Origin of the sequence: Shewanella sp. M16, from assembly GCF_018224605.1 — a bacterium.
Lineage (GTDB): Bacteria > Pseudomonadota > Gammaproteobacteria > Enterobacterales > Shewanellaceae > Shewanella > Shewanella oncorhynchi.
On sequence record NZ_JAGTUL010000034.1, the window covers coordinates 1 to 43,672 of the forward strand.

The 43,672-nt window shown below is 43.8% G+C and carries 42 protein-coding genes and 2 tRNA genes; 28 read left to right on the top strand and 16 right to left on the bottom strand.

What is annotated here, in order from left to right:
* From KFE26_RS18540 to KFE26_RS18550, 3 genes are all read right to left on the bottom strand, one after another.
* Positions 1-1,211, bottom strand: a 1,211-nt coding sequence (locus KFE26_RS18540) for a hypothetical protein (protein WP_212601313.1), incomplete at its 3' end; no start/stop codon positions are given.
* A 368-nt stretch (positions 1,212-1,579) separates the two neighbouring features.
* Positions 1,580-1,918, bottom strand: coding sequence for a hypothetical protein (locus KFE26_RS18545; RefSeq protein ID WP_168827409.1), 339 nt, complete (start codon positions 1,916-1,918; stop codon positions 1,580-1,582).
* 109 nt (positions 1,919-2,027) lie between these two features.
* Positions 2,028-2,489 carry an EVE domain-containing protein gene (locus tag KFE26_RS18550; protein WP_212601314.1) on the bottom strand — a complete coding sequence of 154 codons (462 nt, stop codon included), beginning with the start codon at positions 2,487-2,489 and terminating at the stop codon, positions 2,028-2,030.
* A gap of 277 nt (positions 2,490-2,766) precedes the next feature.
* Here KFE26_RS18550 and KFE26_RS18555 point away from each other — a divergent pair, with 277 nt between their 5' ends.
* From KFE26_RS18555 to KFE26_RS18575, 5 genes are all read left to right on the top strand, one after another.
* Positions 2,767-3,147 carry a DUF6508 domain-containing protein gene (locus KFE26_RS18555; protein WP_212601315.1) on the top strand — a complete coding sequence of 127 codons (381 nt, stop codon included), beginning with the start codon at positions 2,767-2,769 and terminating at the stop codon, positions 3,145-3,147.
* A 139-nt stretch (positions 3,148-3,286) separates the two neighbouring features.
* A complete protein-coding gene (locus KFE26_RS18560) occupies positions 3,287-4,999 on the top strand; it encodes an AMP-binding protein (RefSeq protein WP_212601316.1) in 1,713 nt (570 codons plus the stop codon).
* Positions 5,000-5,343: 344 nt separating this feature from the next.
* The gene (locus KFE26_RS18565; RefSeq protein ID WP_212601317.1) at positions 5,344-6,090 is read left to right on the top strand and encodes an ABC transporter substrate-binding protein; all 747 of its coding nucleotides are present in this window, start codon (positions 5,344-5,346) and stop codon (positions 6,088-6,090) included.
* 165 nt (positions 6,091-6,255) lie between these two features.
* Positions 6,256-7,296: a M14 family metallopeptidase gene (locus KFE26_RS18570; RefSeq protein WP_212601318.1), complete on the top strand. Its 1,041-nt coding sequence runs from the start codon at positions 6,256-6,258 to the stop codon at positions 7,294-7,296.
* Positions 7,293-8,183, top strand: coding sequence for an alpha/beta fold hydrolase (locus tag KFE26_RS18575; protein ID WP_212601319.1), 891 nt, complete (start codon positions 7,293-7,295; stop codon positions 8,181-8,183). Before KFE26_RS18570 ends, KFE26_RS18575 begins: the two co-directional genes overlap by 4 nt.
* A 35-nt stretch (positions 8,184-8,218) precedes the next feature.
* Here KFE26_RS18575 and KFE26_RS18580 read toward each other — a convergent pair whose 3' ends face one another.
* Entirely contained in the window at positions 8,219-8,626 is a 408-nt protein-coding gene (locus KFE26_RS18580) for a YccF domain-containing protein (RefSeq protein ID WP_028759602.1), read from the bottom strand.
* Between the two features lie 267 nt (positions 8,627-8,893).
* Here KFE26_RS18580 and KFE26_RS18585 point away from each other — a divergent pair, with 267 nt between their 5' ends.
* From KFE26_RS18585 to KFE26_RS18600, 4 genes are all read left to right on the top strand, one after another.
* Positions 8,894-9,943 (top strand): pyridoxal-phosphate dependent enzyme, encoded by a 1,050-nt coding sequence (locus KFE26_RS18585; RefSeq protein WP_212601320.1) that lies wholly within the window; start codon positions 8,894-8,896, stop codon positions 9,941-9,943.
* A gap of 61 nt (positions 9,944-10,004) precedes the next feature.
* Positions 10,005-10,718, top strand: coding sequence for an NrtR DNA-binding winged helix domain-containing protein (locus KFE26_RS18590; RefSeq protein WP_131525016.1), 714 nt, complete (start codon positions 10,005-10,007; stop codon positions 10,716-10,718).
* Between the two features lie 357 nt (positions 10,719-11,075).
* Positions 11,076-11,963, top strand: coding sequence for a ribose-phosphate diphosphokinase (gene prs / locus KFE26_RS18595; protein ID WP_212601321.1), 888 nt, complete (start codon positions 11,076-11,078; stop codon positions 11,961-11,963).
* A 10-nt stretch (positions 11,964-11,973) separates the two neighbouring features.
* Entirely contained in the window at positions 11,974-13,446 is a 1,473-nt protein-coding gene (locus tag KFE26_RS18600; RefSeq protein WP_212601322.1) for a nicotinate phosphoribosyltransferase, read from the top strand.
* Positions 13,447-13,603: 157 nt separating this feature from the next.
* Here KFE26_RS18600 and KFE26_RS18605 read toward each other — a convergent pair whose 3' ends face one another.
* From KFE26_RS18605 to KFE26_RS18625, 5 genes are all read right to left on the bottom strand, one after another.
* Complete coding sequence (locus KFE26_RS18605) at positions 13,604-13,864, bottom strand: hypothetical protein (protein WP_011789018.1); 261 nt, start codon at positions 13,862-13,864, stop codon at positions 13,604-13,606.
* A 300-nt stretch (positions 13,865-14,164) separates the two neighbouring features.
* Entirely contained in the window at positions 14,165-14,338 is a 174-nt protein-coding gene (locus KFE26_RS18610; RefSeq protein ID WP_006082106.1) for a hypothetical protein, read from the bottom strand.
* Positions 14,339-15,064: 726 nt separating this feature from the next.
* Entirely contained in the window at positions 15,065-15,787 is a 723-nt protein-coding gene (locus tag KFE26_RS18615; protein ID WP_212601323.1) for a ChrR family anti-sigma-E factor, read from the bottom strand.
* Positions 15,780-16,442 carry a sigma-70 family RNA polymerase sigma factor gene (locus KFE26_RS18620; RefSeq protein ID WP_028759609.1) on the bottom strand — a complete coding sequence of 221 codons (663 nt, stop codon included), beginning with the start codon at positions 16,440-16,442 and terminating at the stop codon, positions 15,780-15,782. Before KFE26_RS18620 ends, KFE26_RS18615 begins: the two co-directional genes overlap by 8 nt.
* Positions 16,443-16,587: 145 nt before the next feature.
* Complete coding sequence (locus tag KFE26_RS18625; protein WP_028759610.1) at positions 16,588-17,139, bottom strand: LON peptidase substrate-binding domain-containing protein; 552 nt, start codon at positions 17,137-17,139, stop codon at positions 16,588-16,590.
* 101 nt (positions 17,140-17,240) lie between these two features.
* Here KFE26_RS18625 and KFE26_RS18630 point away from each other — a divergent pair, with 101 nt between their 5' ends.
* Entirely contained in the window at positions 17,241-17,855 is a 615-nt protein-coding gene (locus KFE26_RS18630) for a class I SAM-dependent methyltransferase (protein ID WP_212601324.1), read from the top strand.
* Positions 17,856-18,087: 232 nt separating this feature from the next.
* On the top strand, positions 18,088-19,032 hold the full coding sequence (locus KFE26_RS18635) for a chemotaxis protein CheV (protein WP_105252200.1): 945 nt from the start codon (positions 18,088-18,090) through the stop codon (positions 19,030-19,032).
* Between the two features lie 184 nt (positions 19,033-19,216).
* Here the strand turns inward: KFE26_RS18635 and KFE26_RS18640 are convergent, their stop codons facing one another.
* Together KFE26_RS18640 and KFE26_RS18645 are read right to left on the bottom strand one after the other, a co-directional pair.
* Entirely contained in the window at positions 19,217-19,858 is a 642-nt protein-coding gene (locus KFE26_RS18640) for a hypothetical protein (protein ID WP_212601325.1), read from the bottom strand.
* 51 nt (positions 19,859-19,909) lie between these two features.
* Positions 19,910-20,269: a DUF2750 domain-containing protein gene (locus KFE26_RS18645; RefSeq protein WP_028759614.1), complete on the bottom strand. Its 360-nt coding sequence runs from the start codon at positions 20,267-20,269 to the stop codon at positions 19,910-19,912.
* A gap of 419 nt (positions 20,270-20,688) precedes the next feature.
* Here KFE26_RS18645 and KFE26_RS18650 point away from each other — a divergent pair, with 419 nt between their 5' ends.
* Positions 20,689-21,987, top strand: coding sequence for a lytic murein transglycosylase (locus tag KFE26_RS18650; RefSeq protein WP_212601326.1), 1,299 nt, complete (start codon positions 20,689-20,691; stop codon positions 21,985-21,987).
* A gap of 120 nt (positions 21,988-22,107) precedes the next feature.
* The gene (locus KFE26_RS18655; RefSeq protein WP_105252202.1) at positions 22,108-22,596 is read left to right on the top strand and encodes a peptidylprolyl isomerase; all 489 of its coding nucleotides are present in this window, start codon (positions 22,108-22,110) and stop codon (positions 22,594-22,596) included.
* Between the two features lie 188 nt (positions 22,597-22,784).
* On the opposite strand, the gene KFE26_RS18660 is transcribed toward KFE26_RS18655, so the two are convergent.
* The gene (locus KFE26_RS18660; RefSeq protein WP_212601327.1) at positions 22,785-24,728 is read right to left on the bottom strand and encodes a M1 family metallopeptidase; all 1,944 of its coding nucleotides are present in this window, start codon (positions 24,726-24,728) and stop codon (positions 22,785-22,787) included.
* A 254-nt stretch (positions 24,729-24,982) separates the two neighbouring features.
* Here KFE26_RS18660 and KFE26_RS18665 point away from each other — a divergent pair, with 254 nt between their 5' ends.
* The 4 genes from KFE26_RS18665 (at position 24,983) to KFE26_RS18680 (ending at position 31,138) form a co-directional block, all read left to right on the top strand.
* Positions 24,983-25,210: a DUF3389 family protein gene (locus tag KFE26_RS18665; protein WP_106651841.1), complete on the top strand. Its 228-nt coding sequence runs from the start codon at positions 24,983-24,985 to the stop codon at positions 25,208-25,210.
* Positions 25,211-25,302: 92 nt separating this feature from the next.
* A complete protein-coding gene (locus KFE26_RS18670; protein ID WP_212601328.1) occupies positions 25,303-25,974 on the top strand; it encodes an alpha/beta hydrolase in 672 nt (223 codons plus the stop codon).
* A 363-nt stretch (positions 25,975-26,337) separates the two neighbouring features.
* Complete coding sequence (gene ushA, locus KFE26_RS18675; protein WP_212601329.1) at positions 26,338-28,056, top strand: bifunctional UDP-sugar hydrolase/5'-nucleotidase UshA; 1,719 nt, start codon at positions 26,338-26,340, stop codon at positions 28,054-28,056.
* Between the two features lie 421 nt (positions 28,057-28,477).
* Complete coding sequence (locus KFE26_RS18680; RefSeq protein WP_212601330.1) at positions 28,478-31,138, top strand: TonB-dependent receptor; 2,661 nt, start codon at positions 28,478-28,480, stop codon at positions 31,136-31,138.
* An 89-nt stretch (positions 31,139-31,227) separates the two neighbouring features.
* Here the strand turns inward: KFE26_RS18680 and KFE26_RS18685 are convergent, their stop codons facing one another.
* Both KFE26_RS18685 and KFE26_RS18690 read right to left on the bottom strand, forming a co-directional pair.
* Positions 31,228-31,587 carry a TraR/DksA C4-type zinc finger protein gene (locus KFE26_RS18685; RefSeq protein WP_105252207.1) on the bottom strand — a complete coding sequence of 120 codons (360 nt, stop codon included), beginning with the start codon at positions 31,585-31,587 and terminating at the stop codon, positions 31,228-31,230.
* Positions 31,588-31,774: 187 nt separating this feature from the next.
* Positions 31,775-32,725 (bottom strand): tRNA-dihydrouridine synthase, encoded by a 951-nt coding sequence (locus tag KFE26_RS18690; RefSeq protein WP_105253104.1) that lies wholly within the window; start codon positions 32,723-32,725, stop codon positions 31,775-31,777.
* 268 nt (positions 32,726-32,993) lie between these two features.
* On the opposite strand from KFE26_RS18690, the gene KFE26_RS18695 reads away from it, so the two are divergent.
* The 11 genes from KFE26_RS18695 (at position 32,994) to KFE26_RS18740 (ending at position 42,780) form a co-directional block, all read left to right on the top strand.
* On the top strand, positions 32,994-33,422 hold the full coding sequence (locus tag KFE26_RS18695; RefSeq protein ID WP_212601331.1) for a hypothetical protein: 429 nt from the start codon (positions 32,994-32,996) through the stop codon (positions 33,420-33,422).
* A gap of 116 nt (positions 33,423-33,538) precedes the next feature.
* The gene (locus KFE26_RS18700) at positions 33,539-34,408 is read left to right on the top strand and encodes a DUF692 domain-containing protein (protein ID WP_212601332.1); all 870 of its coding nucleotides are present in this window, start codon (positions 33,539-33,541) and stop codon (positions 34,406-34,408) included.
* Positions 34,408-35,154, top strand: a complete 747-nt coding sequence (locus KFE26_RS18705) for a DUF2063 domain-containing protein (protein WP_212601333.1) — start codon at positions 34,408-34,410, stop codon at positions 35,152-35,154. The genes KFE26_RS18700 and KFE26_RS18705 overlap by 1 nt, the downstream gene beginning before the upstream one ends.
* Positions 35,155-35,304: 150 nt before the next feature.
* A complete protein-coding gene (locus tag KFE26_RS24225) occupies positions 35,305-35,427 on the top strand; it encodes a hypothetical protein (protein ID WP_006082086.1) in 123 nt (40 codons plus the stop codon).
* 81 nt (positions 35,428-35,508) lie between these two features.
* Positions 35,509-35,877: a YbaN family protein gene (locus tag KFE26_RS18710; RefSeq protein ID WP_028759627.1), complete on the top strand. Its 369-nt coding sequence runs from the start codon at positions 35,509-35,511 to the stop codon at positions 35,875-35,877.
* 268 nt (positions 35,878-36,145) lie between these two features.
* Positions 36,146-36,697, top strand: coding sequence for an adenine phosphoribosyltransferase (gene apt, locus KFE26_RS18715; protein WP_211085974.1), 552 nt, complete (start codon positions 36,146-36,148; stop codon positions 36,695-36,697).
* A 118-nt stretch (positions 36,698-36,815) separates the two neighbouring features.
* Entirely contained in the window at positions 36,816-40,019 is a 3,204-nt protein-coding gene (dnaX, locus tag KFE26_RS18720) for a DNA polymerase III subunit gamma/tau (RefSeq protein ID WP_409437991.1), read from the top strand.
* Between the two features lie 223 nt (positions 40,020-40,242).
* Complete coding sequence (locus tag KFE26_RS18725) at positions 40,243-40,572, top strand: YbaB/EbfC family nucleoid-associated protein (RefSeq protein WP_028759630.1); 330 nt, start codon at positions 40,243-40,245, stop codon at positions 40,570-40,572.
* Between the two features lie 12 nt (positions 40,573-40,584).
* The gene (gene recR / locus KFE26_RS18730) at positions 40,585-41,184 is read left to right on the top strand and encodes a recombination mediator RecR (RefSeq protein ID WP_028759631.1); all 600 of its coding nucleotides are present in this window, start codon (positions 40,585-40,587) and stop codon (positions 41,182-41,184) included.
* 454 nt (positions 41,185-41,638) lie between these two features.
* Entirely contained in the window at positions 41,639-42,130 is a 492-nt protein-coding gene (locus KFE26_RS18735) for a GNAT family N-acetyltransferase (protein WP_006082080.1), read from the top strand.
* 236 nt (positions 42,131-42,366) lie between these two features.
* Positions 42,367-42,780: a hypothetical protein gene (locus KFE26_RS18740; RefSeq protein WP_212601335.1), complete on the top strand. Its 414-nt coding sequence runs from the start codon at positions 42,367-42,369 to the stop codon at positions 42,778-42,780.
* A 386-nt stretch (positions 42,781-43,166) separates the two neighbouring features.
* Here the strand turns inward: KFE26_RS18740 and KFE26_RS18745 are convergent.
* Positions 43,167-43,243: transfer RNA gene (locus KFE26_RS18745), tRNA-Met, on the bottom strand.
* Positions 43,244-43,396: 153 nt separating this feature from the next.
* Positions 43,397-43,473 (bottom strand) — tRNA-Met (locus tag KFE26_RS18750).
* Positions 43,474-43,672 lie beyond the last annotated feature (199 nt).

Below are 43,672 nucleotides of genomic sequence, written 5' to 3' on the forward strand. Positions count from 1 at the left end.
ATAAAATACATCATCAAATAGCCCGTGCCTAAGGCTAAAATCACCGCGACTACATTCTCCGTATACAGGCGGTAAGCGTAGAAAGTACCGACCAGTACTGCGATACCAGCAAGGCGAATAAGTAGACTTTGAGTAAAGTAGCCATGAGCTTTGATATAAGCAAGCTGGTAGCCATTGAGCATCATAAATATAAAAAACATGGAGAAATGCATTAATACTGGGGCCGCTTTAATGTATTGCTCGGGGAATAACCAAGCGACTAACGGCTTGCTCGCAAAGACCATAACGACAAAAAAAATACCGCTGATCCACAAAGAAACTTTTGTCAGCCATGACTTAATTTGTTGCACTTCGTCAAAGCGTTTTTCTCGTACGCACACTGCGACTTCGGGCAGCACAAAACGGTAGATGGGAAAGACAAAAAGCAGGGTGAGGTAAGTGATCATCGGCCGCACCACCACTTGGAAATCACCCAGTTCATCTATGCTGAAATAGGCAATAGTCAGCAGTACGGTGATGTAAATCATCAAGATACTGGCACCCGCTTCCATGGACGCCGTCAGGCTTTTCTTCATAAAACTGCGTAAACCCGTATCAAAATGCACTGCACTTAAGGGCGGAGTGGCAATATCTTTGCGCCGTTTTAAGTACATATATAAGGCAACGATGAGCGATGACAGTGTCATGCTGTAAAAGAGTGATGCAATGGCGGTTTGTTTTAAGCCATAGAAACATAATAAAAAGCTAGTCACTTGCGCGAGCGGCTCTAACCAAGTGACTCTATTGGAGATGGCATATAGCCGGTACATGGCAATTTGATTGGTAAAATAGACCTTGAGCCCCATACTCAGAATAATCCCAACCAATTGAAAATATTCTACATTAAGATGCAATTTGTGCTTGATATAGGGTAAAACTAAGCCCCATGTCAGTAATACCATAGCGATCAAGCTGTAGCGGAATATATTGGTGATATCCACATCTTGCTTGGTCTGGGAGTAGGTCACCACCATAGAGGAGCGAAATCCCGTCATTAGGATTAGCGACAGTGAGATAATGTCGATCACTGTGTGATAGAGCGCTAGATCGGCTTTGGCAACCCATTGTGCTAGCCAGAGTTTAAATAGAAATCCCACAGAAATACTGGCGAGTGATGCCCAGAACCCCGCAATAATTGCCTGCTTAACCCGTTGAAGTGAGGTGTTTTCCATTATCAAAAATCCAGCGTTAGTCTACGGTCATTATCGGGATGCTATGAATTCAATTAAGATTTTGCCTTAGCCGCATGAGTATTTTTAGGTGACACTTATCTTGTTCTGTTCGATATCTTTTCACCCTGCATGAGTCTAGCATTTAGCCAATTTACGACCAATAGCCAGATAGTAAAGATATGATAAATATCAATATGTTGCTTTATTGTAAGTTAGAACGTTATTGAATGAGGACTGGGGTGATAAATTGTCTTACAGACAACGTTTTTTGATAGATGAAAGCAGTATTAAGCAGTACTCAACGCCCAGATAAGCGCTGGGCGTAGTTGTAAAAGTGTCAGTTATAAATGCCATTTTGCCATGGGAAGTTAATCGGTAATGATATTGACGATATCGAGGATTTTACGGCTGTTATTATCGAGTTTGATTAGTGCACCTTCGACTTGAATGCTAATGATGCCATCTCTGTCTAAGGGCACTACGATGCGGCCGCGATCATAAATATCATGCTCAAGCACATCACCACGGTGGAGTTTTTTCTGCCAACCGGGTGGCAGTGGCTGACCTTGGTCAACTTTTTTCTGTAATCCCGGCGGTAGACTTTTATCCTTTTTGTGGTGCTCATGGTCATCTTTAGCAAAGGTTGAGATGGACATCGTTAAGCTGAGGACAAGTCCTGTGATTACCACTGAGGTCAATTTATTCATCTGTACTCCTAAGGGGCATTGAGTTGATGTTGTGTCCAATGCTGGATGTGGCCAACAATAGGCGATGCGAAATGAACTATAGCTGAACGTTCTAGCTCAAGAGTGCTTTCTAGCGGGTTAACATGAGTACAGCTTGCCATTGTTCGGCGGTCACAGGTTGGATACTGAGTCTTGACCCCTTAGCCACTAAATACATGTCCGCCAGTTGGGGTAAACTTTTTATCAAACTTAAGGGAATAATCTCGTTAAATTTTTCGACAAAGCGGATATCCACTCGCAGCCATCTTGGTTTGGTTGGATCTGACTTAGGGTCGAAATACTTCGATTCTGGATCGAAGGCCGTGCTGTCGGGATACGCATTGGTCACAACTTCAGCGATACCGACAATACCGGGCACTTTGCAGCTTGAATGGTAAAAAAATACCTTGTCGCCAATCTGCATCTCATCGCGCATAAAGTTACGCGCCTGATAGTTACGGATCCCATGCCAAGCTTCAGTTTGGTTAGGGCAAGCCTTAAGATCATCTATGCTGAATTCGTCGGGTTCCGATTTCATAAGCCAGTAGTTCATCTTGTTTCCTTTACTCATAGTTGCCGTTAAGCGCTTCAATACCGCTGAGTTTATCTGAATTTTGTCGAATACCCCAGTTCGTCACCCATATCAAATATTGTGAGTTTGATTAAGTTTCCGTTCAGATAAGGTGGCTTAGCCTGTTGACAGCAATCTTATTTGGTATGCCTTATGCAAATTCGTGTTTATAAGGCAAAGCGTCAAATTCGATCTCGGTTTGTGACTGGTGTCGTACAAGTTGTGGCAGCAGAGGCAACCAAAACCTGTGAGGTGTGTTATGGGGACTTCAACAATGACATCCGATTGTGGCTTATACACTAAATATCTTAAGGATTTTACGGCGGGTGATGTGATATTAAGTCATGAGCGAATGCTGGAATTTATTAATGACCTGACAACGCAAGGTTGGTTATTGGCTAATTTCACTTGGGACTATTGGTATAACAACAGTTACTTAGTCGATAAACCAGCCTATATTCGTGATGCGAGCATCGCACAATGTAAGTTGCTGTTGACGGCCATGACGCGACTCGAGGTTTTTAGCCCCGGCGTGTTAGAAAATATGCGTCGCCAAGGGGTGTTACTGGCTATTGTTGAGCGGTTACAAAGCTTAAAAGTGCCTAAGTCGAGTACTCATTTTGAGTTTATCAGCCGTTAGCACTGGGCTTTAATGGATTGTTATCTAATCGTTTGTCTTACTCTTTAGTCTAATAAAGTGCTTTTTTACTTGTGACATGATCCGTGGATTGGTTAGTTTGGACCTCGCTAACCATAATAATAAATGCACGGAGGCCTTAATGTCAGTTCCTACAAGCCAAGTTATAAGCCCGCTCAATGTTAGCGAGTTTAGAGGCGAGTCATCACCGAAACTCGTTGAGAAAACCATAGGTCAATATCTTGATGAGATTGCGGCAACGTATCCCGACCAATTAGCTGTCGTCGTACACCATCAACATATCCGCTGGAATTACCGCCAATATCTTGCCCAAATCGATGCGCTCGCCACTGGACTCTTAAAACTCGGCATTAAGTCTGGTGATAGGGTTGGGATTTGGTCGCCTAACAATATCGAGTGGTGTTTAACTCAATATGCGACCGCTAAAATTGGCGCCATCATGGTGTGTATTAATCCTGCGTATCGTCCTGAAGAGTTGCAATACGCGCTGAGTAACGTGGGTTGTCGCGCGGTAATTTGTGCTGATAAGTTTAAATCCAGCAATTATCTTGAGATGCTATATGAATTGGCGCCTGAGCTAACTTTTTGCCCAGCGGGTAAATTACAAGCTAAAGCCGTACCTGAGCTTGAATTTGTGATCCGTATGGGCGCAGAGAAATCCGTCGGTATGTTGAATTTTGATGACTTGATCGTTGATGTGACCGCCGCTGACAGGATAATGCTCAAGAGTATTGCTAAGGAATTAAGCCCGTACGATGCGATTAATATCCAGTTTACCTCTGGCACGACGGGCAGCCCGAAAGGTGCGACCTTATCCCATCATAACATATTGAATAATGGCTATTTAGTCGCAGAGGCGATGAAGTTTACCTGTCACGATAAACTCTGTATTCCAGTGCCTTTATACCATTGTTTTGGCATGGTACTCGGCAGTTTAGTCTGCTTAGCCAAAGGCGCAACTGCTGTGTTCCCCGGAGAATCCTTCGATCCACTGACGACATTGCAAGTGATTGAGCAAGAGCGTTGCACTGCTTTGCATGGCGTACCGACCATGTTTATTGCCGAGTTGGAACACCCAGAGTTTGCTCGTTTTGATTTGAGTTCCTTACGTACCGGTGTGATGGCGGGGGCAACTTGTCCTGAAGAAGTGATGCGACGTGTACAAAACCTGATGTATATGAAGGAAGTACTGATTGGTTATGGTCAGACAGAATGCAGTCCGCTCAATCACATTACTGAAATCGACTCACCCGTAGAGAAACGCGTTCTCACCGTTGGCCGTGCTTTACCCCATACCGAAGTGAAAATTGTCGATGAATTTGGCGAAGTGCTGCCAATTAATCAACCCGGCGAAGTCTGTAGTCGTGGTTATTGCATTATGCAGTGTTATTGGAATGATCCTGAGAAAACGGCGGCAACCATAGACAGTCAAGGTTGGCTACATTCGGGCGATATTGGCCAAATGGATGAGCAAGGTTATGTGCAAATTGTGGGGCGCATTAAAGATATGATTATTCGTGGCGGCGAGAATATTTATCCCCGTGAGATTGAAGAGAAACTTTACACCCATAAAGATGTGCAGGATGCGGCGGTCTTTGGCGTTCAAAGCGATAAATACGGCGAGGAGGTGTGTGCTTGGATTAAAGTCCGCTCAGGCTCCGCGATTACAGAGGCAGATATTCGTCATTTTCTCACCGAGAAATTCGCCTACTTTAAAGTGCCGCGTTATATCAAGTTTGTGGATCAGTATCCAATGACAGTGACGGGAAAAATTCAGAAATTCAAAATGCGCGAGCTGATGTATCAAGAGTTATATGAAGATATTAATGCTTAAGTGATGTGATTTTGCGAGTGTGCTTTTTTGACTTCCAAGCCGCGCAATGCGGCTTGAATTTTATTCTATCTAGCTATTTCGGTTAGCAGATAAACGAACAAGCTAATTGGCTAATGAAAAAGTTGGCGAGTCATACCATCAAGTCAAGCTGCATGTTGAGTTAGCTTTTGCTGCTAATGTCGTTATTCTAATTGTAACAAAACTTCACTTCCCCGCTGTGGCTTGATGGCTATACTAAAACTAGTCATAAAATCTAACCAGTCATAAAATCTCGGCAGATAAAAACGAAAGCGTTAAGTTGTCGATGATGTAGTCGTAAATCCATGTAGGCAAAGGAGTACTAAATGGTTCGATGGCGTTCAATGCTCCTTGTGTATTGTCTTTCCTTTATGGGATTGAGCGTAGCTAAAGCGGATACCTTAATGCTCACTTCTTTACTTTGGCCGCCTTATTCAGGAGAGCAATTAACGGAGCAGGGTGCCAGTATTGCCGTGGTACGGGCGGCGCTGAACGTTATGGGACATCAGTTAAAAGTGGATTTTTATCCGTGGAGCCGCGCTGTCAAACTTACGACTATGCCGAACTCTGACTACATAGGTTATTTTCCTGAATACTATGTAGAAACTGAAAAGTTTATTTTTTCAAAACCGATTGGCGAAAGTCCATTGGGGCTGGTGGAGCAAAAGTCCCATCCAGTAAGTTGGAATTATATTGAAGATCTTAATCGCTATACCTTAGGTGTGGTGAAAGATTATGTGAATACTCAGGCCTTAGATCGCATGATCGTTTCCGGTGTACAGCGGACTGAAGCTGTGACTTCGGATGAGCATAATGTCAAAAAAGTTGCCGCAGGTCGGATTGATGCCGCGGTGATTGATGTCAACGTTTTGCACTATTTACTCAAGCAAAAGCCCTTACAGCCGCTGGCGACAAAGTTGCAAATCAATCGGCAAATTTTGGCGAATAAGCAGCTCTATATCGCGTTTCGTAATACAGAAGAGGGACGGCGTTGGCGAGATATTGTTGACCAAGGTTTAGCGCAGGTTGACGTAGAAACCATCATTGGAGAGCTACTTTATCGTGAAGACTAATGTAGGGTTTTAGGATAGCTTATTCTTTGTTTTACTCGCTATTTTTCCGCCTATTTCCCCGTAAAGTCACTTCTGATATGCAGTTTGTCATCATTTTGTCTTTGTTCACTATTAGTATCACTTTAACGGCATGAGTTGTTCTCTCATTTTATTGATTAAGGTGACATGAAGAAACTTCCTTTTGAGCTTCCATTTGAGTTAGATACGCTGCAGCAACTCATTGATACTCATCATCTTAAGTTGGATTATCAGATCCTTGCCGACATTCCATTCCGCCAAGAGCATTTCCCCCTTTACAGTGTTGAGTTAGGTGGTACAGATGCGCCTTGTCCGACAGTGCTCTTTGTGGGTGGCGTGCATGGGGTTGAACGTATTGGATCTCAAGTTATTTTGGCATTGTTAAACAGTTTATTGCAGCGGCTTGTTTGGGATAAACATCTACAACAGATGTTAACGGGTCTGCGGTTAGCTTTTGTACCTGTAGTGAATCCTGTTGGGTTATTCATGGGAACGCGGGGCAATGGTAATCAAGTGGATTTGATGCGTAACGCTCCGATAGAATCCCGTGAAAAAGTGTCCTTTATGGTGGGAGGACAGCGTATATCGTCACGGCTGCCCTGGTATCGCGGTATTGGGGGAATGGAGCTGGAAACTGCGGGCTTAGTTGCCTATGTACAACAACTGTTGAGTCGCAGCACAAGTTTGATTTCGCTCGATGCCCACTCGGGATTTGGCTTGAGTGATCATATCTGGTTCCCCTACGCCCATACCCGTACCGCCTTCGAAAATGCCAATTATATTTTTCATCTAAAACAATTATTTGAACAGAGTTATCCCCATCACGGCCATTATCGGTTGGCGCCGCAGAGCCAGTTTTATCGCACTCATGGTGATATTTGGGATTATCTCTATCGCCAGCACCAAGTGGCTGATCCTTCTGCTCAGGTGCCATTTTTACCTTTGACATTAGAGATGGGATCTTGGGCATGGATAAAGAAGAATCCTAGACAAATATTTAATTTTGCTGGCTTTTTTAATCCACAAAAAACACATCGTCACCACAGGATTTTACGCAGGCATACAGTACTCATGCAATTTATGATGGAAGCGGCCTATGCCCAATCGTTAGAGCAGTTAACACCTGAACGTTTGGCTGAGCTGACAGAGTGCGCACGGCATTATTGGTATCGGGAGTCTCAGTCATGACCACTTGGGTGTTATTAAGGGGATTAATGCGTGATCAGCGCCATTGGAATGGTTTCGATCAGCGTCTGCGACAAAAGGGATTGCGAGTGCTGACACTGGATCTTCCGGGCAATGGGACGCTATCCCACGAATTAAGTCCGCTTAAGATTGCCGATTATGCCCATGCCGTGTGGCAGCAATTGGATGAGCAGGTACAGGAAGGGGAGACTATTTATCTCCTCGGCTTGTCTATGGGCGGTATGTTGGCGCTGGAAATGGCATGCCAGCGACCTTGGCAGATAAGGCATGTCTTTGTATTAAACAGCAGTGCGGCTAATTTATCGTCTTGGTATCAAAGATTTAACCCGCTGAATACATTGAAGGCTTTTTTCATGCGGGCTCGGGGTAACGCTTTACATCCAATCGAGTCGACTATAGTGCGTTTAACCAGTTTTCGTCATCGGCGAGACCGAGATTTAATTGTCAAGTGGAGTGAGTTTCGCCGCGATACCACACCAAGTCGACGCAATGTATGGCGACAACTTTGGGCGGCTTTTCAATACCAATGTCCATTGACAGTGGAAGTGCCGATAACTGTGCTCTGCGGTGACCGTGATGCGCTGGTCAGTATGGCATCGAGTAAGGCGTTAGCACGGCATTTTGACACCGATTTGATTGTACTCGCGTATTGTGGTCACGATGCTGCTATAGATGCACCCGCAAAACTGGCGCATTATCTGTTGGACATTGTGGGGGCGACTAAGCCGCAAGTGCAGTTTTCTGCGGATAGTGAGCCTGCCAATACTCAATATGATTGCAACGATTTATTGGAGGAAGAAATAGCCTTAAACGAAGTGATATTTGTTGTATGGGATGACAAAGCGCTATCCACTCTTGAAACCAAATAATCGAGAGTGAATAGCGCAGTTAACACATTGTCTTATTAAGCTTTAGCCACTACGGTTTGGCCTATCGGTGTGAGGCTGAGTAAAGCTAACTTAAGATGCTGTATCCCAAAGGGAATACCGATAATCGTCACAAAACAAGCTAAGGCGTGGACCAAATGCCCTATGGCTAACCAGATCCCAAACAGTAAGAACCAAATGATATTTCCTACCATGCCTAATGCACCTGTGCCCAAGTCTTCACGTCCAGTTAAGTGGCGACGGTTCATTTGTTCTTGGCCGAAGGGCCAAAAGGTCATTTCGCCGATAACAAAACAGGCGCGGCCGAAGGGAATACCAATGATACTGATAAAACACAGGATACCTGCGAGCCACCAAGCGAGTCCCATTACAAATCCGCCGAGTACAAACCAAGCTATGTTGAATATTAAGCGTAATACAGCCATTGAAAGCTCCTTATGTTTACCCTGTTAGCCTTTATCGTTAGCTTCGATAAATTGAATATATGTCAATGTCTAAGCGATAACTATGCCAACTATTTAAATTATGCATAATCAATGGGTTAATTATATGTATTCGAGATTCATGTGTCATTTTCACTAGTTTTTCGCCAAATTGATAATTTCTTAAGGGCGTAACAGGAAGGGCGGAGTTACACTAGCCTTCCCTTAACTGGTTTAAAAACCAGAGAATTTAATCGTTTGAGTAGCTTGATGTTTGCAAATTCCCCTGTTGATACATTTGCCTTTGCTGGCAGAGACATTTTCCTAAAACGTGATGATTTACTGCATCCGGCGTTTAGTGGCAATAAAGCTCGCAAATTCGGCTATTTTTTAGATCATGAGTTTGCAGGCATCAGCAAGGTGATAGGTCACGGCTCGCCATTAGCTAACTCACTGTATTCATTGTCAGAATTAGCAAAGATGAAAGGCTGGCAGTGTGATTTTTATGTAGATCATATTGCCAGTCAAGTGGTTAAACATCCCACGGGCAATTACGCTGCCGCTTTAGCGAATGGCGCTAATATTATCGATTTAAGTGTGTTAATAGCACAAAAGCAGGCGTGCACTCAGTCGCAATCTGAACCTCACGTTTTGTCAAATCTTAATGCTAGGCCTGACCCTACAGCGCAAGTGGGCGATATGCGACTGAGTTGCCAAGATTATATCGAGGCTCAAGTACTCGTGAATGAGCCGACGGCGCTTTTTATTCCTGAGGGGGGTCGTTGTGCTTACGCTGAATACGGGGTAAATAGATTGGCGCAAGAGATAGTACAGTTTGCGAAGGCGAATGGATTGGTTGATTTAACGGTGTTTTTACCTTCGGGGACGGGAACGACAGCGTTATTTTTAAATCAGTATTTTATCCGTCAGCAAACGGATATTCGCGTCGTGACTTGTGCCGTTGTCGGTGGCGATGATTATTTGCGCTTGCAATTTTCGTTGCTTAATACCAATACCAGTGAGCATCCACAGATTGTTAATGTCGGCAAGAAATATCATTTTGGTAAACTTTATCCGGAATTTTATGCCATGTGGCAGCGGGTCTGCGCCTCAGGCGTGCAGTTTGAATTACTCTACGATCCCTTAGGTTTTATTGTGCTTGAAGATTATTTACAACGTAGTGAACCAGGTCATGTGATGTATTTGCATCAAGGCGGATTATTGGGGAACGAGACCATGTTGCCGCGTTATCAGCGTAAATTTGGCCAAAGTAGCTATGCCCACGGTGCCAGATATTTACTTAGTGACGCTAAGACATAATGTGTTTGAAGCTGTGTCATGCCTAAGTTAAGCTTATGACATTGAATGATGGGGAATACTCATGACTGAAGCGGAATATCTTGCCAATTACGATCCTAAGGTTTTTAAGGCTCAGCTACTGACAGTAGATGCTGTATTGTTTACCTATCACGATCAGCAGCTTAAAGTACTCCTAGTACAACGCTCAAATCATCCATTTTTAGGTTTATGGGGATTACCTGGAGGGTTTATCGATGAAAATTGCGATCAATCCCTTGAGCAAACTGTATTACGTAAACTGCATGAGAAAACCGCGGTAGTGCCACCTTATATTGAGCAGCTATGCACTGTGGGTAATCGTGGTCGCGATGTAAGAGGCTGGTCTGTGACTGTGTGTTATACCGCCTTGATGAGTTATCAAGCTTGCCAAATTCAGATTGATTCAGTGAGTGATGTTAAGTGGTGGCCATTAGCAGATGTGTTGCAGATGCCCTTGGCGTTTGATCATCTGCAGTTAATTGAGCAAGCGCGGGAACGCTTAACACAAAAAGCCTTATATTCTTTAGTGCCAGGATTTGCACTGTCTGAACCTTTTACCTTGCCAGAACTGCAGCATGTACATGAGGTTTTACTGGGCAAGCCTATCCAAGGTAAATCTTTTCGTCGGCGGGTTGAACAGGCCGATTTATTGATCGATACCGGATTAAAGCGCACCGAACGGGGTCGTCCTGCTAATTTATACCGCTTGAAACCCAATACCGCATCGTATCGCTTCTTAAGAAATTTAGAATGTTGATCACAGTGAATGTGGATTTAAGCCAGATATTCGCCTTGCTCAATATGAGTTACGGCGACTGCTTATGCCTTATTCATGGTGACTTTGAATCAGTAAAGGCTGTTTAATTACTGATTTTGCCTTAATGTCTCCGGTTCTTGTATTACTCGATACCCATGTTGTGGCTTCTTAGTTGTCGCGCCTATCAATCGTGTCTAAAGGACACTATATGCCATTTAAGCATAACATTTCAGGTTGCTCCGTCTGAAATAGTCTAAAAATCAACTTTACACAATAATGTCTTTAAGACACTATTCTTCATGTAGACAACAAGAGCGCCGTCAATTTCGGCAATCTTGCCACAGACAGGAGGTTACTATGTCTCAACGTATTCAGACGTCTCAAGATGCTTCTCACGCTCAACGCTTGCAAGCCGATTTTTATCGGTTACCCGCAGCTAGCGATGAGACTCACTACCGTTTATTTCAATTTGGTGCGGGGGAAAACCATGTTCAACTACTTGTTCCTCCTGCTAAACGAGTAACGATCTTTTTCAGTTATCGGGGCGATCATTCCATCATGCAGCTCTTGTTGTTAACTGATGCATTGCGTCGCAGTGGGGCCGAGCAAATTGATCTGTTACTGCCTTATATGCCGGGCGCTCGCCAAGATAGAGTCTGTAATGTGGGCGAGGCCTTATCGGTAAAAGTCTATGCTAGCCTGATTAATCAGCAGCAATATGCTTCGGTCACTGTATTTGACCCTCACAGCGATGTCACCGCCGCATTGTTAGACAGAGTTCAGGTTATAGACAATCACAGCTTTGTCGCCGCTATCACTGCCCAATTATCGGGTGAGCTAGTGTTAGTCTCGCCCGATGCGGGGGCGAATAAAAAAGTATTCGGCTTAGCTAAAGCGTTACAGGGAATGCCGGTGATCAGGGCCGATAAACATCGTGATGTGGTCAATGGGCATATTATCGCTACCGAAGTGTTCTGTGATGACTTATCGGGTAAAACCTGCTTAATCGTTGACGACATTTGCGCTGGTGGCAGAACCTTTATTGAACTTGCCATCAAATTAAAGCAAAAGGGGGCCCAAAGCGTTATTTTGATCGTGTCACATTATGAAGATAAGGCCAGCGAGTTGGTACTGCGAGAGGCGGGCATAGACAGATTATTTTGTACCGATAGTTTAGGTGTCCCCACACATATTTCGAGCGAGTTCTGTGATTGCCATGCTGTTTTGAGTTATATGAATCATTAAGGAAAATATTATGTACTTGAATCCCGTTACCGCCATTGATGGCTATAAAGTCGACCACCGTCGTCAATATCCCGATAATACTCAAGTGATTTTTAGTAACTTGACCGCCCGTAAATCCCGTCGTGGTTATACAGACCAAATGGTGTTTTTTGGCTTGCAGTATTTTATCAAGCATTACTTAATTGACAGTTGGAACCGTGATTTCTTTCAACAACCCAAAGATCAGGTCATTCGCCAATTCTCCCGCCGTATCAATAACTATCTCGGGCCAAATAATGTCGGTACTCAGCATATTGAGGAGTTGCATGATTTAGGTTCTTTACCAATAAAAATCATGGCTTTACCTGAAGGCTCAGTGTATCCACTAAAAGTGCCTTGCTTGGTTTTATACAATACCGATGAGCGGTTCTTTTGGTTGACCAATTACCTCGAAACCATCCTTTCCGCGAATGTGTGGGGTATGTGTACCAGTGCCACTACCGCGCTGCAATACCGCAAAATATTTGAGACTTACGCGCTAGAAACCGATGGTGACATCGCATTTGTTGATTGGCAGGGCCATGATTTTAGTTTCCGCGGCATGTATGGTGCAGAGGCTGCGATCATGAGCGGCGCCGCCCATTTACTCAGTTTTACGGGTACAGATACCATTCCCGCGATTGATTTTCTTGAGCAATATTACCGTGCCGATAGTGATAATGAACTCGTTGGCGGCAGTGTGGCCGCAACGGAGCACAGTGTGATGTGTGCAGGTGGCATGGAGAATGAATTAGAAACGTTCCGCCGTTTGATTGAAGATATTTACCCAACGGGCATTGTCAGCATTGTTTCAGATTCTTGGGATTTTTGGCAGGTGATGACAGAATTCACCTTAGCGTTAAAAGACCGCATTCTTGCCCGCGATGGCAAAGTGGTGTTTAGGCCTGATACGGGTTGCCCTGTGAAAATCATTTGTGGCGATCCACAAGCACCAATCGGGAGTCCTGAATATAAAGGCGCTATTGAGTGTCTGTGGGACGTCTTTGGGGGTAGCACAACTGCCAAAGGTTACAAAGCGCTGAATAGCCATGTTGGACTGATTTATGGCGATTCAATCACCATAGAACGGGCTGAAGCCATTTGTGCTGGCTTAAAGGCTAAAGGTTTTGCGTCAACTAATATTGTGTTTGGAATTGGCAGTTTTACCTATCAACACGTGACCCGAGATACTGACGGTTATGCCGTGAAAGCGACCTTTGCGAAAGTTGATGGTAAAGACAGAGAAATATTTAAAGATCCTAAAACAGATGATGGCACTAAAAAATCCGCTAAGGGTTTAGTGGCGGTATTTAAAGATGAGCAGGGTCAATTTTATCTTAAAGATCAAGCCAGCTGGCAAGATGTCAACAATTGCGAGTTTGTCCCCGTATTTGCCGATGGTGAACTATTAACGGAATATTCTTTGGCAGATATTCGCGCAAGGTTGGCAGAGTCTAGAAGTTGAGCCTATCGATTTGTGATTTTTAACGGCTATCGACAATAGCGAAGATAAAACTGGCAATGTGATTTCTATTAGGGTCATATTGTCAGTTAAGTTTTGAATTTATTTTAAGTCACGTAAGTAAAACGCCCCATAAATAGTCAAATGCAAATACAAGCGATTAAGACAGTAACTGGTTCCGTTTAAGAATTTTATAGGTACGACGGCCAATGTTTTCGAGGTTTTTTAAATCTTTTAGGCTAGGCGTCACCTCACTAAATTGCCAATAACTGATTTCGGCATCTAACATTTCCAGCATTTTCTTCGAACAACCTAAACATTGTCCCTGGCACAGTTGTGCTTCTTCTAAATTGAGTGGAATAGTCTCTTTGATCTGGTTTATCAAGGTTTGCATGGCAATTTGAGTATTGGGTTTTGGCATAGATGATGTGCTGAACAGTATTCATGTGTATGAATATTAGCGGATGCTGCAATGGAAAGAGGTGATCTAACGCTGGATTTGACTCATTTGGTTCGGCAGGTATCTGTGTGAGAGAGATACAGCCTGAACCAAATGTGCTCGTCATAATGACGTAAAAAAGGATAGCGTGTTTGTGACATTCGGCTATCAGTCTACTTAAGTGCTCGGTACTGCGAAGATAATGGAAACCGATTAAATACACTTGAGTAAACGGGTACTGCGGTATTAATTTTTAACTTATCGTTTTACTTACTTTTTGACTTATTTGTTCGCGGACAATAACCATTTCATAAAGCTGATGGCTTCTGTACGTTTAGAAAAAGTCTGTCTGTTTTTACCTTGACGATCGGTAAAAGCAATTGAGGTTTTATTTACTGAGATTGAATCTACAGGGAAGTTCACTGTAATTTCATGTCCATTAATTTTGTATGACATATGCCACACTCCTTTTTGTTAATTCACCCATAGGTGAGATAGTTGTAACTATAAAATATCCTTAGCAATTGTGCGAAAGATTCGTTCTATTGAGTATCGAGGTTACCCCATCTTTGATTCATTAATCAAGAGATGCTTAATCGATAAATATTTCATGTTGTCGATTACGTCAATGGAATAACTCGATTCAACCAGTTGACCATAGCTTAATGACAATACTATGACAACAAGGAGAACGGTAAGTTCACAGACATAACCACATGATTTTAGTGATATCGAATGATTGAGCTTATGGGGTTTTGCTTGTAGTAGGCTTTCTTTATGAGGACCGAACTCTGATTGCTAAATATCAGGCTGGGTTAAAAAGGTAAACAACAAGGTGTATCTCAAAACGACGTGCATTATATCAATAAAAATGGCTTATGCAAGTTTAATTTTTATTCGATGTCATTATTTATTTGCTAATGTTGAATTAAAGTGTATTTTTCGTGGCTATTTACTTGATTTAAAGAGGAATAGTCAGGTCTGTTTATAGGTTGGTTTTTATTTTTGTGGTAATTGACTAAGGTTAATATTGCCGTTTTATAGGTAAATGTTATAAAAAATCCCACTAAAATAGGTCATTTTAATGGGATTAATCATAGTCATTTATGTAATGGAATTATTAAACTGAATTTATAAATGAATCTATGCGTTTGCTCTTGTTTAAAAACTCAGTCAAAAGGTTTAATAAATCAGTTCACCTATGGGATTGAGTAGCTTACTCAGACCTTTGGTAAAATGCAGCGGTGCATCTAATACTGTGTAGCATAAGCAACCGTTAATGGTTTTCGGTGAGTGATGATGTTGGCCGTCAAGCACGATAAAATCACCTGGCACATAGTCACCATTAAGATCGGAAAACTCTCCGGCTAGCAATAGTGTTAGTTCATAACCTTTATGGGTATGTTGGGGGATTTCACCTTGGGCATCTATATGCAATAGGCTAGCGCGGGTGTTCGTTTCGTCGACATCAAAACGCATGCGACTGACTTTGCCTAATATTTGCCATGGACGGGCCAAATGCTGACGAAACACCGATGGCACAGTGTAATGCTGTTGCTTTATGTCGACATCGATAGGGGCGTTATTAGGCACATTTGTCGCTGCCGGTTGAGTCATGATTTGCGCCATCATAGCGTCAATGTCCAATGCCGATTCTTGATTGCCGCCTGAGTGTTGCACCTCAACATACTCTCTGTGCATCAACTCTTCGCCCGTATCATTTGCAGCATGACCGCCATCAGGATTTAATGCTAAATTTGCAGCTTGTTCTGTGAATAGGGCAAGCTGCTCACGACAAGCCTCACATAGGTCGCAGTGTGCGGATATTGCTATCGCCATTGATAAAGGTAAGTTCCCATTGGCATGGCTGACGAGTAATTCTTGTTGGGGATGATGCTTAATCATTGTGTGTCTCCAAGAAGCTTTTCAACTTTTCTAGCCCTAATCTTAAACGGGACTTTATGGTCCCTATCGGTACCTTTAGGGCATCGGCTAGCTCTTGTTGAGTGAGTTCTTGCATGTAAATGCCTTGCACAACTTGTCTTTGTGCTATTGGAAGGGCATCAAGATGTTGGAGTAATTTAGCCGTCAACTTGTGATCAGTGAGTGTGTCTTGAGCCATGGTCGCATCACACAGCGGCCAAATATCATCACCGAAAGTATCTTCTCTATTGTGTTGTACCCGTCTAAGCATATCGAAACATTGATTACGCATAATGGTAAACACCCAAGTTGTCACTGACCCTTTTTCTGCATTATATAGATGAGCCTTAGTCCAAACGCTGGTCATGGTTTCTTGTACTAAATCCATCGCCAACCCTTGTTGATTCAGTCTTTGTAAACCAAAGGCTCGGATCTTGGGCATGAAATGCTGGAATAAGTGACCAAAGGCGGCTCTGTCTCGGTTGTCTGCTACTTGTAGCATAAACGTGATTAAAGCATCCGCTTGAGGCTCGCAGGTTTGGGAAGCTGGAATTTCGTTATCCATAGCCGAATTAGTCAGAGACGTGATTGGGACATGATACCGAGTTTGCCTGCTTTGTGATTGAATATTTTCCATTATTTTCGCTCTTATCCCAGTCGTGAGTGCTGAGTGTGATATCAGTAACGACAAAATTGAGAAGTGTGTTGCACTTCGGAGCCCAGTTTTGCTGTCAAACTTTCAATCAATACGAAGTGGCTTAAATAAAGGATCATTCACAGTATTATTTAATGACGGCCCGCAATAGATCTCGGGTCATAATATGATCTAAGGCATTAATGCAGGTGTACTTTTCGGATGCTTGTACGGGTAATATTTCTAGCCAGCGCTGGCAGACCCAAGCGATATCATCGAACTGTTCTGTTTGATAGTGCTTGAGATGTTGCGGATATTCCTTAAGAATGTTTTGTAACATTTGACTCAAGTAACGTTCATCGGTCGCAATACGTACAGCAGGCCAATTGTCGATTAAACTGACGTCTCCGCGCTTTAAACCATCAGCTTCGACACTGATTTTATCAAGTTTAAAGCGTTTTGAACCTTGAATACTGATCCCTAATAGTCCGTCTGGTAAGGTTTCAAAATCAATAATATGCACTAAGGTGCCTATGGGCTGAATGGTTTTACCATCTTCTTCAAGCATACATAAGCCAAAGCCTTGGCCTGACTTTAATGATTCGGCGACCAAGCGCTTATATCTAGGTTCAAATACCCGCAGTTGTGTGTAACCTTCGGGCAATAAACAAATAGGTAATGGAAAAAGAGGTAATTTCATCGTGGCCTCTGGTGAACTTATGTTCTTATCATTACGTACCATAATGGCAGTTCGATCAGTAAAATTATTCAACAGTAGTTTACCCATAGTGAGAGGATGGCATGAAATTAAATCCATTTGAGAAAAAGATCGTTCAGCATCCATTACGTTTTTGGCTACAAAATCATCTCGAAGCGCCCTTATTGACCTCTATGATGCCAAAACCTATGGCTTTGTGCGAACGCGCATTAGAAATAGGTTGTGGGTTTGGTAACGGTATTCAGTTGATCCGCGAACATTTTGGCGCGGGACATATCACGGCAGTGGATATCGATCCTGAAATGGTTGCCTCCGCACAATCCCGTTGGCAATCTCGGCCGCAAGGGTTAAAAGGGCTGAGTTTCTCGGTTGCTGATGCAACATGTTTACCCTTTGCCGATGGCGAGTTTGATATGGTGTTTGATTTTGCCGTATTCCACCATATTCCAGAGTGGCAAGCGGCCATTAAGGAAGTTGCAAGGGTGCTGAAACCGAACGGATACTTTGTGATAGAGGATTTATATCGTGCCGCAATTTGTAATCCATTGAGCCGACGCTTATTTGAGCATCCACAGCAGAATCGCTTTAATCATAGTGAGTTGTTAATGGTATTGCGCCAGCTGGGATTTGAGATTGTCCGCGATAGAAATGCCTTTAATCTTGCGGGTATGGTGCTCGCCCAGAAAATATTGCGTTAACACTAAGACCAAATATTAGCAATGTCGCGTATTATCTGAAGATATCAGCTTAGGGATATAGATATCTGAGATGCGCTAAACGAAGTTTATGGCCGAACTTTGCGAGAGTGGTTGTAATTTTTAGATAAAATAGACTCTCGGCATGGTTCTTCATGGGAGTTTACCGCTATAATTTGAGCTAATCCGTCGCATGTGGGGAAAGGATTTTCCTCAAGAGTAGAGAAGCAGCATTATGGCAAACGTACTTGCAACCGTAGATCAGCGTACCAAACTCGTTGGTGAGAACCGACTTGAGTTGTTGCTCTTTAGCATTAATTCCACGCAGTTATTTGCCATTAACGTCTTTAAAGTCAAAGAAGTTGTCAAGCTTCCTCCCTTGAATGCGATGCCGGGTAGTCATCCGCATATTTCTGGTGTTGCTAATATTCGCGGAATTTCTATCCCCGTGATTGATTTACGTTCGGCCATAGGGTTTAAGCCCGTGCCGCCTAACGAAGATGCCAATATGATCATCACAGAATATAACCGTAGTGTGCAGGGTTTCTTAGTCGGTAAGGTTGAACACATTATCAACATGACTTGGAGCGATATTATGCCACCGCCGAAAACGGCTGGGCGTAATAATTATCTAACGGCAATTACTCGCATAGAGCATCAAGGTCAGTCGCAGTTAGTGTCTATTATCGACGTAGAAAAAGTCTTGGCGGAGATCATTCACTACGATATCCGTTTATCTGAAGGTGTACTCGACGAAACCTTAGTCCATGAAATGCCAGGCAGAAAAATCCTGATTGTGGATGATTCATCGACCGCCAGACGTCAAGTGCGTGAAACGTTAGGCCAACTGGGTATCGAAATTATTGAGGCATCTGATGGCTTACAAGCGCTGACGTTATTGCAGAAATGGCGTGATGAAGGTAAACAAGTTGCCAAAGAATTATTGATGATGATTACCGATGCCGAAATGCCCGAAATGGACGGTTATAAGCTCACTTCTGAAGTGCGTAGCGATAAAGCTATGTCGGATTTATTCATCACCTTAAATACTTCGTTGAGTGGCAGTTTTAACCATGCCATGGTTGAAAAAGTGGGCTGTGATAAGTTTATTTCTAAGTTCCAACCGGATTTGCTGGTGGAAGTGGTGCAAGAAAGATTAAGACAAGTGATCAATCACTGATCGCATTTTGAGATTCGAACTATCGGTGATTGACCTTGAGTCGATCATCGGTAGGTTTAGTATTTTTAAGGAACGCTTTAATAACAGTTTTTAATACGGTCTTTGAATCACATTCTTTCAACTGCTACCTTTTCAACTGCTTTTCTGCGAACATCTACCGACCAACTACCTGTAACTCGCTCGATTATAACGCTAATTCGGCTGCTACATCGTGTAATACTTGGCGCTTCATTTCTTTGGCGGCGGCGATATGGATACGGGCGAGCCTTAAGGCATAGTTGAATCTTGATCGACCGACGAGGCGCACAAGTTCGGCAAAAAACTGTGGATCTAAGGTGAATTGTGTCGAGTAGTACTGAATTGCGGCCTTGACTGAATTAAAAGTCACGCCATCGAATTCAAAACCTGCGTTATAACCTTGGTCGTCAATTTCTTCGCCCTCTAATACCAGTGGCCAACCGGGCGCATTGATACGGTCGCGGGCAATTTGGTACATCATCCAAGCACTTTTTTTAAAACCTTCAAACACTTTGCAGGAGAATTCGGACTCAGCAAGCTCTTCTTCGGTCCAATTAATCCCAATGGCGAGGTGTTTCGCATAAATACGCATTAGTGCATCTTTGACGGCCATACGACAATCCCAAATGGAGCTAAGAGTATGTTGTTTGGCTAATCGCAAACATTCGCTGCAGGCGGGCACAGCTAACGAAGAATGTGGTGTATGTGTGTGTGCAATATATTCGAAGTGTTGATGGCTCGGTTCGCCACAAAACCAGCAAGTATGGCGTTTGTCGAAGGGAATATCGATAAGCGGAATAGCAGACATCAAGGAATGAGCACCTCAGTCCTTGATGCCATCAATGGCATACTGAAGCGATTAAACTTCTTCAACATCAACCAAATCTTTTGCTAAAACAATCGGATCAAGTTCAAGACAATCTTCATCGGTTTGCCAATCAACACCGATTAATACACCATCGTCGTTTAGATCTGAGACCCAATATTCTAGAAATTCTTCTAATGAAATAGAAACGGGTTGATAGTCGTGCCATTCGTCGCTGCAATGGGATTTTGCAGTAGCTTCATTTGACCATAATGGCATCACATCTGTGTCTTCAAATTCTGAAGAATCACAAACGACCCAGCCTTCGCCAGTTTCATCCATTAGACCCCAAAGCGTCTGATGTTGTTTTACATTTTTGATAAAGCCAGCCAAAGCCGCATTGATTTCAGTCATGATAGGTCTCTTTGATGTGTGCTGTTAACTCATCCATTATACGGTAACGTGCTGCGATACCAAGGGATTCTTTGTTAAGATTTTTTTTGTGTTGGATAACTGAGCAATAAGCCTATGCCGCAAGGTATTTATGGCGATAAGGATTGTGTTACGTGTCACTATGGGTCAGGATTATTGGTAATGAGTCGCCTTGGTACAGGCTGTTTTACTGACTAAATGTGGCTCAGATAGGGGCTTTACGTGGCGGAGAAACATGTCTTCTATGCTTTTGGCCGTTAAAGGTGTTTTGGATTCTAACCTTTAACTTGTTATGCCAAGGCGAATATCTCTCTAGGGCAATTCCCTCTTGAAGATGGAATATTGTCGTGTTTAGCCACAACAGTGTGATTGTTGTGAGATCAAATATTGGAGTTGTTGATTTGATTAAAATTAAAGGGTTAACTTATCTATTTGCGAGTATTGCCGCCTGTGTCAGTCTGAGTGCCTGTTCAAGTGCGCCAACGGCGAGTGCTAACGCAACCAGCTCTAACGCAAGTGGCATTGCTGCTGAAGTCAATCAAATGCCCGATATCAGTGCTAGCGTACAATCTAATGCAGAGGCGTTTCCAATGTGCTTGACTGGACTGCAAGCGCGGGCACGTGCAGAAGGCCTGTCTGAGGCGACGATAAACTCTACCATTGCGAACTTGAAATTTGTCCCTCGAGTGATAGAGCTGGACCAACAGCAACCCGAATTCAGCCAGACATTTGATAATTATTTCAGTAAGCGCGCGACCGAATGGCGCGTCAATGAAGGCCGCCGTTTACTGCAAAAGCACAGTGTCTTACTTAATCAATTAGCGCAAAAATACGGCGTTCCGCCGCAATATATCTTGTCTTTTTGGGGACTGGAAACGAACTACGGTTCCTATAAAGGCAAAATGTCGGTATTGAATTCGCTGGCGACTTTGGCCTGTGAGCCACGCCGTAGCAATTATTTCACCATAGAGCTGATGCAAGCCTTAAAACTGAAAGAAAAGTATCAGTTCGATGATGACACTATGGTGGGATCATGGGCAGGTGCTATGGGACATACGCAATTTATGCCTTCTGCGTATGCCAAATATGCGGTCGATGACGATGGCGATGGTAAGGCCGATTTATGGAATAGCACCACAGATGCGCTCACTTCTGCCGCGAATTTTTTGCAGCACTTAGGTTGGCAGCGTAATCAGCGTTGGGGGCGTGAAGTCTTGTTGCCAAAGGATTTTAGTTACAGTCATTTAGGTGCGAAACAGCCCTTGTCGTTATCGGAATGGGCAGCGCTCAATGTAACGCAGTCGAATGGGCAACCTTTGCCTGCCGTCGATATTCAAGCTGCGCTGTATTTGCCTGCGGGACACACAGGCCCAGCCTTTTTAGGTTATGAGAATTTTAATGTGATCATGCGTTGGAATCGCTCCGAATTTTATGCCATTACGGTTGGGCACTTAGCCGATCGTATTAATGGTGGACAACCCTTGACAGTCAGTCCGCCTGAGCAACCACGCTTAAGTCGCGAGCAAGTTAAGCAACTGCAAACAAAACTGAACGAGGCTGGATTTGATGTTGGTAAGCCTGATGGCGTGTTGGGACGTAACTCTATGGCAGGGTTGCAAGCCTTTCAACGTAGCAAACAGATGATTGCCGATGGCTTCCCAAGCCCAGAGGTGTTTACCGCTTTAGGACTGTCACTGTAGCCAAAGAGCGCTCGCTACGGGTTTTGAGTGCTTTGAGGCCGGATAAAAAAGTGGAGTGAAAAGCGCAGTTTTGTTAAGCTCGGCCCACAATTGAAATCGAAGAAAATCAAAGGATATTCGATGAGCATTAAAGACGATATGGTTGTGCAGTTTAACTACACACTGCGCGACGAGAAAGGTGAAGTGATCGAGACGAACGAAGGTCGCGATCCGATTGCCTATTTACACGGTCATGACAACATGATGCCAGGTGTAGAAAACGCGATAAACGGTAAAGCCATAGGTGAAAAGTTCACTGTGACCTTGCCTGCCGCTGAAACCTACGGTGAGCGTGTAGCGGATGCTGACGCACACCAACGTGTGTCAGTTAAGCATTTACTGGGTGCGACTGTGTGGAAACCAGGCATGACAGCAGTGGTTAATACCGACCAAGGTCAGCGCCAAGTGACTATCGTTAAAATGGGTAAGTTTATGGCGACTGTGGATGTAAACCATCCATTAGCCGGCCGCGAACTGACATTTGATATTGAAGTCGTAGGTGCCCGTGATGCGAGTGATGAAGAAATCGCCCACGGTCATGCCCATGGTGCAGGTGGTCATCACCACTAATCTTTAGGTTTCGGCTTCGAACTTGGCTTTTATCTGACTCAATGTGAGTGGAGTATAAGTTCAGTATGAGTTGAATGAATCGAGGCTAAAGATTAAATAGCAAAAGCCCAAACCTAGGTTTGGGCTTTTTGTTTTTATGGTGCTAATGGCTTAATGATTGTCGCAACCGCTAATGGCTCTTTATCTCGCTAATGGCTATGTTCATGCTCGAGTGGTTTGTCGGCAAACATCATATCTAGGCTTGCTTGGGTTTGGGGATGGTAGCCGCTGTGAGCCTTGAGATAGACACTCTTGGCCCAGTCGTATTTATCAGAGCTTGCTAGCTTTTGATATAAAGGCACGATTAAGCGCATGCGGCCAATATGGGTTAAGTGTTGTTTTAATGCGGGTAGTACTGCGTAATAGCCGTTGTCTAGGGCGAGTGAATACCATGCGAAAGCAATTTCACTGTTGCCAGTGCCCGTAAAATGGAACGCCTTATCTAGCTCGGCAAGTTTGGTTTGATCTAGATTGATCCTTGGCATTTCATTGATGAATCTTAACCACTGGTGGACTGTCCAAGTGCTGGTTTTCAACTCGCTTGCACTGAGTTTACCCTCGAGCCAAGTTTGTCTTTGAGCATCAATATCATCGAAGGCATGGGAATTAGGCGGCACAAGAAATGACGGTAAACCTTGACCTTCAATCCAAGTATCCACTTCGCCTTCACTGACAAGATGGGGATATTTGTTTAATAGATTCAAAGATAAATATTCACGGAATTGCGCCGTAGTAATACTCTGAAATGCAAAATGATCGAAGTAGCTTTTTACAAAAGTGTCGAAGCGTTCACGGCCAAATTTTTGCTCTAAAAATATTAAGAACAACTGGCCTTTTACATAAGGGACACCGCTGAAGGCTTCGTCGGGCGAACGTTTACCGAGATTGAGATGTAGCACTGAATCGGCAGGAGTAAGTTCTGCAAGCTCGGCAAGCAATTCAGAGTAGCCGATGGTTTGCTCCATCAGCGCTCGGTCACGACCATAGAGATCTTCCATGATGCGGTTCTCAACATAGGTCGTAAAACCTTCATTAAGCCAGAGATCGCGCCAAGTGGCGTTGGTCACTAAATTACCCGACCACGAGTGCGCAAGTTCGTGGGCGATGAGGCTCACTAAGCTTTTATCACCCGCGATCACTGTGGGTGTAATAAAAGACAAACGCGGGTTTTCCATGCCGCCAAAGGGGAAACTTGGTGGCAAGATAAGTAAGTCATAACGTCCCCAAGGGTAATCGCCATAACGTTTAGCCGCGATTTTGATCATTTCTGGCGTGTCGGCAAATTCTTTGCTCGCTTTGTCGAGGATCTCTGGCTCAGCCCAAATGCCCGAGATGTTATCTAAGGGAGCAAACTTTAAATGTCCGGCCGCAATGGCAATCAAATAAGCTGGAATAGCCTGCGGCATAGTGAATTGGGTCTGCGTGCTCGACAGGGTTTTGCGATCGGCACTCATGACCACAGTTATGGCTTTATCGGCAGTAATTATTGCGCTATAGGTTTGGCGAACGGCTGGCGTATCTTGCAGTGGGATCCAACTGCGGGCGTGAATCGCCTGACTCTGACTGAACATAAAAGGCAACTGTTTACCTTGGGTTTGCTCAGGGGTTAACCATTGAATACCAGACGGATTATTCGACGTGTGATAATTGATTTTGACCTTTTGACTATTTTCATCAGCAAGTTTGATGGTTAGCGCGGCACCTTTTACAGCGTCCGCTTTGGCTAACGTGAATGGCATGCTTTGCCATTTCCCCGCTGTATTTAAAGCACTTACGCTGTTAATCGTCAGATCTCGAGTATCTAAGATGAGTTCTTTCCCCGCCTTATGCCAAGCTAAATCGAGGGTGGCTTCACCGGATAAGCGGTTTTGCTTAAAATCAACTACAAGGGCTAGTTCCAAATGACTCACGCTGACTTCAGTGTAATTGGCGTAGGTCAGTGCATCTTGGTTCTGCTGCGTATCAGCTTGTACAACAGTGGCAGTAGGCTCAGTGGTTAAGGTATTTGGAGTGCTATTGGCATAAGCGCAGGGAATTAGTTGGAGGGCAAAGACTAGGGTGCTGCAAAGGACGGTTCGACGAAGTGAAAGCATTATTTATAGTAGCCTAATGATGAAGTATGTTAGTTCGAGTTTGGGGCGATAAGACCATCAATTCAGCTTGGTTTTCTGTTAACCCACTCTATATAGCGCAAAAGTTTACCTGATAATTCACTGGATTTGTTATCTCACTGTTAGCTCAAATGTAATCAAACTTTAATGGCTTGGATGCTGGTCAGGAAATGCCATCGGTAAAAGAGCACAAGTTTGCTATGATGACGGCGTTTTCACATAGGGCGGTTATCAAAATGGTGTTAGATTTTTCGCAGGGTAAGTTAATCGTTACTGAGTTCGAGGTTCAAGTGCGCCTCAACGTTGCCAGCATCGTACTGCAAGCGAGTGCTGAGGATATCGGCTTGAGACGTCAGCCTCCTATGCTGATCGCCGATGGTGGCGGTGTACGTTGGAGCTTAGTATTGGACTCAAATACTCAGTTACGTGCGATTCAAGATGTGCTGGGCATGGATGCTGAATAACCTGTGCCCGAGTGGTGATGAGTGTTTAACGTATAGATTTATCATCATTTTTTAGTTGATGAGTGTTTAATATCGAATTGGGAATTTTTAGTATGTCAGTTTCTCTTGAGCGTATTGTTGTCGAACCTAAGACTCCTGCTACGGCTGTGGTTATTTGGTTACATGGATTAGGGGATTCGGGGGCCGGATTTGCTCCCGTAGTGCCTGCATTAGGCTTACCTGCAGATCATGCTATTCGATTTATTTTTCCCCATGCACCAGAGCAAGCCGTGACCATTAATGGTGGCTACGTTATGCGCGCTTGGTACGATATTAAAAGCATGGATTTGCATGATAGAGCCGATATGCAAGGCGTGCTTGAGTCGGAGAAAATGGTTGCCGCATTAATTAATGAACAAATCGCAGCGGGTATTGCGAGCCAACGTATCGTATTAGCGGGATTCAGTCAGGGTGGAGTCATGAGTTTATTCTCTGGACTGCGTTTCCCAGAGCCACTTGCAGGGATTATGGCGTTGTCTTGCTATTTGCCGACGGGCGATGTGTTACCCGCTGAATTAAGTGCGGCGAATCGCAATACACCCATATTACAGCAACACGGTCTACAGGATGATGTTGTACCATTATCCGCTGGAATGTTAGCAAAAGAAGCCTTAACGGCGGGCGGCTATCATGTTACGTGGCAGAGTTATCCAATGCCTCATTCTGTCATTCCGGAACAATTGAAAGCGATTTCTAAATGGTTATTACAGCGATTTGAAATGTAGATAAGTCTAATTGCTGATAAAAACAGCATGCGGTAAGTTGAAATTTACCCATGCTTGTTTTTTTAAAGGAACAATCGCGATGTTTTTTCATATTTCCTAAGTTATTTATAACAAACGATTAAAATCCATTTATTCCATTTTTATTTTGTATTCTCTAAATATATAAAAATCAGTCATTCAGCTTATTTTTTATATGAAACAAATCCTTCTTAAAATGCCCGTCAAATTTCATATAAATGTCAAGTTTTTAATAAAAATGACACAATTCATCTTTATTATTTGCTATTATCCGTGACGCTGAACTTGATGGAGTTCACGGCAATCTTTCTATGATAAAATAATTAAAATCAAGGGGTTGATGTAATGAGACATATGCTTATTAAAGGATTAGTTGCAACTGCTGTTCTCGCTGCACTTGCGGGTTGTAATAATAGTGATGACGATAAAGTTCCAACAACGTGTGCTGAAGCGGGAAGTGCTTGTAAAACGTTTACCGTTTTACATACCAATGACAACCATGGCCGTTTCTGGGAAAACAGTGATGGTGAATACGGTTTAGCCGCTCAGAAAACTCTGGTTGATCAAATTCGTGCAGAAGTGAGTAAGAATGGCAGTCAAACCTTATTATTATCTGGTGGTGATATTAATACGGGTGTACCAGAATCTGATCTTCAAGATGCCATACCAGACTTTACGGGCATGAATAAAATTGGTTATGACGCCATGGCTGTTGGTAACCATGAGTTTGACAATCCGTTATCAGTACTTGATATGCAGCGTCGCCTTGCTGAATTCCCTATGTTAGCGGCGAACATTTACCGTAAAAATGCCGAAGGCAAACCTGGCGAACGTTATTTTGATGCCTATAAAGTATTTGACATTAATGGTCTTAAAGTTGCTGTTATTGGTTTAACGACAGAAGACACTACTAAGATTGGTAACCCAGAATACATTAGCGATCTAACATTCACCGATCCCAAGGTGGAAGTTGCTAAAGTGATTAAAGAAATTAAAGATGCCAAAGCGGCAGATATCATTTTCGCTACCACGCACATGGGTCATTACGCGGATGGTAAAAATGGTAGTAATGCCCCTGGCGATGTGGCTATGGCTCGCGCATTGAAAGAAGGGGATTTACAAGTTGTTATCGGTGGTCATTCACAGAATCCAGTGTGTATGGAACCGGGGACTGACAACAAAGCCTATGCAGCCTTTAAACCTGGTGATGCATGTGCACCTGATAAACAAAATGGCACTTGGATCATGCAAGCCCATGAATGGGGTAAATATGTTGGCCGTGCAGATTTTGAATACTTTAACGGTGAACTCCATCTAGCGAGCTACAAGCTTGTCCCTGTGAATATGCGCAAACTGGATGATGCTGGTAAGAAAACTGCTGACTTAGCTGGCACTAAAATTGAACCGGATTCAGAGTTAAAAGAACTGCTTTCTTACTATCAAGAGAAAGGTCAAGCTAAGTTAGGCGAAGTCATTGCGACAACGGATGCCCTGTTAGATGGTGAGCGTGCAAACGTGCGTAATAAGCAAACTAACTTAGGCCGTATGTTAGCGATGGCACAAAGTGCTAAAGTGACTGCTGATTTTGGTGTAATGAACTCAGGCGGTGTACGTGCATCTATCAAACCAGGCAACATCAGTTACCGTGACGTGCTGACAGTTCAGCCATTTGGTAATATGGTTACCCTTAACGAAATGACGGGTACTGAAGTTGCGGCTTATTTAGGCGCAGTCGGCAGTCTTCAAGTCGGTTCTGGTGGTTATGCACAAATCACTGGTGTGAAAATGACCATTGACTGTGAGGCTAAAACAGCCAACATCAGCGACATTGGCGGCAAGGATTTTAGCCCAACAGCCACTTATAAGTTCACTGTACCTAGCTTTAATGCTGCGGGTGGTGACGGTTATCCTAAACTAACCAGCCCAATTCAAACGGGTTTTGTTGATGCTGATTTACTCTATTCTTTCTTGAAAGAGAAACAAGTGATTAAAGCTGCTGACTACAATCCTGTAGGCGATATTGTTTATGAGAACTCAAAAAGTGTTGAAGGTTGCCAACTTTAAGTAATCAATCATTACTCAGTGTTTCAATATTAATGCCACTCAAATGAGTGGCATTTTTTATGGTTAATTAATATTGAACTAAGTGTAAATTAATATTCAGCGTTTTATTTTCGATACAGTTTGATTCATTTGTGGTGTGAGTTTCTCGGTGCTCTTTTGGTTAACAATTGAGATTTATTGTATCAAATTAAATATTTAATATATTCAACAGGTCTGTATTGCTTAACCCCATGATGTATATCCGGATATTTTATATTCAAGTTGATTTATTTTGTGTCAATTTGTTTTAATTTGAGATTAATTGTTTTTAATGGTTGACTTAGATGTTGCGCATTAACATTATCCCTACAGCGAAATAGAGTTCGCTTGCCAAATATAAAAATAACAAACATAGGGTTTTATTTACCTCAAGGAGAGATTAATGCGCTATTTAAGTTTAACGGCCAAAGCTGTTCGTACTAGTTTAATTACAGTGGCGACAAGCAGTGTGGTTTTTTCTGGCATAGGCTTTTCTGCAGTGGGAAATGCAGCAGAAGAAAATGCGAAAGTTGAACGTATTGAAGTGACGGGTTCTCGTATTAAACAAGTTGATATGGAAACTGTTTCACCCGTGACTGTCATTAATGCTGCGGATATTGCCATGACGGGTGAAAAAACCGTTGCTGACGTATTGAATAACTCCGCGATAAACAGCTTTGGTTCTTGGCGTGGTATTTCTGGCTATGGATCAGGAGCAAGCTCAACCAGTGATGTTAATTTACGTGGTTTAGGAGCGTCTGCGACATTAGTGTTATTAGATGGACGCCGTATGCCGGGCACGAGTTCGAGCTCTGGCTCTGTGGCCGATACATCTTCTATCCCTATGGCTATCGTGGAGCGTATTGAAATCCTGCGCGATGGCGCCTCGGCAGTATATGGTTCCGATGCGGTTGCGGGCGTGATAAACATTATCACTAAGAAGGAGTTTGAAGGGTTTCAACTCGATTACAGCACTGAGCAGCCAAGTGTTGAAGGAGGCGATGCCAACCGTTTATCACTTGCAACGGGCTTTAATACTGATAAAGGCAATATCACGCTAACCTATGAATATTATGATACTAAAGCTGTAATGGATCGTGATATTTGGCGAATGGACGATTCAAGTTATAACGCATATAGTGGATATAGCTCAGTACCAAACGGTAAATATGGACCAGGCAATGGTAGCTGGTATAGTAATTCAGATATATGTGAAAAAACGGAAAATACCATAGACTCAGGTGATGGTCGTTGTTTATATAATCATGGTAATGTCACTAAGTTATTTGGCGATCAAACTCGTAATTCGCTGTTATCTAATTTCTCCTATGAGATTTCTGAGAATATAAAATTCCGAGGTCGTGCTTCTGCTTCATTAGCAGAAACTGAAACCCGTTATGCGGGTACGCCAGTATCAACGAATACCCCTGTGATGAGTGCCGATAATAAGTTTAATCCAGTTGGCGAAGAATTAGTGATTTCTATGCGAGGCGCGCAACTTGGCGAGCGAGATACATTAACTGAAACCAACAACTTTGATATTCTAGGTGGCTTTGTTGGTACAATAGATTCAGGGAATGGTATCGACTGGGAATTAAATGCCCAGCACGCAACATCGACGACAAATAGTTTTAATTATAATTTACTGAACGACGATATTATTCAGCAAGAAATTGATTCAGAGCAATATGATATTTTCAATTCCTCTGGAATGAGTTATGAGCAGTGGGATCAACAGATGACAGATCTGTATCGTAAAGCTGCGCATACTGGGGTTTATCAGGGCAAATTTGAAAGTACTCAATTGGATGGTCTTGCTTCGACCTTACTGCTCGATGATGGTGATCTTTCGGTCGCTATGGTCGGCGGTCTTGAATATGAAATGATCAAGTTTAAGCAAACCAGTGATCCTGAATCGGCCGCGGGTATTATCTCCGGCGGTTCGGGTGGTGATGATGTGGATGCCACGCGTGACCGTAGCGCTGCTTATTTGGAACTCCAAGTTGGCTTACCCGCGAATGTTGAGTTTTCTGCCGCAGTACGTTATGAGCGCTATGAGCAGGAAGGAACTCTCACAGGGCCTCAGGGGGAAGTCGTTAATTCATCGACCTTCGATGCCGTGGTGCCTAAGTTTGGTTTAAGCTGGCGTCCTATAGACACGTTATTACTGCGTGCTAGCTATGGTGACTCATTCCGCGCGCCAAATATGAGCGAAATGTTCTCGTCTCAATCCTTGAGTTTTGAGAAGGGTGTTGATTCTTTATGGTGTAATGAACCTGGTAACGTGGATGCCATTTATTGCGCGACTAATAATCAACATAAAACCTGGTATGGAGGAAATCCTGATCTAGAGGCAGAAGAGGGCAACTCGTTAACCTTTGGCGGCGTTTGGAATGTCACTGACGCATGGAACTTGGAGTTATCTTATTACTCAATCACCTATGACAACAAAATTGAGTCAATTGATGTGGATGATATCCTGCGTGATGAAATCAAGAATGGTTCTTCTCCCTATGTGACTCGCGGCCCTGATGGCAAGATTGAATATATTGAAGCCGGAGTTCGTAACTTAGCTACAGTTGAGACCTCAGGTATCGATTTTGTTACGGCTTATAACTTAGAAACAGGCTTTGGGGATTTCAATTTCAAACTGGATTTAACTCATGTGCTTGATTTTAAAAAGCAGGATAACGCTGAAGCAGACATGATCGACTACGCAGGGTCGACTGACTCGCCCGATTGGCGCGGTAACTTTGCGACCAGTTGGAAATACGATGATTTCTCTGCCGCATGGACAGTTGTTTATATTGGTAGTCAATCAGCAAGTTATTTCAACGAGTTAGAAGAAACCGACCGTTATGTTGATTACGATAATTACTTTAAACATAACATTCAGTTTGGTTATACCCATGCTTATAACGGCTCTATCACAGTAGGGGTGAATAATGTGTTTGATGCTGAAACACCAAACTATTACACCTATGCCGATTATCGCGATGTGAATGTGGGTTTATATGATGTGTTAGGTAGAACGTATTACCTGAGAATAAACCAGAAGTTTTAGGTTGTCCGCCCTCCCTGGATAACTCAAACCTCCGCTTGCGGAGGTTTTTTTACTTATAAGGCAGTTTACTGGATGTCGAATGAGCGCTATCAATGTGTGAGGCGCAGTTCGTGGCGGTGTTCATGCTGATAATGCTCGGCGCAGGAGGTGCAGCGTTGTTCGGTGGGATCTTGGCTTAAGCGTTCGGTTTCAATTTCTGCCTCACAATCCGAGCAAAGACCGTAGAGACCTAAGTCGAGCTGGCAAAAGGCGGCATCAAGTTTATTTAACCGGCAAAATAGTGGGTGTTCAGCCAGTGGTGTCTGAGCCAATTTATCAATTAATTCTGCCAGACTCAGGCTAGCGTAATGCTCCCCTATGGCTTCGAGGAACAGAGGGAGCGCGCCTATTTCTTTCCTTAGATTAGCTTCAAGCTCTGACAATTCATGTCTGATATGGGTGGTGCTCACGTAAAATCGCCTATTTCATTTGACTCTAGGCGTCCAGTCTAATAGTTCCACTATCAACGACTATGATAAAGATCAAGTATCTGCCACATTTTCGGTTTTTTAGCCGTTAAAAATCGAAAAAGTACTTCATTCTTATCGCATTATATGTGCTACGGCAAAAGCCCTTTTATCATAAATATCGTCGCGATTATTCGTCGCATAAGTTCCGTTGCGCCGTTTCTAATACGCGGACTATTTCTTCCGTTGTTTTAAAGACTCGCAGTTCCCTAAACAAGGTATCGGCTTCGGGATATTGACGGTTGAGATAGGTGAACCACTGTTTGATCCGGGCTGGATAATAGTCACTCTTACGGCCATTGAGTTCCCTTTGGGTATAACTGAGCATGAGCCCTAAGGTTTGCGCCCAAGTATAAGGAGTAGCTCCTGTCTTGATAGTATCAGCCAAGTTCGGCAATGAAATTGCCCCGCGGCCGATCATGATACTGTCGCAGCCCGTGACTTCGATACAACGCTTAGCATCGTCACTGTTCCAAATTTCACCGTTGGCGATCACCGGGATTGGCAAACGTTTGCGTACTTCGGTGATGTATTCCCAATAGGCTGGCGGTCTGTAACCGTCGACTTTACTGCGCGCATGGATGGCAAGTTCAGTTGCACCGGCTTCATACACTGCAATGGCGTTTTCCATAAACAGTGACTTATCTTCATAGCCCAAACGTATTTTGGCCGTTACGGCATGCTCTTTTGGTACTGCTTGACGCATGGCTTTGACAATATCGTGCACACTCTCAGGATATTGCAATAATACGGCGCCACCTTTACTGCGGTTAACAATTTTTGCTGGACAGCCAAAGTTTGCATCAACACCGTGTGAGCCTAACTCAATGGCACGCAGGGCATTTTCGCCCATACATTGGGGTTCTTGACCAAGCAATTGTACTCGTACTGGCGTACCTGAAGGGGTGTTGCCGTTGTTGAGCAGTTCAGGGCACAGTTTGAGAAAGACCTTTTCAGGTAGCAGTTGGTCTACCACTCGCACAAATTCGGTGACGAGCAAATCGTAGGGATTGATGGTCGATAGGATGTCACGCATCAAAGCGTCTACTACGCCTTCCATTGGAGCCAAAATCACACGCACTGCAGTAAACCCATATCTGTTGCAAAGGGCGAGCATTCTACCTTATCAGCGCTAAGTTACAAAGTGGCCTTGTGAAGGAGGATGAATAGGTACGCCAATAAATAAAATCCAAGCTAAACTGATTGTCCTAGCAGGATATTTTGACCATTTCTGTGACTTAGTGATATTTTTTTGCAATAGAATCGAAATAAGGCAGGTCTTTTGTTGTAAGCCAGCTACTTAAACTGTTGTTGGTCATTATTACTCAATAAACAAGAAGGGATTATTTATGAATTCAGTTAAAAAAACAGCAGTTGCAGTAGCGTTAGGTTCAGTTGTGATGAGTTCAGCTTTTGCTGTCAATGCACAAACTAACCCATTTGGTTTTGAAGCTATGGATGCGGGCTATCAAATTGTCGGTTCAGAAGGCAAATGTGGTGAAGCCAAATGCGGCGCAGACATGAAGAAAGCCGCCGCTGAAAAAGCCAAAGAAGGTAAGTGTGGTGAGGCTAAATGCGGTGCTGAGATGAAAAAAGCGGCTGCAGATAAAGCTCATGAGGGGAAATGTGGCGAAGCGAAATGCGGTGCTGACATGAAGAAAGCCGCTGATAAGGCCCATGAAGGTAAGTGTGGTGAAGCGAAATGTGGCGCTGATTTGAAGAAAACCGCCGAAAAAGTGGATGCTAAAGTCGAAGCCGTTAAAAAAGAAGTGAAGTAAAGCGGGTTTGTTTTATCCCTGCAGTTATTGGGATAATTGAGCCTAAAGAGGCCAGTCAGCGCTGGTCTCTTGTGTTTTATTCTTAAGCGATTACAGGTTAGCGTTCGTGAGGTTCTATGAATGATCAAAAAAATACGGCACAGGTAGGGCTGGGATTAAGACGAGAAATGCTCAGTGAATTTTGTTTACAGGTGCCTGATGCTATTAATTTTTTTGAAGTGGCGCCTGAGAATTGGATGACCTTAGGTGGTAAATTTGGCCGCCAATTTCGTGAGTTGACTGAGCAACATACTTTCTACTGCCACGGTTTGAGTTTATCCATTGGTAGCCCTGAACCTTTAGATCTCGCGTTTGTAAAAAATATCAAAACCTTTATGGATTTACATCAAATCCAAGTCTATTCCGAACATTTAAGTTATTGCTCAGGGCAAGGTCACTTATATGATTTAATGCCTATCCCTTTTACCTACGCTGCAGTGAAGCATGTGGCGGCGCGGGTCAAGCAAGTAGAAGATATTCTAGAGCGGCCGCTTATTTTAGAAAATGTGTCTTTTTATGCCGCTCCAGGTGCGCAAATGACAGAACTTGAATTCGTTAATGCCGTGCTGCAAGAAGCCGATTGTAAACTGCTACTGGATGTGAACAACATCTATGTGAACTCGATAAACCATCAATACGATGCCGATGCCTTTTTACAGGCCATGCCGACGGAGCGCATCGCTTATCTGCATATTGCTGGGCACTACAAACAAGCTGAAGATCTGCTCATTGATACCCATGGTGCTGCCATTAACGATCCCGTCTGGACATTATTACAGCGCTGTTATGCTTTGCATGGGGTAAAACCGACTTTGCTTGAGCGTGACTTTAATTTGCCGACAACCGCTGAATTATTGCTCGAGCTAAATCAAATTCACGGTTATCAAATGGCGGCGTCCAACTCCCATGCCCAAAATAGTGCTCATGCCGTAAAGAGGAGCGCCTAATGGATTTTAAGCAAGTACAGCAATCCTTTATCGATTATATCCGCGATCCCTCTTCGCCATTGCCCGCGGATACTGATTTCCGGTGTATGCAGGTTTACCGCGAGTTATTTTTTAATAATGTGCTGGGATTTGTGTCGAACGGCTTTCCCGTACTGAAAAGTTTGTATTCTGAGGAGGATTGGCTGACTTTGGTGCAGCGTTTTTTCAGTCAACATGATTGCCAATCGCCCATCTTTATCGATATCGCAGGTGAGTTTTTAGATTTTTTACTGCAGGAATATCAGCCCACGGCAAATGATCCTGTTTTTATGCTCGAATTAGCGCACTATGAATGGCTAGAGTTGGCCGTTGCGGTCGCACAGGCGAGTGAGGATGAATCTCAACTCAGCTCAGCGCAAATGTCGACGCAGACTTTATGTTTGTCGCAGACGGCGAGGGTAGCGCAGTATCATTTTGAGGTGCAGCACATTCGTCAGGATTATCGTCCGCAGCAACAACTCGATACGCCAGTGTTTTTTTGTCTCTATCAAGATGCCGATTGCGAAGTGTGTTTCCTACAGTTAAATCCCTTAAGCGCACAGGTGCTGGCATTTCTTCAAGCTCAAGGCCAAGCGGTTTTTAAAGAGATAGTTGATTGGTTAACAATCACTTACCCTCAAATGGCGCCAGAGATTATTGAGCAAGGTTGTATGCAGTTACTCGAGCAATTAGCGGCCAAAGGGATAGTGCGCGGACGTCAGTCTTAAGGTTGGGTTTATTGCCGAAATAAATGCAATAACCCTACATTTAGAGGGTTTTTATTAATTTGACAAACCGCTACAATGTCGGCCGTTTTGTGATCTCAATCACTGTACGATTCCTGCGCACTTATACTTGCACATACTAGAGGAGCTGTAATGAGTAGTCAGCCGTTTAAAGACCCATTTAATTTTTTGTATTTTATTGGTTTTATTTTAGTTTTACTGTTGCCGACTCTGCCAGCAAGTCTGTCTTGGTTAAAGCATTTAGGTTTAATTTAAGCGAGCGTTAATCTCTAGCGCGTAGCCTATTGGCCACTCTTCGAGTGGCTTTTGTTTTTCCGATAAAGGGCATTTAAACCTATGGTATTAAAGCGCGGATTATTTTTACTGTTAGGCTTAACCGCTTTAGTCTTAGGTTTAGTCGGTATCGTGCTACCGATATTGCCGACCGTGCCTTTTATCTTGCTTGCTGCCTTCTGCTTTGCCCGCTCGAGTGAACGTTTACACCATTGGTTGATGACACATCCCTGGTTTGCCGACGCCTTAACCCAGTGGCAAGAGCAGCGAGCAATGCGTAAGGGATTGAAACGCAAAGCCATGATAGTTAGCGCACTCAGTTTTAGTCTCAGTATTATTGTGGTCCCTATCCTTTGGGTAAAAGGCCTGCTGTTTGTCATGGCGTTGATCCTACTTTGGTATCTTAAAGGTATACCTGAAATAGAGGGATGATTGAGTGATTGAATGGGCTCAAGTGCTGTGACTGAAAGTTTAGTCGTGTTCTTGTTGAGGCTATTTAACTGAGTGCCAACAGGGTTTGATCTAAGGCACAAATTGATAACCTTTCCATCACTTGTGCATTGTGATTGTTGCAACTAAAACTAAAGCGGCATAAGCTTTGTCCGACTTTCGACAATGCGTCCACCCAGTGTGGACGTTTTGTTTTATACCGCCACCGCTAGGTTGGTGAATTGATTAAGTAACTTATTAAGCAAATATGATGGCTATGAATACAGAAACCTTATCCTTGATAAAGCAAAGCATTAAAACGATTCCTAATTATCCTAAGGAAGGGATTTTATTTCGAGATGTCACCAGTTTGCTTGAGAATGCAGCAGCCTATAAAGCGACCATCGACTTGTTAGTTGAACATTATCGTGGTCAAGGCTTTACCAAAATTGTGGGCACTGAAGCCCGTGGTTTCTTATTTGGTGCACCGTTGGCTTTAGAATTGGGTATCGGTTTTGTACCTGTGCGTAAACCCGGTAAATTGCCGCGTGCAACCATCAGCCAAAGCTATGAACTGGAATACGGACACGATAGCCTAGAAATTCATACTGATGCGATTAGCGCAAATGACAAAGTGCTCGTTGTTGACGATTTACTCGCCACTGGCGGTACTATCGAAGCGACCGTTAAACTGATCCGCCAACTCGGCGGTGAAGTTAAACATGCGGCCTTTGTGATCTCATTACCTGATTTAGGTGGTGAAGCACGTTTAACCACATTAGGGCTTGAGTTGGTTAAACTTTGTGAGTTTGAAGGCGAATAAATCTGCAGCTAAAGGCGCCTTGGGATAGTTTGATGGCATGTCAAATCATGACATGTTATCTTTCAAAGTTCTCGGGGCGCATGCTCCCGCTTTTGTATCACATACTCTGGGGAGTTCCATGTCATATCAGGTGTTAGCCAGAAAATGGCGCCCTGCCACATTTGATCAAATGGTTGGCCAAAGCCATGTTTTGCATGCCTTGACCAATGCGTTAAGCCAGCAGCGCTTACACCATGCTTACCTGTTTACGGGAACGCGCGGTGTTGGTAAAACCAGTTTAGCGCGACTCTTTGCCAAAGGCTTAAACTGCGAACAAGGCGTGACAGCGACTCCCTGTGGTGTTTGCGGCAGCTGTGTGGAAATCGCCCAAGGCCGATTTGTCGATTTGATTGAAGTCGATGCCGCATCTCGCACTAAGGTCGATGATACCCGTGAGCTGTTAGACAATGTGCAGTATCGTCCAACCCGTGGCCGCTTTAAGGTTTATCTCATCGACGAAGTGCATATGCTGTCGCGCAGCAGTTTTAACGCACTGCTAAAAACCTTAGAAGAACCCCCCGAGCACGTTAAATTTCTTCTGGCGACAACCGATCCGCAGAAACTGCCAGTGACTGTGTTATCCCGTTGTTTGCAGTTCAATTTAAAAAGCCTGACCCAAGCTGAAATTGGCACTCAGCTCAATCATATCTTGACCCAAGAGCAGTTTCCCTTTGATGCAGAAGCCCTAAAATTGCTGGCTAAAGCTGCCAATGGCAGTATGCGTGATGCCTTGAGTTTGACAGATCAAGCCATCGCCTTTGGTGGCGGTAATGTGATGCTTGGCCAAGTGCAAACTATGCTTGGCAGTATTGATGAGCAGCATGTAGTTGCCTTGCTTAATGCCTTAACCGATGCCGATATTGGTGTGTTAATGCATACCTGTGCCCAAGTGCTCGCGTACGGCGCAGATGCCCAAGAAGTGCTACGCAGTTTACTTGAGTTGTTACATCAAATTACCTTGACCCAATTTGCCCCCGCTTGCGCGCAGCAATCCTTGTATAGCGCACAGATTCGCGCGTTTGCCGAACAGCTTAAGCCGGAACAAGTGCAGCTTTATTATCAGATTTTATTAACAGGCCGCAAAGACTTACCCCATGCACCGGATCCTAAATCGGGTCTTGAGATGGCACTATTACGCGCTGTGGCGTTTGTGCCTGAAAAGCCGGTAAAGCGCTGGCTGCCTGATGCTGTCGCTGAGATCAGTTTACCCGCAGGTCAAACGTCTGCTACGACAGCGCAAGCTCATGATGTAAATAAACAAACGTTTGCTGAGCCACATACTGCGGAACAACTGCCTGCTGAAAAAAAAACAGCATTAATTGAGCCTGCCGATACCGCAGAGCAGGCACTTGATGCTGAGCTCCAAGCGGATGCGGCATTAATTGCCGAGCAGGCGATTATATTAAGTCAGGCCCAGAGTCAGGGATTTAACACTGACATCTTGAATACCAAGGCTAAATCTCAAACGGTATCAACCGTTCAAGCGTCTCTTATACACACTTCAGAATCTGTTGCTGGTATCGAGGCATCGGTCGCTAGTATTGATACTCAGAATATTCAAGGAATTGAATTAGTCACAACAGCTTCCGAACCGAGTCTAGTGAATACGGCAGAGCCTGAAACTGCTGTCAATTCAACAGTTGTTGAGTGTGGTGACAGTGTAGATAAAGCTCTTTCTGATAAAGACCCTGCTGCAGAGAACATCTTCGATAACAACATCGATAACAACGCGTTTGAGCTAGGGCATGATGCTAATCGCATTCATGGAAATGAAGCTGAGCATTCATATTCAGCGATGGAGGATTATGCCCTAGAGTCAGCTCCACTTGATTCCTATCAAGACGTTTATGCTGATTTTTCCTCTGGCGCTTATAATGATGATAACTTTAACCATGGCTTTGATTCGCAAGAGGCAATAAATTCTGTTGATGTGCAAAGTTCTGTAGGCGTTTCAAACGCTGCAGGCATGCAAGCTTCTGCTGATCGTCAGTCAGCACCTGTGGCTCAAGTCTTCACTCAATCACAGACCTCAGTATCAGATTCAATACAAGAGCAAGCGCTACAACAAGCCGCTTCTGTATCCTTAGCCGATGATGATATTCTCTCGGCTGTGCTGGCGGCGCGGGATTCGCTGTTATCGGATCTTGACGCCTTAAGTGCTAAGGACGGTGATGAAAAAAAGTCGTCATTGGACTCAAAACTTAAGACGCCAAACACTAAATTACATGGTGTAACCTTACCTAAATCGGTTACTAAAATTGAAGCGAGTCAGCCAAGTGTGGCATTTTCTGTTGATCCAGCATCTGACTTAGACCCTGATTTAGTGATAGATTTTGATGATGACTTCGACTTAGAACTTGAGCCTATCGAGCTGCACCAAGCAGTATCTTCAGTCGTCATCTCAACTGGAATTGTCTCTGAGAAGCCTGTCAAACCGTCTGCTACATATGATTGTCCGCCTTGGGAGGCAGCGCCTGAAGCTGAATCTATCGAAGTGACGCAAGTCGATAGCAATAAGACTGACAGTGTTCAGCCGGTGAGCGCGCAAGCTACTGATATAAATAATGTTCAAGTCAGTCATGCTCAAGAGCTTTTAGGCGAGAGTTACGCACCTAATCATGCACAAGATGACACTCTATCCCTGAGTGACGGGCAGGTCGCAGCATCAAGTTTGAAGTCGGAAATACTTCAAACTCACACTGTACGTCAAGAAGAAATACCCGCCTCAGAGTTTGCTTCGGTTAGCACAACAGCACTGACAAATGCGTCGAATACAGTGGAACACATGCAGGAGACACAAGTCGCGCTCAGTTCGACTCAACCTATTAGCGGTCATCCATTAGATTTACATTGGTACAAGTTGATGGCGAGCTTAGAGATCGGCGGGCGAGTGCGGCAACTGGCGGTTAATTCTGTCTGTCAAACTTTGAGTGATCCTTTGCCGTTGCTGCTTAAACCAAACCAGAAGCATCTAGCGGCCGATGTTGCCATAGTGCAGCTTGAGCAAGCCTTAACTACCGCGCTCGGGAACCCAAGACGGGTACAAGTGGTCATAGGAATCGATGAACAGCGGGAAACGCCCTTAGAGTTACGTAAGCGTTTCCACCAAGAGTTGCTACAACAAGCGCATCAATCATTGATCCATGATGACAATGTGCAATGGTTGATCCAACGTATGGGCGCCGAACTCGATGCCGATAGTCTAGTGTATCCGCCAGAGTTGTTGAATTTACGCAGTCAGCAAATACAAGCGTTACCAGAGTTAACTGAGGCCGCGAGTTAGCCATTATTGGCGAGTCTTTGGGTAAAATTTTCATCGTTAATTTGTAGCGTTGTGGTTTAAATTTAGGCTTCGAGTGCATATTTATAGTGATGCTGCTGAGAAACTCTGCATCGAGATCATAAGTTTATTAACAAGATAACGGCATTGATTGCCAATCCCATTTATTTAAGTAAGATTAGCCGCGTTAATGCTTGCGACTAACCCTAATAGAAGAGAAATGACTATGTTTGGAAAAGGCGGTATGGGCAATTTGATGAAACAGGCCCAGATGATGCAAGAAAAAATGGCCAAAATGCAGGAAGAAATCGCCCGTATGGAAATGGTGGGTGAATCTGGTGCTGGTTTGGTGAAAGTGACTATGACAGGCGCGCACACAGTGCGTAAAGTCGAAATCGACCCAAGCCTGATGGAAGACGACAAAGAAATGCTGGAAGATTTGATTGCTGCGGCCTGTAATGACGCTGCCCGTCGAATCGAAGAAAACCAAAAAACTAAAATGGCTGAAGTTACTGGTGGCATGCAATTACCACCAGGCATGAAAATGCCATTTTAATTGAGATAGCCGATGAAATTTAGTCCATTGTTAGATGAGTTAATTCAGTCCCTGCGTTGTTTACCTGGGGTTGGGCCTAAATCGGCGCAACGTATGGCGTTTCAGTTACTTGAACGCGACCGAAAAGCAGGGCTTAAGTTAGCCAGTGCGCTGTCCAGTGCGATGAGTGACGTCGGTCATTGTCAGTCTTGCCGAACCTACACTGAAGAAACCCTCTGTCCGATCTGTGCTAGCCATAAACGCGGAACCTCCTCCACCATTTGTGTGGTGGAAACGCCGGCTGATGTGTTAGCCATTGAAGCGGGTGGACATTTCACTGGCCGTTACTTTGTGCTTTTAGGCCATTTATCGCCCCTCGATGGTGTAGGGCCAGAAGAGTTAGGCTTAGCGTTACTCGAGCGCCATTTGGCATCGGGTGATGTCACCGAACTGATTTTAGCGACAAATCCAACAGTAGAAGGTGAGGCTACAGCGCATTTTATTGCCGATATGGCCAGACGTCACAAAGTGATGATAAGCCGCATTGCCCATGGCGTACCCGTAGGTGGCGAGTTGGAATACGTGGATAGTACTACGTTGGCGCTGTCCTTTAATGGTCGTTTACCACTTTAATTAAACAGTTTATATTAGAACCATACTATTGATTGTATTGGATTAATGGAAGGTTGAAGTATTCAACTCAATTATCACTTTAGTGCCTGAATCTTATAAACCCGCCAAGAACCTATCTTGAGCGGGTTTTTATTTGCCCAGTGTTTCAACATCGGTGTCGAGGCAGGGTTGTGGTTATAAGGCTGTGGAAATAGCGCTATGATTCAATTCTCATCTCAATTGATATCTATCCATATAAAAACTAGGTTTATCAATAGTTTTTTAAATTTCATACTTGTCTTATACAAGCTTCATACGTAAAGTCGGTTTGATAAGAAGCGGGCAGAGTTGCGATTCGCCACAGTGTTCGCGCCTTTGTGCCTAAGCTAATTCGTTGATTTAGATCTGTGTGCTTAGCTCTGTGTACGTTGAACCGGACAGGTATTTTTTATTAGAAAACCATGGAGGGGACTCATTGGAAAAGATTACGATTAGGCATGCAGAGAAGCGTGACGCCGCAGCCATTCAAGCCGTATATGCCTGCCCAAATGCCTATACGGGTACCTTACAACTCCCTTGGCCATCGACTGATAAATGGGAGTCACGCCTTGCGGCAACATCGAATCATATTAGTCGCTATGTCGCAGAGATTGAAGGTGAAATTGTTGGCGAGTTGGGTTTTGAGGTGTACGAGCAACCCCGTCGTAGGCATGTTGCCTCCTTTGGAATGGGGGTAAAAGACAGCTACCAAGGCCGCGGTGTTGGTAGCGCTTTGATTAACGCTATGCTTGAGCTTACCGATAAATGGATGAATATAAAACGAATTGAATTAACGGTTTATACCGATAATCATGCCGCCATTGGTCTGTATAAAAAGTTTGGCTTTGTAATTGAAGGTGAGTCGAAGGATTTTGCTTTTAGAAATGGTGAGTTTGTCAGTGTGTATCATATGGCGCGGATAAAGTAGCATGCTGGTCTTGGCGCTATTTTAACGGTTGCTTAAGGCATTTACTTTAAGAATAGACTCTAAGCGCTCATTCCAAGTCCTAACTTTCTATAGGATCTGACGCTAAGTGCTCAATCTAAGAACTTACTTCAAGCGCTCACTTCACGAACCGAGGTCTGGGATAGCATTAAGCGCCTATTTTCAGAGCTCGCTTTAGGTGCAAAGTGCATGTATATCTCAACTTTTAAGGATAAAAAATGGGACTCATTTTATTGCCACTACTGATACTTTGGTTGGGTGTCGGTATTTATGCCATTCGTATCGGCTATCAAGTCTTGGCTGGGACATCTCAATTAAGCTATACACTCAGCGTTTGTGCGATCGCTATGTTGGCATTGCTGCTTTATCTCTATTTCGGTTTCGCTCAATTTAAGGAAAATAAAGCGTTGTGGGCGTTCGAAATTCCGATGTTTTTTGCCGCGAACAAGCTCGCTTTTGGCGTCATGATCCTTGGTCTTTTACTGCACTGGTTCGGTCAAGGTGTTCTCACTTCTGCTTATTTGAAACCTCTACCTTTCATCATGATTTTCGCCGTTTCCTTTGGTGCTATGGCAGGAGTCATATTGTCCGACACTTTTATGGCGAAATTTGACATCCAAAAAATGCATTGATGTCAGTTGATCAGTTTAAATCTTATTTTGGACGCTGTTGTTGAAGATGATTTGAACTGATGGCTTTCATCGGTTGTTTATAGGTCGTTGAATCCGATGAGCGCTACCATAGTGATCTGGTTAGGATTTTACAGAGGGTTATTACGAATTTTAGATACAAAAAAACCAGCTTGTGTTGGTTATTTTTCTCTTTCATAAAGAGAATTGGTTGCGGGAGCTGGATTGCTAATGTTAAATCAGCGACGACCTTCATCCTTTGTTTATAAAGAATTGAGCCCGACAAGTGAGCATGTTGCTCTGTTCTGTATTTAACTGTGGTTTTCTATGAATTTTAGATATAAAAAAACCAGCTTATGCTGGTCAATTTTCTCTTTCACAAAGAGAATTGGTTGCGGGAGCCGGATTTGAACCGACGACCTTCGGGTTATGAGCCCGACGAGCTACCATGCTGCTCCATCCCGCGTCCGATTGTTGTTAATAACTGTTTTAATTCTGTCATCAAAGAATTGGTTGCGGAAGCCGGATTGCTAATGTTAAATCAGCGACTACCTTCGCCTGTTGTTTATAAGGAGTTGAGCCCGATAAGCTGTTTCTCTTTATAAACACATATAGAAAGTGGTTGCGGGAGCCGGATTTGAACCGACGACCTTCGGGTTATGAGCCCGACGAGCTACCATGCTGCTCCATCCCGCGTCCGATTATTGCTGTTAATAACTGTTTTAATTCTGTCATCTAAGAATTGGTTGCAGTAGCCTGATTTGAACTGACTACCTTCGCCTGTTGTTTATAAGGAGTTGAGCCCGATAAGCTGTTTCTCTTTATAAACACATATAGAAAGTGGTTGCGGGAGCCGGATTTGAACCGACGACCTTCGGGTTATGAGCCCGACGAG

Excerpts from the sequence above, each read along its gene's own strand:
- KFE26_RS18665 (WP_106651841.1), top strand. The coding sequence starts at position 24,983 with ATGGTGTTAGATTTTTCGCAGGGTAAGTTAATCGTTACTGAGTTCGAG.
- KFE26_RS18550 (WP_212601314.1), bottom strand. The coding sequence starts at position 2,489 with ATGAACTACTGGCTTATGAAATCGGAACCCGACGAATTCAGCATAGAT.
- KFE26_RS18590 (WP_131525016.1), top strand. The coding sequence starts at position 10,005 with ATGACTGAAGCGGAATATCTTGCCAATTACGATCCTAAGGTTTTTAAG.
- KFE26_RS18565 (WP_212601317.1), top strand. The coding sequence starts at position 5,344 with ATGGTTCGATGGCGTTCAATGCTCCTTGTGTATTGTCTTTCCTTTATG.
- KFE26_RS18645 (WP_028759614.1), bottom strand. The coding sequence starts at position 20,269 with ATGACTGAAATCAATGCGGCTTTGGCTGGCTTTATCAAAAATGTAAAA.
- KFE26_RS18605 (WP_011789018.1), bottom strand. The coding sequence starts at position 13,864 with ATGCCAAAACCCAATACTCAAATTGCCATGCAAACCTTGATAAACCAG.
- KFE26_RS18655 (WP_105252202.1), top strand. The coding sequence starts at position 22,108 with ATGAGCATTAAAGACGATATGGTTGTGCAGTTTAACTACACACTGCGC.
- KFE26_RS18585 (WP_212601320.1), top strand. The coding sequence starts at position 8,894 with ATGTTTGCAAATTCCCCTGTTGATACATTTGCCTTTGCTGGCAGAGAC.
- KFE26_RS18560 (WP_212601316.1), top strand. The coding sequence starts at position 3,287 with ATGTCAGTTCCTACAAGCCAAGTTATAAGCCCGCTCAATGTTAGCGAG.
- KFE26_RS18580 (WP_028759602.1), bottom strand. The coding sequence starts at position 8,626 with ATGGCTGTATTACGCTTAATATTCAACATAGCTTGGTTTGTACTCGGC.
- KFE26_RS18725 (WP_028759630.1), top strand. The coding sequence starts at position 40,243 with ATGTTTGGAAAAGGCGGTATGGGCAATTTGATGAAACAGGCCCAGATG.
- KFE26_RS18575 (WP_212601319.1), top strand. The coding sequence starts at position 7,293 with ATGACCACTTGGGTGTTATTAAGGGGATTAATGCGTGATCAGCGCCAT.
- prs (WP_212601321.1), top strand. The coding sequence starts at position 11,076 with ATGTCTCAACGTATTCAGACGTCTCAAGATGCTTCTCACGCTCAACGC.
- KFE26_RS18625 (WP_028759610.1), bottom strand. The coding sequence starts at position 17,139 with ATGAAATTACCTCTTTTTCCATTACCTATTTGTTTATTGCCCGAAGGT.
- KFE26_RS18695 (WP_212601331.1), top strand. The coding sequence starts at position 32,994 with ATGAATTCAGTTAAAAAAACAGCAGTTGCAGTAGCGTTAGGTTCAGTT.
- dnaX (WP_409437991.1), top strand. The coding sequence starts at position 36,816 with ATGTCATATCAGGTGTTAGCCAGAAAATGGCGCCCTGCCACATTTGAT.
- apt (WP_211085974.1), top strand. The coding sequence starts at position 36,146 with ATGGCTATGAATACAGAAACCTTATCCTTGATAAAGCAAAGCATTAAA.
- KFE26_RS18570 (WP_212601318.1), top strand. The coding sequence starts at position 6,256 with ATGAAGAAACTTCCTTTTGAGCTTCCATTTGAGTTAGATACGCTGCAG.
- KFE26_RS18600 (WP_212601322.1), top strand. The coding sequence starts at position 11,974 with ATGTACTTGAATCCCGTTACCGCCATTGATGGCTATAAAGTCGACCAC.
- KFE26_RS24225 (WP_006082086.1), top strand. The coding sequence starts at position 35,305 with ATGAGTAGTCAGCCGTTTAAAGACCCATTTAATTTTTTGTATTTTATT.
- recR (WP_028759631.1), top strand. The coding sequence starts at position 40,585 with ATGAAATTTAGTCCATTGTTAGATGAGTTAATTCAGTCCCTGCGTTGT.
- KFE26_RS18705 (WP_212601333.1), top strand. The coding sequence starts at position 34,408 with ATGGATTTTAAGCAAGTACAGCAATCCTTTATCGATTATATCCGCGAT.
- KFE26_RS18555 (WP_212601315.1), top strand. The coding sequence starts at position 2,767 with ATGGGGACTTCAACAATGACATCCGATTGTGGCTTATACACTAAATAT.
- KFE26_RS18680 (WP_212601330.1), top strand. The coding sequence starts at position 28,478 with ATGCGCTATTTAAGTTTAACGGCCAAAGCTGTTCGTACTAGTTTAATT.
- ushA (WP_212601329.1), top strand. The coding sequence starts at position 26,338 with ATGAGACATATGCTTATTAAAGGATTAGTTGCAACTGCTGTTCTCGCT.
- KFE26_RS18615 (WP_212601323.1), bottom strand. The coding sequence starts at position 15,787 with ATGATTAAGCATCATCCCCAACAAGAATTACTCGTCAGCCATGCCAAT.
- KFE26_RS18660 (WP_212601327.1), bottom strand. The coding sequence starts at position 24,728 with ATGCTTTCACTTCGTCGAACCGTCCTTTGCAGCACCCTAGTCTTTGCC.
- KFE26_RS18640 (WP_212601325.1), bottom strand. The coding sequence starts at position 19,858 with ATGTCTGCTATTCCGCTTATCGATATTCCCTTCGACAAACGCCATACT.
- KFE26_RS18700 (WP_212601332.1), top strand. The coding sequence starts at position 33,539 with ATGAATGATCAAAAAAATACGGCACAGGTAGGGCTGGGATTAAGACGA.
- KFE26_RS18630 (WP_212601324.1), top strand. The coding sequence starts at position 17,241 with ATGAAATTAAATCCATTTGAGAAAAAGATCGTTCAGCATCCATTACGT.
- KFE26_RS18740 (WP_212601335.1), top strand. The coding sequence starts at position 42,367 with ATGGGACTCATTTTATTGCCACTACTGATACTTTGGTTGGGTGTCGGT.
- KFE26_RS18710 (WP_028759627.1), top strand. The coding sequence starts at position 35,509 with ATGGTATTAAAGCGCGGATTATTTTTACTGTTAGGCTTAACCGCTTTA.
- KFE26_RS18610 (WP_006082106.1), bottom strand. The coding sequence starts at position 14,338 with ATGTCATACAAAATTAATGGACATGAAATTACAGTGAACTTCCCTGTA.
- KFE26_RS18620 (WP_028759609.1), bottom strand. The coding sequence starts at position 16,442 with ATGGAAAATATTCAATCACAAAGCAGGCAAACTCGGTATCATGTCCCA.
- KFE26_RS18670 (WP_212601328.1), top strand. The coding sequence starts at position 25,303 with ATGTCAGTTTCTCTTGAGCGTATTGTTGTCGAACCTAAGACTCCTGCT.
- KFE26_RS18545 (WP_168827409.1), bottom strand. The coding sequence starts at position 1,918 with ATGAATAAATTGACCTCAGTGGTAATCACAGGACTTGTCCTCAGCTTA.
- KFE26_RS18635 (WP_105252200.1), top strand. The coding sequence starts at position 18,088 with ATGGCAAACGTACTTGCAACCGTAGATCAGCGTACCAAACTCGTTGGT.